This window comes from Spirillospora sp. NPDC127506, assembly GCF_040302145.1.
Taxonomy (GTDB): domain Bacteria; phylum Actinomycetota; class Actinomycetes; order Streptosporangiales; family Streptosporangiaceae; genus Spirillospora.
Map to the genome: position 1 here is coordinate 57,672 of NZ_JBEORG010000034.1, position 40,871 is coordinate 98,542.

General features: G+C 73.9%; 35 protein-coding genes (1 of these 35 only partly in view). 16 read left to right on the forward strand and 19 right to left on the reverse strand.

Annotation, left to right across the window (positions count from 1 at the left end):
• Nucleotides 1–433, reverse strand: the 5' portion of a protein-coding gene (gene rsmI, locus ABTW95_RS27230; protein ID WP_396450100.1) for a 16S rRNA (cytidine(1402)-2'-O)-methyltransferase. It extends 404 nt beyond the left edge of the window; the window shows 433 of its 837 coding nt (coding positions 1–433); the start codon lies at nt 431–433; its stop codon lies off the left edge, out of view.
• A 44-nt stretch (nt 434–477) separates the two neighbouring features.
• Here rsmI and ABTW95_RS27235 point away from each other — a divergent pair, with 44 nt between their 5' ends.
• Nucleotides 478–2,238, forward strand: a complete 1,761-nt coding sequence (locus tag ABTW95_RS27235; RefSeq protein WP_396450101.1) for a dolichyl-phosphate-mannose--protein mannosyltransferase — start codon at nt 478–480, stop codon at nt 2,236–2,238.
• Between the two features lie 7 nt (nt 2,239–2,245).
• Here ABTW95_RS27235 and ABTW95_RS27240 read toward each other — a convergent pair whose 3' ends face one another.
• Nucleotides 2,246–3,451, reverse strand: a complete 1,206-nt coding sequence (locus tag ABTW95_RS27240; RefSeq protein WP_396450102.1) for an MFS transporter — start codon at nt 3,449–3,451, stop codon at nt 2,246–2,248.
• Nucleotides 3,452–3,589: 138 nt separating this feature from the next.
• Between ABTW95_RS27240 and ABTW95_RS27245 the strand changes: the two genes are divergently transcribed.
• From ABTW95_RS27245 to bla, 3 genes are all read left to right on the forward strand, one after another.
• Nucleotides 3,590–4,588 (forward strand): LacI family DNA-binding transcriptional regulator, encoded by a 999-nt coding sequence (locus ABTW95_RS27245; protein WP_396450104.1) that lies wholly within the window; start codon nt 3,590–3,592, stop codon nt 4,586–4,588.
• Nucleotides 4,589–4,636: 48 nt separating this feature from the next.
• Entirely contained in the window at nt 4,637–5,671 is a 1,035-nt protein-coding gene (locus ABTW95_RS27250) for a magnesium transporter CorA family protein (RefSeq protein WP_396450106.1), read from the forward strand.
• A 107-nt stretch (nt 5,672–5,778) separates the two neighbouring features.
• Nucleotides 5,779–6,732 (forward strand): class A beta-lactamase, encoded by a 954-nt coding sequence (bla, locus tag ABTW95_RS27255; RefSeq protein ID WP_396450108.1) that lies wholly within the window; start codon nt 5,779–5,781, stop codon nt 6,730–6,732.
• 4 nt (nt 6,733–6,736) lie between these two features.
• On the opposite strand, the gene ABTW95_RS27260 is transcribed toward bla, so the two are convergent.
• The gene (locus ABTW95_RS27260; protein ID WP_396450110.1) at nt 6,737–8,389 is read right to left on the reverse strand and encodes a penicillin-binding transpeptidase domain-containing protein; all 1,653 of its coding nucleotides are present in this window, start codon (nt 8,387–8,389) and stop codon (nt 6,737–6,739) included.
• A 113-nt stretch (nt 8,390–8,502) separates the two neighbouring features.
• Here ABTW95_RS27260 and ABTW95_RS27265 point away from each other — a divergent pair, with 113 nt between their 5' ends.
• From ABTW95_RS27265 to ABTW95_RS27275, 3 genes are all read left to right on the forward strand, one after another.
• On the forward strand, nt 8,503–9,465 hold the full coding sequence (locus tag ABTW95_RS27265; protein ID WP_396454107.1) for a LysR family transcriptional regulator: 963 nt from the start codon (nt 8,503–8,505) through the stop codon (nt 9,463–9,465).
• Between the two features lie 184 nt (nt 9,466–9,649).
• Nucleotides 9,650–10,534, forward strand: a complete 885-nt coding sequence (locus ABTW95_RS27270) for a serine hydrolase (protein WP_396450114.1) — start codon at nt 9,650–9,652, stop codon at nt 10,532–10,534.
• Nucleotides 10,535–10,688: 154 nt separating this feature from the next.
• On the forward strand, nt 10,689–13,493 hold the full coding sequence (locus ABTW95_RS27275) for an AAA family ATPase (protein ID WP_396454108.1): 2,805 nt from the start codon (nt 10,689–10,691) through the stop codon (nt 13,491–13,493).
• A gap of 21 nt (nt 13,494–13,514) precedes the next feature.
• Here ABTW95_RS27275 and ABTW95_RS27280 read toward each other — a convergent pair whose 3' ends face one another.
• Nucleotides 13,515–14,825 (reverse strand): amidase, encoded by a 1,311-nt coding sequence (locus ABTW95_RS27280; protein WP_500227767.1) that lies wholly within the window; start codon nt 14,823–14,825, stop codon nt 13,515–13,517.
• Between the two features lie 479 nt (nt 14,826–15,304).
• Between ABTW95_RS27280 and ABTW95_RS27285 the strand changes: the two genes are divergently transcribed.
• Complete coding sequence (locus ABTW95_RS27285; RefSeq protein ID WP_500227768.1) at nt 15,305–17,662, forward strand: phosphoketolase family protein; 2,358 nt, start codon at nt 15,305–15,307, stop codon at nt 17,660–17,662.
• Entirely contained in the window at nt 17,650–18,729 is a 1,080-nt protein-coding gene (locus ABTW95_RS27290; RefSeq protein ID WP_396450120.1) for an acetate/propionate family kinase, read from the forward strand. The genes ABTW95_RS27285 and ABTW95_RS27290 overlap by 13 nt, the downstream gene beginning before the upstream one ends.
• A gap of 21 nt (nt 18,730–18,750) precedes the next feature.
• Here ABTW95_RS27290 and ABTW95_RS27295 read toward each other — a convergent pair whose 3' ends face one another.
• Nucleotides 18,751–19,248, reverse strand: a complete 498-nt coding sequence (locus tag ABTW95_RS27295; protein ID WP_396450122.1) for an Lrp/AsnC family transcriptional regulator — start codon at nt 19,246–19,248, stop codon at nt 18,751–18,753.
• Nucleotides 19,249–19,352: 104 nt separating this feature from the next.
• Between ABTW95_RS27295 and ABTW95_RS27300 the strand changes: the two genes are divergently transcribed.
• Nucleotides 19,353–22,832, forward strand: a complete 3,480-nt coding sequence (locus ABTW95_RS27300; protein ID WP_396450124.1) for an indolepyruvate ferredoxin oxidoreductase family protein — start codon at nt 19,353–19,355, stop codon at nt 22,830–22,832.
• Between the two features lie 3 nt (nt 22,833–22,835).
• On the opposite strand, the gene ABTW95_RS27305 is transcribed toward ABTW95_RS27300, so the two are convergent.
• A complete protein-coding gene (locus tag ABTW95_RS27305; RefSeq protein WP_500227769.1) occupies nt 22,836–23,648 on the reverse strand; it encodes a DUF6338 family protein in 813 nt (270 codons plus the stop codon).
• Between the two features lie 217 nt (nt 23,649–23,865).
• On the opposite strand from ABTW95_RS27305, the gene ABTW95_RS27310 reads away from it, so the two are divergent.
• Together ABTW95_RS27310 and ABTW95_RS27315 are read left to right on the forward strand one after the other, a co-directional pair.
• Entirely contained in the window at nt 23,866–25,104 is a 1,239-nt protein-coding gene (locus ABTW95_RS27310) for a protein kinase domain-containing protein (protein ID WP_396454110.1), read from the forward strand.
• Complete coding sequence (locus tag ABTW95_RS27315) at nt 25,101–25,643, forward strand: hypothetical protein (RefSeq protein WP_500227770.1); 543 nt, start codon at nt 25,101–25,103, stop codon at nt 25,641–25,643. Before ABTW95_RS27310 ends, ABTW95_RS27315 begins: the two co-directional genes overlap by 4 nt.
• Here ABTW95_RS27315 and ABTW95_RS27320 read toward each other — a convergent pair.
• Nucleotides 25,618–26,112, reverse strand: a complete 495-nt coding sequence (locus ABTW95_RS27320) for an STAS domain-containing protein (protein ID WP_500227771.1) — start codon at nt 26,110–26,112, stop codon at nt 25,618–25,620. The genes ABTW95_RS27315 and ABTW95_RS27320 overlap by 26 nt on opposite strands.
• A gap of 143 nt (nt 26,113–26,255) precedes the next feature.
• Between ABTW95_RS27320 and ABTW95_RS27325 the strand changes: the two genes are divergently transcribed.
• Nucleotides 26,256–26,699, forward strand: coding sequence for a MarR family winged helix-turn-helix transcriptional regulator (locus tag ABTW95_RS27325; RefSeq protein ID WP_500227772.1), 444 nt, complete (start codon nt 26,256–26,258; stop codon nt 26,697–26,699).
• A gap of 34 nt (nt 26,700–26,733) precedes the next feature.
• Here ABTW95_RS27325 and ABTW95_RS27330 read toward each other — a convergent pair whose 3' ends face one another.
• On the reverse strand, nt 26,734–26,967 hold the full coding sequence (locus ABTW95_RS27330; RefSeq protein WP_396449732.1) for a DUF3040 domain-containing protein: 234 nt from the start codon (nt 26,965–26,967) through the stop codon (nt 26,734–26,736).
• Between the two features lie 106 nt (nt 26,968–27,073).
• Nucleotides 27,074–27,769 (reverse strand): helix-turn-helix transcriptional regulator, encoded by a 696-nt coding sequence (locus tag ABTW95_RS27335; protein WP_396454649.1) that lies wholly within the window; start codon nt 27,767–27,769, stop codon nt 27,074–27,076.
• A 134-nt stretch (nt 27,770–27,903) separates the two neighbouring features.
• Between ABTW95_RS27335 and ABTW95_RS27340 the strand changes: the two genes are divergently transcribed.
• Both ABTW95_RS27340 and ABTW95_RS27345 read left to right on the forward strand, forming a co-directional pair.
• Nucleotides 27,904–28,452, forward strand: a complete 549-nt coding sequence (locus ABTW95_RS27340; protein ID WP_500227773.1) for a DUF2231 domain-containing protein — start codon at nt 27,904–27,906, stop codon at nt 28,450–28,452.
• Nucleotides 28,449–28,880, forward strand: coding sequence for a hypothetical protein (locus ABTW95_RS27345; protein ID WP_396454647.1), 432 nt, complete (start codon nt 28,449–28,451; stop codon nt 28,878–28,880). Before ABTW95_RS27340 ends, ABTW95_RS27345 begins: the two co-directional genes overlap by 4 nt.
• A gap of 154 nt (nt 28,881–29,034) precedes the next feature.
• Here ABTW95_RS27345 and ABTW95_RS27350 read toward each other — a convergent pair whose 3' ends face one another.
• Nucleotides 29,035–30,456, reverse strand: a complete 1,422-nt coding sequence (locus ABTW95_RS27350) for an MFS transporter (protein ID WP_500227774.1) — start codon at nt 30,454–30,456, stop codon at nt 29,035–29,037.
• Between the two features lie 65 nt (nt 30,457–30,521).
• Here ABTW95_RS27350 and ABTW95_RS27355 point away from each other — a divergent pair, with 65 nt between their 5' ends.
• Nucleotides 30,522–31,013 carry a winged helix-turn-helix transcriptional regulator gene (locus tag ABTW95_RS27355; protein WP_396449727.1) on the forward strand — a complete coding sequence of 164 codons (492 nt, stop codon included), beginning with the start codon at nt 30,522–30,524 and terminating at the stop codon, nt 31,011–31,013.
• A 59-nt stretch (nt 31,014–31,072) separates the two neighbouring features.
• On the opposite strand, the gene ABTW95_RS27360 is transcribed toward ABTW95_RS27355, so the two are convergent.
• The 9 genes from ABTW95_RS27360 to ABTW95_RS27400 form a co-directional block, all read right to left on the reverse strand.
• Nucleotides 31,073–31,744, reverse strand: coding sequence for a GTP-binding protein (locus ABTW95_RS27360; RefSeq protein WP_396449726.1), 672 nt, complete (start codon nt 31,742–31,744; stop codon nt 31,073–31,075).
• The gene (locus ABTW95_RS27365; RefSeq protein WP_396449725.1) at nt 31,725–32,159 is read right to left on the reverse strand and encodes a DUF742 domain-containing protein; all 435 of its coding nucleotides are present in this window, start codon (nt 32,157–32,159) and stop codon (nt 31,725–31,727) included. The genes ABTW95_RS27360 and ABTW95_RS27365 overlap by 20 nt, the downstream gene beginning before the upstream one ends.
• 6 nt (nt 32,160–32,165) lie before the next feature.
• Nucleotides 32,166–32,585 carry a roadblock/LC7 domain-containing protein gene (locus tag ABTW95_RS27370; RefSeq protein ID WP_396449724.1) on the reverse strand — a complete coding sequence of 140 codons (420 nt, stop codon included), beginning with the start codon at nt 32,583–32,585 and terminating at the stop codon, nt 32,166–32,168.
• Nucleotides 32,582–35,290 (reverse strand): sensor histidine kinase, encoded by a 2,709-nt coding sequence (locus tag ABTW95_RS27375; protein WP_500227775.1) that lies wholly within the window; start codon nt 35,288–35,290, stop codon nt 32,582–32,584. Before ABTW95_RS27375 ends, ABTW95_RS27370 begins: the two co-directional genes overlap by 4 nt.
• 82 nt (nt 35,291–35,372) lie before the next feature.
• Nucleotides 35,373–35,747, reverse strand: coding sequence for a hypothetical protein (locus tag ABTW95_RS27380; protein ID WP_396449722.1), 375 nt, complete (start codon nt 35,745–35,747; stop codon nt 35,373–35,375).
• Between the two features lie 42 nt (nt 35,748–35,789).
• Nucleotides 35,790–36,329, reverse strand: coding sequence for an ATP-binding protein (locus ABTW95_RS27385; RefSeq protein ID WP_500227776.1), 540 nt, complete (start codon nt 36,327–36,329; stop codon nt 35,790–35,792).
• Nucleotides 36,330–36,458: 129 nt separating this feature from the next.
• Nucleotides 36,459–37,040, reverse strand: a complete 582-nt coding sequence (locus ABTW95_RS27390; protein WP_500227777.1) for a PadR family transcriptional regulator — start codon at nt 37,038–37,040, stop codon at nt 36,459–36,461.
• A 144-nt stretch (nt 37,041–37,184) separates the two neighbouring features.
• The gene (locus ABTW95_RS27395) at nt 37,185–39,095 is read right to left on the reverse strand and encodes a fatty acyl-AMP ligase (RefSeq protein ID WP_500227778.1); all 1,911 of its coding nucleotides are present in this window, start codon (nt 39,093–39,095) and stop codon (nt 37,185–37,187) included.
• 5 nt (nt 39,096–39,100) lie between these two features.
• The coding region (locus ABTW95_RS27400) for an acyl-CoA dehydrogenase family protein (RefSeq protein WP_500227779.1) at nt 39,101–40,871 on the reverse strand (1,771 nt) is incomplete at its 5' end.

Below are 40,871 nucleotides of genomic sequence, written 5' to 3' on the forward strand. Positions count from 1 at the left end.
GCTCCCCCGGCTTGCGGGGCGGGAAGCCCTCGAAGCAGAACCGGTCGGTGGGCAGCCCCGACACCACCAGCGCGGTCGTGACGGCGGACGGCCCCGGCAGCACCGAGACCGGCGCCCCCTCGGCGAGGGCCGCGCGCACCAGCCGGTATCCGGGATCGGAGACGCCGGGCATGCCCGCGTCGGTGATGACCAGCACGTCCCGCCCGGCCAGCAGCTCCTCCACCAGCCCCGCGGCCCGCGCCTGCTCGTTGACGTCGTTGTAGGACACGACGCGCGCCGTCAGTTCGACGCCGAGATCGGCGGCCAGCCGGCGCAGCCGCCGGGTGTCCTCGGCCGCGATCACCGGCGCGTCCGCCAGCGCCTCCCGCAGCCGGGCCGACGCGTCCCCGGCCCGCCCGATGGGCGCCGCCGCCAGCACCAGAGTCCCTGTCACCCGGTCATTCTCCCAGCGGGCGGCCGCGCCCGTACGATGACGGGATGACGACCGACCTGGTCCCCGCCCCAGCCGTCGCGTCCCGGCGCCGGCCGCCCTCGCTGCGGGAGTGGCTCGCGCCCGCGATCCCGGGCGGGGCGCCGCTGTCCTGGCTGGGCCCGCTGCTGGTCACCGCGCTCGCCGCCTACCTGCGGTTCCACCGGCTGGGATCGCCGAAGGCGGTGGTCTTCGACGAGACGTACTACGCGAAGGACGCGCTCGCCCTGCTGAAGTTCGGCTGGGAGCACAACACCGTCGAGAACGCCGACAAGCTCCTGATCGCCGACCCGGACGCGCACATCTGGGGCAGCGGGCCCGCGTTCGTCGCGCATCCGCCGTTCGGCAAGTGGATGATCGCGGTCGGCGAGTGGATGTTCGGCGCGACGCCGTTCGGCTGGCGGTTCATGCCCGCGCTGATCGGGACGCTGTCGGTGCTGATCCTGTGCCGGGTCGCCCGCCGGATGACCGGGTCGACGCTGCTCGGCTGCGCCGCCGGGCTGCTGCTCGCGGTGGACGGGCTGGCGTTCGTGACCAGCCGGGCCGCGCTGCTGGACGTCTTCGTGATGTTCTGGATCCTCGCCGGGTTCGCGTGCCTGGTGAACGACCGGGACCGGTCCCGGCGCGTCCTCGCCGAGAAGATCGAGCGCGGCGACCGGTCGGTGTACGGGCCGTTCCTCGCGCACGGCTGGCGGTGGGCGGGCGGCGTCTGCCTCGGCCTGGCCTGCGCCACCAAGTGGACGGGGATCTTCTACGTCGCCGCGTTCGGGCTGATGGTCGTCCTGTGGGACTACGGCGCCCGCCGCGCGGCCGGGGTGCGGGCCCCGTTCGCCGGGACGATGCTGCTGGAGGCCGTGCCGGCGTTCGTGCAGCTCGTCGTGGTGGGGCTGGTGACCTACCTGGCGACCTGGTGGGGGTGGATCTTCAAGCCGGGCGGCTGGGGGCGCGGCACGGTGTCCGACCACCTGCTGTGGCGGCCGTTCGAGGCCATGCCGAAGCTGTGGGAGTACCACTCGCAGATGCTCGGCTTCCACACCGGGCTGCACGCGAAGCACCCGTACCAGTCGTGGCCGTGGGACTGGCCGATCCTGCGCCGCCCCGTCGCGTTCTTCTACACCGAGCCGAAGGGCGGCTGCGGCGGCGCGGCCCGGTGCTCGCGGGAGATCCTCGGCATCGGCACGCCCGCGCTGTGGTGGGGCGCGCTCGTCGCGCTGGTCGCCGTGGTGTTCCTGTGGCTGGTCCTGCGCGACTGGCGGGCCGGCGCGATCCTGCTGGGCTTCCTCGCGGGCTGGCTGACCTGGTTCCCGTCGGCGTTCTCGGAGCGGACGATGTTCCTCTTCTACGCGACGCCGCTGATCCCGTTCATGGTGCTGGCGGTCGTGCTGGTCCTGGGGTATCTGATCGGCCCGGCGCCCGCCGGGGCGGCGGGGGCGCACGCGGCGCTCCCCGGGGAGGCGAGTCCCGGGCGAACGGGCCTCGGGGAGACAGGCCCCGGGGAGACGGGCCGCGGCGGCGAGGGCTACCCGCTGCCCGGCGAGCCCTACCGGGACGCCGGGCCCCATGGGGGCGGCGGGGCGCACGCGACGCCGGCGCCGGTCCAGGGCGCGGTCCAGGGCGCGGGCATGCGGCGGCTGGTCGGCTCCGCCGCCGCGGGCGCGTTCCTGCTGGTGGTGCTGGCGAACTTCGCGTACTTCTACCCGATCCTGGCGGCGCAGACGCTCCCGTACGACGAGTGGCACGCGCGGATCTGGTTCCAGTCCTGGGTGTGACGGGCCGCTAGGCCGCCGCCTCGGCGGTGGCGGTCACGGCCCGCGGGCGGGGGCGGAGCGCCCGGCCGCCGAGCAGGCACAGGGCCAGCGCGAGGGCGCCGCCCATCCCGGCGCCGGCGAACGCGCCCGGGACGCCCGCCGCGTCCTGCCCGATGCCGGCGACGAACGAGCCGAGCGAGCCGCCCGCGCCGATCGCGGCGACGATCCACGCGAACGCCTCGGTGACGGTCCCGGCGGGCGCGAGCCGGTCGACGAGCGAGAAGCTGCACGCCAGCACCGGCGCGAGCGAGACGCCGGAGACGAACGCCAGCGCCGACATGACGGGCAGGCCGGGCGCGAGCATGAGCGGGAGGTAGCCGGCGGCGAGCGCGGCCAGCAGCCAGCGCAGCCGGCGGTGCGGCTCGCCCGGCCACGGCCGGGCGCCGTAGCCGATGCCGCCGGCGAGGGCGCCGCCCGCCATGCACGCCAGCAGCAGCCCGGACGCGACGTCGCTGCGCTGCTCCTCGGCGTAGGCGACGACGGCGACGGCGTAGACGCCGAGCGCGATCCCGGCGCACGCGAGCGACAGCAGCAGCACCCGCAGGCCGGGCGAGCGCAGCGGCCCGGCCCAGTCGGCGGCGCGCGGCGCGCTCCGCCACCGGCGGGACGGCCCGGACAGCGCGACGACGAGCGTCCCGGCGACGCCGAGCGCGCCGGTGAGCAGCAGCGCGGCCTCGGTGCTCACCACCGCCGCGGCGACGACGAGCAGCGGCCCGACGGTGAACAGGATCTCCTGGGCGGCGGCGTCGAGCGCGTACGCCGCGTCGACCTCCTCCTGGCCGTCCAGGACGTCCGGCCAGAGCGCGCGCAGCCCCGCCTCCAGCGGCGGGGTGGCGAACCCGGCGAGGACCACGGCGGCGACGGCCGCCGGCAGCGGGTGGGCGCCGACCGCGGCGAGCAGCGCGAAGCCCGCGGCGGCGGCGCAGGCGGCGGGCAGCAGGACCGGCGGCTGGCCGTAGCGGTCCATGACGCGGCCGAGGACGGGCTGCCCGGCGGCGGTCGCCAGGCCGAAGACCGCGGCGAGCGTCCCGGCGAGCGGGTAGCCGCCGTCGTCGGCGCGGACGTGCAGCACCACGGCGAGCATGCCCATCCCGTTGGGCAGCCGGCCGAGCAGGGTGCCGCCGAGCAGCCGCGCCGCGTGCGGCCTGCGCAGGAAGACGACGTAGCCGCGCATCCGATGGCCCCCGAAGATCCCCAGTCATACGTATTACTCGACCCGTCATACGTACCACTTCCGGGGGCCTCCGCTCTAGTCTGTTTCCGGTACGTGTCCGTCAGCGAGTCCGCGAGAAGGCCGCCCAGGGAGGTGCGGGTGCCGGCGATCAGCCGTCCCACCAGCAAGGACGTGGCCCAGGAGGCGGGTGTCTCGCAGTCCACGGTCTCCCTCGTGCTGGGCGGCAAATGGAGCGGGCGCGTCTCCCCCGCGACCGCGCGCAGCGTCCGGGACGCGGCCGAGCGGCTCGGCTACCGGCCCAACCAGGCGGCCCGCAACCTCCGGCTCGGCACCACCCGGACCGTCCTGCTGATGGTCCCGACCCTCAGCGCGCCGTTCTTCGGCCCCGTCTACACGGGCGCGGCGCGGGTCGCGGCCCGGCACGGCTTCGGGGTGGTCGTGTCCACGTGGCCGGACGACGCGGAGGGGCCCGCCGACAGCCCGTTCGGGTCGGAGGAGGCGATCGACGGGATCCTCGCGTCCTCGATGCCCGTGGACGTGCTCGGCCGCTTCCGCGAGACGCCCGCCGTGATGCTCGACAGCGGCCCCGGCGGAGGCGTGCCCACGGTCGACTTCGGCGTCGCCGACGGGATGCGGGCGATCGCCGGGCACCTGGCCGGCCTCGGCCACCGGCGGTTCGGGCACGTGGCCGCGGCGGTCGACCAGTGGACGTTCCGCGCCCGCGCCGAGGCCCTCGCCGCCGTCGTCGCGGGGCTGCCCGGCGGCGCGCTGGCCCGCGGCGCCTGCGCGATCGACGTCGCGTCCGCGAAGGACGCCGCGCTGCGGCTGCTGTCCGGCCCGCGGCCGCCGACCGCCCTGGTGTGCGACGACGACCTGATCGCCGCGGGCGCCTACAAGGCGGCGCGGGCGCTCGGCCTGGACGTCCCGGCCGACCTGTCGGTCACCGGGTTCGACGACGTGCTGCTCGCGACGGCGCTGGAACCGGAGCTCACCACCGTCCGCCTGCCGGCGGAGGAGCTGGGCGCGCAGGGCATGACGGCGCTGCTCGGCCTGCTGGAGGGCCGCCGACCCGCCTCCCGCGTCCTGCCGGGCGAACTCGTCGTCCGCGCGTCCACGGCCGCCCCGCGCAGCGGCTGAGCGTCCCTTTCTCCTCGGCCTTCCGGAGAACAGGGGTATAAGGGGCGCATGGGATCCCAGCCGCCCGAGAGCGGCGCCGACGGGCCGCCGGGGCGGCCGGCGGGAGTCTCGCCGCCGCGGACGCGGGCCTGGCGCGGCGGCCGGATCGTGGCGGAGGACTTCCCCGTCGCGGAGGTGAGCGACCACCTGGCGCGACCCGGCATCGTCGTGTGGGTCGACCTGTGCGCGCCGCGCCACGAGGACCTGCGCATCATCGGCGACGAGCTCGGCCTCGACCCGGTCGCCGTGGAGGACGCGGTGTCCCGGCACGAGCGGACGAAGCTCGACCGGTACCACGGGTACGCGTTCCTCAACGTCTACGTCCCGCACGTGGACGGCGGCGACATGGCCATGCACGAGCTGTCGGCCTTCATCGCCGAACGCGCGCTGGTCACCGTCCGGCAGGAGCACGGCTTCGACGTCGGCGCGCTCATCGAGCGCTGGGACCAGAGCCCCGGCTCCGGCTACGACGAGCCCACCGCCGCGTTCCTCGTGTACGGGATGCTCGACCTCGTCGTCGACCTGCAGCTGGCGGCCGTGCAGGCGCTCGACGACGAGGCCGACGCGGTCGAGGACCTGGTCTTCGGCGACGAGTTCCCGGTGAAGGAGATCCAGCGGCGCAGCTACCGGCTGCGCAAGAACCTGGCCAAGCTGCGGCGGGTCGCGCTGCCGATGCGGGAGGTGCTGAACACGCTGCTCCGCCGCGACCTGGGGCTCGTCCCCGCGCCGCTGGTCCCCTACTTCCAGGACGTCTACGACCACACGCTGCGCGTCGGGGAGTGGACCGACGGCCTGCGCGACCTCGTCGCCGACCTGCTCGACACGCGGCTGGCGCTGCAGAGCAACCGGATGAACGAGGTGATGAAGAAGGTCACGAGCTGGGCGGCGATCATCGCCGTGCCGACCGCCGTCACCGGGTTCTACGGGATGAACGTCCCCTACCCGGGCTTCTCGCAGCACGGCGGCTTCATCGCGAGCGCGGTCATCATCGTCGTCTGCAGCACCGTCCTCTACGCGGTCTTCAAGCTCCGCGACTGGCTGTGAGGCCCGCGCGGGCGCACGTCGCGGCGCACGCATATGAGAAGGCGTATCGGTCCGCGATCGATATCGATATTGGACATCGGCTTCGCCGCTCTGGTCTGCTCGGCGGCATGACGAAACAGGCTCCCCGTCTCCGGGCGCTCGCCGCCGTCCTGGCCGTGTCCGCCGCCGCGGGCTGCGCCGCGGACGCGGAACCCGGCGCGCAGGACGCGGCGCCGCAGGGCGGACCGTCCCGGATCACCGCGTCCGAGAGCACCGCGCCGCAGGCGGACGTGACCAGGCGGCTGGACCGCCTCGAACGGACGCACCGCGCCCGCATCGGCGCGTACGCGATCGACACCGGCACCGGCCGGTCCGTCTCCCACCGGGCGGACGAGACGTTCCCGTTCGCGTCCACGTTCAAGGCGATGGCGTGCGGCGCGGTCCTGCGGAAGGCGCGCCGCTCCGCCCCCGGCCTGCTGGAGAAGGTGGTCCGCTACACCGAGGACGACCTCGTCGACCACTCCCCCGTCACCGGGAAGCACGTGGGCACCGGCATGACCGTCGCCGACCTGTGCCGCGCGGCGATCACCGAGAGCGACAACACCGCCGGGAACCTGGTGCTGAAGCAGATCGGCGGGCCCGCCGGCCTCACCGCCTTCCTCCGCTCGCTCGGCGACCGGGTCAGCCGCAGCGACCGCTGGGAGACGGCCCTCAACGACTGGAGACCGGGCGAGCAGCGCGACACGACCGCGCCGCGCGCCTGGGCGGACGACCTGCGCGCGCTCACCGCCGGCGACGCGCTCGCCCCCGCCGACCGCACGCGCCTCATCGGCTGGATGAAGGCGACGGTGACCGGGGACGAGCGCATCCGCGCGGGGCTCCCGGAGGGCTGGACGGTCGGCGACAAGACCGGCACGGGCGGCGCCTACGGCACGGCCAACGACATCGCCGTCGCCTACCCGCCGTCCCGCGCGCCGCTCATCATCGTCATCACCACGAACAAGCGGCGGGCGGACGCCGCAGCCGACGACGGGGCCATCGCCCGCACCGCCGCGGTCCTGGCCCGCGCCCTGGTGCGGTGACCGGTCAGGACAGCGCCCTCAGGAACTCGGCGGCGATGGGGGCGGCGGCCTCGGCGCCCGTGCCGCCGCCCTCGACGATCACGGCGAAGGCGACGTCCTTGCGGTAGCCGATGAACCACGCGTGGGTGGGCGGGTTCTTGCCCGAGCCGAACTCGGCGGTGCCGGTCTTGCCGGCGGTGCCAGGCGGGAACCCGACGCCGGACGCGGTGCCCTCGCTGACGACGGCGGGCATCAGGGAGTGCAGGGCCCTCTCGACGGCGGGCTCCAGCTTCTTCGGCGGTTCCGGCTTGCGGCCCCCGGCGTCGGCGGCCCTGCTCGCGAGGGCGGCGTCGACGATGCGGGGCGACCGCCAGGTCCCGTCGGCCGCCGCGGCGGCGACGCTCGCCATGTTGAGCGGGCTGGTCAGCACCTTGCCCTGGCCGAAGGACGCGGACGCGAACGCCGTGTCGTCCCGGTTGTCGGGGAACGCGGCCCGGACGGCGGGGAGCCCGGCGATGATCGGGACGTTGAACCCGAACTGGGCCGCGACCTGCGCGAGCCGCTTCTCGCCCAGCTTGTCCACGGCGAGGCGCGCGAACGTGGTGTTGCAGGAGTGCGCGAACGCCTCGCGGAACGGGATCGTCCCGAAGTCCTCGTGCTGGTAGTTGTGGAACGACCGGCCGCCGACGTCGGTGGTGGCGGGGCAGCCGACCTTCGTCGACGGGGACACGCCGCCCGCGACGAGCGCGGCGGCGGTGACGACCTTGAAGGTGGAGCCGGGCGGGTACTGGCCCATCAGCGCCCGGTTGTAGCCGCCGGGCTTGTTCGCCACCGCGAGGATCTCGCCGGTGGACGGGCGCAGCGCCACCATCGAGGCGGGCTTGTCCACGTCGCCGAGGGCCCTGCCCGCGGCGGCCTGCGCCCTCGGGTCGATCGTGGTCTTCAGCGGCTGCCCGTCGGTGCCGCCGAACCGCTTCAGCGTCTTCACCGGGTTGTCGTCAGCGTCCACGATCTGGACGGTGAGGGCGGGCGTGCCGGCGAGGCGGCGCTCGTACTGCTTCTGCAGCCCGTCCGCGCCCGCCAGGTCGCCCTTGCGGTAGGGGGCGCCGAGCTTCTTCGCCACCTCGGCGGACGCCGGGGCGACGGTCCCGGCGAGCTGCCGCGCGGACCCGGACGGCGAAGCGCCCAGATCGCTGCCGTCCGCGGCGAGGACGGCGGCGCGGCCGGGCCAGGCGCGGGCCGCGCGCAGCCGCTGCCCCTCCCGCAGGGTCGGGAAGATCACCTCCGGCGACCAGCGGACGAGCCACTCGCCGTCCCGCTCGACGAGCGGCAGCGACCCCTCGTAGGTCCACTTCCGGTCGCCGGCGAGCGTCAGCTCCGCGCTGTAGGAGCCGCCCGCCCTGCCCCCGTCGGGCTTGCCCACCGAGGCGACGGTGTAGCGCTGGGCGGTGACGCCGAGGTCCTCCCGCATGCGGGTGAACCGCTGCTCGAAGTCGGCGGGCGGTCGGTCGGTGAGCGCCTTCATCGCGGCGAGGTCGCCGCCGCTCCAGGCCGCGAGGAACCGCTGCGCGGCGTCCTCCGGGTCCTCTCCGCGGCGCAGGAACCACACCGTCCCCGCTCCGGCGACGAGCACCGCCACCGCGATCGCGGCGGCGGCGAGCACACGGGATCGGCGCATCGTCGATCTCCCTTCCCCCTGATATGGAGGCACAAGAACATCAGGCGCCGCCCGGAAAGTCCAAGATTGCTATCAATGTCACAAAGATATCGATATTGATATCCTCGCTGCTCGTGAACCTGGTCGGGCACCTGCGGTGCTTCGTCGTGGTCGCAGAAGAACTCCACTTCGGGCACGCGGCGGAGCGGCTCGGCATGGCCCAGCCGCCGCTCAGCCAGCGGATCCAGCGGCTGGAGCGGGAGCTCGGGGTGCGGCTGTTCGACCGGTCAAGCCGGAAGGTGGAGCTGACCGCGCCGGGCCGGCTGCTGCTGGACGAGGCCCGGGACGTCCTCGCCCGCGTGGACCGCATCTACTCCGTCGCCGAGCGGGCCAGGCTCGGCGAGGTCGGCACGGTGCGCGCGGGCCTGCCCAGCGACCTCGGCGGCCGGGTCGTCGCCGCGCTGATCGCGGCGTTCCGGGCGCACCGCCCCGACCTGCGGCTCGACCTGCGCGAGACGGGCACGGCCGAGCAGGTCCGCGCGCTCGCCGACGGGGCGCTGGACGCCGGGGTGGTGCGGCATCCGTGCGACTCCCGCGGCCTGGAGCTCGGCCCGCTCCTCGGCCAGCCGCTCGGCGTGCTGCTGCCCGCCGGCGCGGACCTCGCCGCGGCCCCCGAGGTGCATCTCGCCGACCTCGGCGGCCGCGACCTCGTCGTGCCGCCGCGCGAGGAGGCGCCCGGCGCGCACGACGAGCTGCTCGCGGGCTGCCGCCGGCACGGGTACGCGCCCGCCGCCGTCCACGAGGCGCGGCACCCGCAGTTCGCGCTCGGCCTCGTTCTCGCGGGGACGGCGGTGGCGCTGGCGCCGCGCACCGACGACGCTCCCGGCGTGACGTGGCGGCCGCTGGTGGGCGAGCCGCTGGCCTGGCGGACGTCGTGCGCGTGGCGGCGGACCCGGGACCCCGAGCACGCCCGCGCGATCGCCGACTTCACCTCCGTCGCGACCGCCGTGCTGCGCCGCGAGGCCGGCATGGCGCCGCTGGACGCCGCCCCCGCGCGCCGGGTCGTACCGCGCCCGTCCTCGGGATTCCTGGCATGAGCGGAGCGAACCGGGGGGTTTGGGGGGTCGTCCCCCCAAAAGAGACACGCATGAGCGGAGCGAACCGGGGGGTTTGGGGGGTCGCCCTCCCAAGAAGGACGCGCATGAGCGACGCGAACCGGGGGGCTCGGGGGGTCGTCCCCCCAACAACGACACGCATGAGGGACGCGAACCGGGACGGCGCATGAGCGACGCGGTGATGGGGATCGAGGCGGAGTTCCGGGGCGCCGGGGTGACCGGGTTCCTGCACGCCGTCGACATGGACACCGGGCGGGAGGTCGCCGTCGGCGCCGACGAGCCGGTCGTGATCGCGTCGGTGTTCAAGGTGCCGCTGCTGGTGGCGTTCCACCGGCAGGCCGCCGACGGGCTGCTCGACCCGGCCGAGCAGGTCGTGCTGCGGCCAGGGGACCGCACCGCGGGGCCGACCGGGGTGTCCGCGCTGCTGGACGAGGTGCGCATGTCGCTGCGCGACCTCACCTGCCTGATGATCACCGTGAGCGACAACGCCGCCGCCGACGCCGTCCTGGACCGGGTCGGCCGGGACGCGGTCAACGCCGCGGCCGCGGCGCTCGGGCTGCGGGACACGGTGGTCGAGGTCAACGGCCGCGAGCTGCACGAGTCGCTGCTCGCGGACGCCGGCGCGGCCACGTTCGCGGAGGTGTGGGCGAAGCTGGACGAGCCCGGCGTCCTCGGCCGGCTGCGGGCCCTCGACCCGTCCCGCACCAGCCGCAGCACGGCCCGCGACATGACCCGGCTGCTGTCCATGATCTGGCGGGACGAGGCGGCGCCCCCGGAGCACTGCGCGGCGATGCGGCGGCTGCTCGGCCTGCAGGTGTGGCCGCACCGGCTGTCGTCCGGCTTCCCCTACGACGACGTCGTCGTCAGCGGCAAGACGGGGACGCTGCCGACCATCCGCAACGAGATCGGCGCGGTCGAGTACCCCGACGGCGCCCGGTACGCCGTGGCGGTCTTCACCCGGTCGCCGGTGCCGGCGGCGGTGCTGCCGCAGGCCGACGCCGTCATCGGCACCGCGGCCCGGATGGCGGTCGAATCCCTCCGCCGCTCCTGAACGGCGCCCCTCATGTACGGGGCTCATGAACGGGATGGGCGGCGAACGCGAAAACGTGTCACATTCAATATCACGTATCCGTGGGAGAGACGGGGCGGCACCCCCTTCGAATACATAGGCTGTACCCCGGTTTTGACTTCTTGGGGAGTGTTCTTTGCGGCTGCCGGAGCATCTGGAGCTACTGCTCACCGACGAGCCGGTGCTCGACGTCTACTCGTACGGTCCATGGCGCGTCCCGGACGGCCTGTTCGAGGAGATCTCGGCGCGGATCGACGGGCTGGCGGCCGATCCGCGCGCCGCGGAGCTGACCACCGACGAGCACAAGCTGCTCACGCTGCCGGCGTCGCTCGTCACCGCGGAGATCTTCGGCATGCTGGCGTTCCTGCCGGGCGGCGGCGCGATCAAGGCGGGGTCGTGGTCGCAGCTGCCGGAGCGGCTGCTGTACGGGCACCTGGTCAACCCGGGCCCGCTCAGCACCCGGATGACGCGGTGGGACGCGCCCGGCGGCCGGTGGCGCCCGCCGGTCGACTGGCTGATCGAGGCGCCCGACCGCGGCCTGGCGATCGAGCTGGCCCGCGACTGCCTGTCGGTGCTGGAGGGCATCGAGCCGCTGGAGGAGCGCCGCAAAGCGCTGCTGCGCCTCTACGACGACCCGCCCGAGTGCGAGATCGGCCTGCCGAAGGCGGAGCTGCGCGAGCACTGGCACGCGCACGCCGGCGACGACATCGTCACGGCGGTGCCGGAGCTGCTCGGCCCGGTCGGGTACCTGGAGTGGGTGTGCGCCGGGCTCCTCGCGGCCTACGAGCATCTGACGGACGTCGCGCCGCGTGACGAGACCGTCGAGGTGCACCTGGTCCAGCTGCTGCTGCAGGGCAGCATGGACCACGTCCCGGCGGAGCTCGCGGTCGCGCTCGGCGAGGACCGGTACGCCGAGCTGCAGCACCGCTTCCCCGCGGAGCGCCGCGGGTTCAAGGCGGGCGCGTGGCAGGAGCGGACGCGGGCGTGGCTGGTCCGCGCGCTGGTCGCCGGCGCGGCGGACGCGTGCCGGGGCTGGCTCGACATGGCGATGCGGTTCATCGCGATCGTGCAGGGCCTGCCGGGCGACCCGTGGTTCCCGAAGGCGGAGTGGATCCCGGTCGGCCAGTTCCAGACGGACCTGCGCCGCCTGTTCGCGCCGCGCCGCCGCGTCGTGAACCCGCTGACCGAGACGCTGCGGAAGGCGCCCGCGGAGGACGGGGCGGACGGTACGGCCGAGGGGCGGCGCGCCGCCCGCGCGGAGATCGCGACGACCCTGGTGGAGCAGCCGGAGGTGACCGCCGCGCTGGCCGAGGTGACCGCGGGCTCCGAACCCGTCCGGCTGCTGCTGGCGGGCCCGGACGGCACCGGCAAGCGCGACGCCGCGCAGGAGCTGGGCAGGGCGCTCGCGCTCGGCCGCGACCCGCACTGGGTCACCGACAACCTGTACACGGGGCAGCGGCTGCCGGACGCCGTCGCCCGGCTGCACGCCGACGCCCGCGACTGCGCCGGCGACCGGCTGCTCGTCATCGACGGCCTGGACGGGATCGTCACCGACCCCGGCAACGGGGAGGCCCTCGCCGCCGAGCTGCACCGGCTCCTCGCCGTCCATCCCGACCTGCACCTGGTGGCGCTGTGCGACACCGGCGGGGAGGAGCGGATCCGGGACATCAACCCCGTCCTGCCGCAGCTGTTCCGGATCGCGCGGACCCGGCCGTTCACCGAGCGGGGGCACGCCGAGCTGTTCCGCCGCGCGCTGTCCGCGCGCGGCGCCCGCGGCACCCGGCAGGCGGTCGCGGCGGCGGGCGCGCTGCTGGCCGCGACGCCGCCGATGCAGACGCTCCGCAACGCGCGGCTCGCGCCGTACCTCGCCGACCAGGTGGTCGCGGCGGTGCGGGAGCGGGCCGCGTCCGGCGGCGACCCGGACGCCGAGCTCGTCGTCCGCAAACAGGACATCCCCGACACGCTCGACATCTCGCGGGCCGCCGGGAACCCGCTCGCGGAGCTGAACGCGCTCACCGGCCTCGACACGGTCAAGCACGAGATCGCGCTGCTCGTCGCCGGGACGCACGCGGCGCGGCTGCGCAGCGAGAACGGGCTGAAGATCACCCCGCCGACCCGGCACATGGTGTTCACCGGCAACCCGGGGACCGGCAAGACGATGGTGGCGCGGCTGCTCGGCCGCATCTACAAGCGGCTGGGCGTGCTGTCGTCCGGGCATCTCGTGGAGGCGTCCCGCGCCCACCTCGTCGGCGAGTACATCGGGCAGACCGCGCCCCGCACGCGCCGGCTGGTCGAGCGGGCGCTCGGCGGCGTGCTGTTCATCGACGAGGCGTACACGCTGACGCAGTCGCCGCTGAAGGGCGACTACGGGCACGAGGCGATCGCCGAGCTGGTCAAGCTGATGGAGGACCACCGCGACGACCTCGTCGTGGTCGTCGCCGGGTACCAGCAGGAGATGGCGGAGTTCCTCGCCGCCAACCCCGGCCTGGACTCGCGGTTCCCCAAGCAGATCCACTTCCCCGACTACACCGACGAGGAGCTGATCACCGTCTTCCGGCAGCTCGCCGAGGCGGACGGGTTCGAGCTGGCGCCCGGCACCGAGGAGGTGCTGGCGACGATGCTGCGGCGGGCGCCGCGCGGACCGTCCTTCGGCAACGGGCGGCTGATGCGCAACATGCTGGACGTCGCCGTCGCCAACCAGGCCGACCGGGTCGCGTCCGCCGCCGTCAACGCGCAGAAGCGGCACGGCGGGAGCGCCCAGAAGGAGCACGGCGGGACGAAGCACGGTGAGGCGCGGCAGAACGGGGCGAAGCACGGCGGGGCGGAGCACGGCGGCGAGCCGGCCGCGGCGCCCACCCGGGAGGAACTGATCACCATCACCGCCGACGATCTTCCGCCGCTGCTGGAGCACCCGGAGGAGTTCTTCGGGCTCTACCTCTGAGCGGCCGCGCCCGCCGGCCGGCTAGGCGGGCTTTCGGGCGAGCCCGGCGGCGGCGTCGAACAGGACGCTCTCCGCGCCGCGCCGGGTGACGAGCTGGGCGCCGACCGGCAGGCCGCGGACGGTTCCGGCGGGGACGCTCAGCGCGGGCAGCCCCAGCACGTTCCACGGCGAGGTGAGGCTGACCAGCAGCGCGGTCAGCGGCCCGAACTCGACCTCGGTCGCGCCGAGCTCCGGCGCGGTGATCGGCATGGTCGGCATGGCCAGGTAGTCGTAGCGGTCCAGCAGCTCCGCGACCTCCCGGACGTACCGCTCCCGCTCGCGCAGCGCGCGGACGAGGCGCCAGCCGGGCATGCGGCCCGCCTCCCGGAGCCGTCCGAGCAGGGACGGCTGGTACAGCTCGGGCGCGTCGGCGACCCGCTCGGCGTGCACGTCGTACGCCTCGCTGAACTCGATCGCGATGAACACCTCCCGCAGCCCGGCGAAGTCGAGCGGCTCGGCGGGCGCGTCCGGGAACAGGGCCCGGACGGTCCGCACCACCTCGGGGTCCGCGGCGGGCGGATCGATCCAGGCGACGCGGCCGCGCGGGTCGCCGCTCCCGCCCGGTGCCGGGTCCACGGGCGACGGGGCGGCCTGCTCCGGGCCGGTCAGCGCCCGGTAGGCGATCCGGCAGTCGGCGGCGGACCCGGCGAGGACGCCCACGTGGTCGAGCGTCGGCGACAGCGGGAACACGCCGCCGACCGGGATCGCGCCGTGCGCGGGCTTGAACCCTGCGACGCCGCAGAACGCGGCCGGGATGCGCACCGACCCGCCGGTGTCGGTGCCGATCGCGAGCGGGACCGCGCCCGCGGCGACCGCGGCGGCGCTGCCGCTGCTGGAGCCGCCCGGCATCCGCGCGCGGTCGTGCGGGTTGCGGACCGGGCCGCTCGCCGACACGTCGCCGGTGGCGCCGAACGCGAACTCCTGCGTGCCCGTCTTCCCGACGATCACGGCGCCGGCGTTCCTGAGCATCGCCACGCACTCCGCGTCGCCCGCGGCGACGTGGCCGTCGAAGTGCGCCGAGCCCATCCCGGTCGGCAGCCCGGCGACGTCGACGATGTCCTTCACCGCGACGGGAACGCCGTGCAGCGGCCCCCGGTCGATGCCGGACGCCAGCTCCCGGTCCGCCCACCGGGCGGCGGCGCCGGCGCCCTCGGGGTCGAGGGTCACGAACGCGTTGAGCTCCGGGTCGACCGAGTCGAGGGCGCGTTCGACCAGCCCCTGCGCCGTCTCCTTCCCGGAACGCAGCGCCTGCCCGAGGTCCGCCAGCGTCCGTCCGGCGAAGAACCCGCCCATACCGCCCTCCCACGTGATCGGCCGTCCCGAACTGACTAGCACACCGGGGCGGACCGCGGGACGGGCCGGGTGCTCCGTCAGTCTGCGATGGTCCGGTTTCGTGGCGTTCCGTGGTCAGATCATCGCTTTCCGTGAGCCATTCGTCGCAGTCGTGCTACCGCTGGCCGACTGCACGTCCGGACCCGTGAACCTACGCGCGAGTACGAGGCAGGCTTCAACACGCCCAGTGGAGACGCTCCCACCGGTTCGCTGGGGGGCGAGGCGGAGCCCGCGCCGGGAGACCGCCTCTGTAACCGGTCGACGTCCACCCTGTTAGCGCGGCGCCTCCGGTGCCGGGCGCCGAGACGCCCGGCACCGGAGGCGCCGGGACTTCCGGCCCTTTGCCCGCCGTCCCCTCCGTGATGGGCTCTCCGTGACGGTTGATCGCGCCGATGACGGGGACGTGATCTCCCGGTGAGATGACGGCGGAGGGACGTGCCATGACCGAGTCCGTGATGTCCGACGACGAGGTGCGGGCGATCGACGCGTACTGGAGGGCCGCGAACTACCTGTCCGTCGGGCAGATCTACCTGCTCGCGAACCCGCTGCTGCGCGAGCCGCTCACGCCCCGGCACATCAAGCCCCGGCTGCTCGGCCACTGGGGCACCTCGCCCGGCCTGAACTTCTGCTACGCGCACCTGAACCGGGTCATCAAGGCGCGCGACCTCGACATGATCTACATCATGGGGCCGGGTCACGGCGGGCCGTCGGCGGTCGCGAACGCGTGGCTGGAGGGCACCTACAGCGAGGTGTACCCGGAGGTGACGCAGGACGCCGAGGGCATGCGGCGGCTGTTCCGCCAGTTCTCGTTCCCCGGCGGCGTCCCGTCCCACGTGGCGCCCGAGACGCCGGGGTCCATCCACGAGGGCGGCGAGCTCGGGTACTCGCTCGCGCACGCGTTCGGGGCCGCGTTCGACAACCCGGACCTGGTCGTCGCGTGCATCGTCGGGGACGGCGAGGCGGAGACCGGGCCGCTCGCGGCGAGCTGGCACTCCAACAAGTTCCTCGACCCGGTGAAGGACGGCGCCGTCCTGCCGATCCTGCACCTCAACGGGTACAAGATCGCGAACCCGGCGGTGCTGGCGCGGATCCCGGAGGAGGAGCTCGTCCAGCTGCTCGACGGGTACGGGTACCGGCCGTTCCTGGTGAGCGGGGACGAGCCCGCGTCCATGCACCGGAAGATGGCCGCGGCGCTCGACCTGGCACTCGACGAGATCGCCGGCATCCAGCGCGACGCGCGGGCGGGTCGGACGTCCGAGCGGCGGCGCTGGCCGATGATCGTCCTGCGGTCTCCCAAGGGGTGGACGGGGCCGGAGGAGGTCGACGGGCTGCCGGTGGAGAACACGTGGCGGTCCCACCAGGTGCCGCTCGCGGGCGTCCGCGACGACCCCGGACACCTGGCGCAGCTCGAGGAGTGGATGCGCTCCTACCGCCCGGAGGAGCTGTTCGACGCGGACGGGCGCCCCGCCGAGGCGCTGCGGGCCCTCGCGCCCGAGGGCGAGCGGCGGATGAGCGCCAACCCGCACGCGAACGGCGGCCTGCTGCTGAAGCCGCTCGTCCTGCCCGACTTCCGGGAGTACGCCGTGGCCGTCGACAAGCCGGGCACGACGGTCACCGAACCCACCCGGAGGCTGGGCTCCTTCCTGCGCGACGTCGTGAAGGCCAACCCGGACGACTTCCGCATCATGGGCCCGGACGAGACGGCGTCCAACCGGCTCGGGGACGTGTTCCAGGCGACCGACCGGGTCTTCGCCGGCGAGATCCTCCCGACCGACGAGCACCAGGCGCCGTCCGGGCAGGTTATGGAGGTGCTCAGCGAGCACCTGTGCCAGGGCTGGCTGGAGGGCTACCTCCTCACCGGGCGGCACGGGGTGTTCAACAGCTACGAGGCGTTCGTCCACATCGTCGACTCCATGTTCAACCAGCACGCGAAATGGCTGAAGGTGACCCGGCGGCTGCCGTGGCGGCGGCCCATCGCGTCGCTGAACTACCTGCTGTCGTCGCACGTGTGGCGGCAGGACCACAACGGCTTCACGCACCAGGACCCCGGCTTCCTCGACGTCGTCCTGAACAAGAAGCCCGAACTGATCAGGGTGTACCTGCCGCCGGACGCGAACACGCTGCTGTCGGTCGGCGACCACTGCCTGCGCTCCCGCGACTACATCAACGTGGTCGTCGCCGGGAAGCAGCCCGCGTTGAACTGGCTGCCGATGGACGCCGCGATCGCGCACTGCACGCGCGGCGCCGGCATCTGGGAGTGGGCGTCCACCGAGGGCGGCGGGGACCCCGACGTCGTGCTGGCCTGCGCGGGCGACATCCCGACCCTGGAGACGCTCGCCGCCGTCGACCTGCTCCGGCGGCTCTTCCCCGAACTGCGCGTGCGGGTCGTGAACGTCGTGGACCTCATGCGGCTGCTGCCGTCCACCGAGCACCCGAACGGTCTCGCCGACCGCGACTTCGACGCGCTGTTCACCACCGACAAGCCGATCATCTTCGCGTTCCACGGCTACCCGTACCTCATCCACCGGATGACGTACCGGCGCACCGGGCACGCCAACCTGCACGTCCGCGGCTACAAGGAGGAGGGGACGACCACCACGCCGTTCGACATGGTCATGCTGAACGACCTGGACCGGTACCACCTGGTGATGGACGTCATCGACCGCGTCCCGTCCCTTGGGGGGCGCGTCGCCCACATCCGCCAGCGGATGTCCGACCAGCGGCTGGCCATGCGCGCCTACACGCGCGAGTACGGCGAGGACGCCCCCGAGGTGCGCGACTGGACGTGGCCGTACTGATGCGCGTCCTCACGGTCAACCCCGGGTCGAGCAGCCTGAAGGTGAGCCTGCTCGACCCCGGCGACAGGGTCGTCGCGGAGGATTCGGGCGCCGGCCACGAGATGGCCGCCCTGACCGCCGGCATGCCGCGCCCCGACGCGATCGGCATCCGCTTCGTCCACGGCGGCACCGACTTCACCGAGCCGGTGCGCATCGACGCGGCCGTCACGAAGCGCCTGCACGAGCTGGCCGACCTGGCGCCGCTCCACCAGCCCGCCTCGCTGCAGGCCCTGTCGGAGATCACGTCGGCGCTGCCCGGCATCCCGGCCGTGGCGTGCTTCGACACCGCGTTCCATTCGACGCTGCCCGCGGCCGCCGCGACCTACGCGCTCCCCGCGGAGTGGCGCGAGCGGTTCGGCCTGCGGCGCTACGGGTTCCACGGCCTCTCCTACTCCTATGCCGCGCGCCGCGCGCGCGAGCTGCTCGGCGCGGCCTCGTCCCGGACGGTCATCTGCCATCTGGGCTCCGGCGCGTCCCTCTGCGCCGTCGCCGATGGGCGCTCGATCGACACGACGATGGGCTTCACGCCGCTCGAAGGGCTGGTCATGGCGTCCCGGGCGGGCAGCATCGACCCCGGCATCCCGCTGTGGCTGATCAGGCACGGGCTCGATCCCGGCGACGTCAACCGGGCCCTCGAACGCGACTCCGGTCTGCGGGGGCTCACCGGCACCGGCGACATGCGCCGCATCCGCGAACTGGCCGCCGGACGCGACGCCGGCGCCCTCGCCGCGCTCGACGTCTACCACCACCGCCTCCGCGCCTGCGCCGCCGCGATGACCGCGTCCCTCGGCGGCCTCGGCGCGCTGGTGTTCACGGGCGGTGTGGGGGAGAACGATCCGTCCGTCCGGATGCGCCTGGCCGAAGATCTGGCCTACCTCGGTGTTTCCATCGATCCCGGTCGGAACGAGGCGGTGAACGGCGACACCGAGATCACGGCCCCGGGCGCCGCGGTCCGGACACTGGTGGTCGAGGCCCGCGAAGACCTGGAGATAGCGACCGGAGTCCGCCGGGCGCTCGCCTCGAAGTAGCGCGTTCGGCGGGTCGGTGGTTCATGGGGTTCTGCGCTGGTCGGCCCGGGCCCGGCGCTCCTCGTCCTCCAGGAGGGGGCCTATGCGGAACGGGACCTGGTGGGTAAGGACGATCGAGGTCGTGCTGCGGCGGACGCCGGGGCAGGCGAGGATCGAGTCGATCACCTCGTGCAGCTGCTTGCCGTTCGGGGCCACGGCGCGGACCAGGAGGTCGCCCTGGCCGGTGATGCCGAGGACCTCGAGGACGCGCGGGATCGCCGACAGCGCCACGGCGGCCTCGCGCAGGCGCCCCTGCGCGACCTCCAGCGTGACCAGCGCGGTCAGTTCGAAGCCGAGCGCGCCCAGGTCGACCTCGCGGCCGCGGTGGCCGATGACGCCCTCGCGTTCGAGCCGCTCCACGCGCGCGTGCGCGGTGTTGCGGGCGATGCCGAGCTTGGCGGCCAGCTCGGTGATGCCGATGCGCGGCTGCTCCACGAGGCGGCGCAGGATCTGCAGGTCGAGGAGAGTGGTGCGGGTCACAATGCTCAGCTCCGGCGGGTGGGTCGGGTCTTGATTTGAGCAATCTGCTCAAGTATCGCCCCATCATCTTGCACACCGCTCAGTGAGGCGGGCTCAATGCAAGCATGAGCACCACCGTTTCTTCCTCTCCGCTCCGGGACAGGCTGGAGCTGGAACGCGGTCGGATCGCGATCGGCGGGGTCCACGCGCTCGTCCGGCTGCTGCTCGACCAGCGGCGGGCGGACGCCCGGCGCGGGTGGACGACCGCCGGGTTCGTGTCCGGCTACCGGGGGTCGCCGCTCGGCGGGCTCGACCAGCAGCTGATGCGGGACGCGGAGCTGCTGGAGGGCAACGACATCCGGTTCATCCCCGGCGTGAACGAGGAGCTGGCGGCGACGGCGGTCTACGGGTCGCAGCTCGCCGAGCACCTGCCGGGACCGCGCTACCAGGGCGTGTTCGGGCTCTGGTACGGCAAGGCGCCCGGCGTCGACCGGTCGCTGGACGCGTTCAAGCACGCCAACTGGCTCGGCACGTCCGAGCGGGGCGGGGTGCTCGCGGTGGTGGGCGACGACCCGTCCGCGAAGTCGTCCACGCTGCCGTCCGCGACGGAGGGCGCGCTCGCGGAGGCGTTCATGCCGGTGCTCGTGCCCGCGTCGGTCGGGGACGTGCTGCGGCTCGGGCGGCACGGGTTCGAGATGTCGCGGTTCAGCGGCGCGTGGACGGGCTTCAAGGTCGTGACCGACGTCGCCGACTCGCACGAGATCGTGGCGGCGGAGCCGGTGCCCGATCCGGTGATCCCGGACTTCACGTGGCGGGGGCGTCCGTGGAAGCCGACGCGCAAGCCCGGCGTCGACCTGAAGGGCACGACGGCCATCGAGGCGGAGGTGCTGCAGGGCCGCCTGCGGGCGGCTGCGGCCTACGCCGCCGCGAACGGGCTCGACCGGATCGAGGGGGCCGCGGACGCGGCCGTCGGTCTCGTGGCGGCCGGGCGCACCTACCTTGAGCTGCGCGAGGCCCTCGACCGGCTCGGGCTCGACGACGAGGCGCTGGCGCGGCGGGGCGTCAGGCTGCTGCGGCTCGCCCTGATCCATCCGCTGGACGGGGACCGGATCCGCGAGTTCGCGTCCGGGCTCCGCGAGATCGTGGTGGTGGAGGAGAAGCGCGCGTTCATCGAGACGCAGATCCGGGACGTCCTCTACGACGCCGCCGAGCGTCCCGCCGTGTACGGGAAGAACGGTCCCGACGGGGCCGGCCTCGTTCCGGCGGACGGGGGCCTGGACGCCGACCGCCTCACCGGGGCGCTGGCCCGGTTCCTCGCCGACCGGCTCGGCGACGAGCACGTCGATCTGCGGGACCCGGTGCTGCGGCCGCGCAAGCCCGCGATCAACCTGCTGGGGCCGGCGCGCACCCCGTACTTCTGCTCCGGCTGCCCGCACAACCGGTCGACGGTCGTGCCGGACGGGTCGATCGCGGCGAGCGGCATCGGCTGCCACGTCATGACGGTGTTCCAGGACCGCAGCATCGGCACGACGCAGATGGGCGGCGAGGGCGCGATGTGGGTCGGCGCGGCGCCGTTCAGCGAGACCGGGCACATGTTCCAGAACCTCGGCGACGGGACGTTCTTCCACTCGGGCAGCCTCGCCGTCCGGCAGGCCGTCGCCGCCGGGACGAACATCACGTTCAAGATCCTCTACAACGCGGCCGTGGCGATGACCGGCGGGCAGGACGCCGACGGCGGCTCGGACCCGGCCGCGATCACCCGGATGCTGCACGCGGAGGGCGTCGCGAAGATCGTCGTGGTGGCGGACGACCCGTCCCGCTACCCGCGCGGGACCGACTGGGCGCCCGGCGTCCGGGTCCGGCACCGCGACGACCTCGACGCCGTGCAGCGGGAGCTGCGCGAGGTCCCCGGCGTGACCGTGCTGCTGTACGACCAGGCGTGCGCGGCGGAGACGCGGCGCAAGCGCAAGCGCGGCCTCGCACCCGACCCGCAGACCCGTGTGCTGATCAACGAGGCGGTGTGCGAGGGCTGCGGCGACTGCGGCGTGAAGTCGAACTGCCTCAGCGTCGAACCGGTCGAGACCGAGTTCGGGCGCAAGACGCAGATCAACCAGACGTCCTGCAACAAGGACTACTCGTGCGTGGACGGCGACTGCCCCTCGTTCCTCACCGTGATCCCCGGCGAGAAGAAGACGCGGCCGCCGCTGCCGGAGATCGGTGAGCTGGACGAGCCCGGGACGCGTCCCGAGGCGGCGGACGTGCTGCTCGTCGGCATCGGCGGCACCGGCGTCGTCACCGTCAACCAGGTCCTGGCAACCGCCGCGCTGATCGACGGCCGGCACGCCCGCGCGCTCGACCAGACCGGGCTGAGCCAGAAGGCCGGCGCGGTCGTGTCGCACTTGCGGATCGGGGACGCCGACCGGGACCGCCCGGGCATGGTCGGCGCGGGCGGCGCCGACGCCTACCTGGTGTTCGACTCGCTCGCCGGGACGTCGGAGGCGAACCTGCGCCGCTGCGCGCCGGGCCGGACCGCCGCGGTCGTGTCGACCAGCGAGGTCCCCACCGGGCAGATGATCACCGACACGGCGGCGGCGCTGCCGCCGAGCGCGTCCCTCGTCGCGCGGATCGCCGAGCGGACCGACCGGGACCGGCTCGTCGCGCTCGACGCCCTCGCGCTCGCCGAGCGGTGGTTCGGGAGCACGACCACGGCCAACTTCGTCGTGGTCGGCGCCGCCTACCAGTCGGGGCTGCTGCCGCTGTCGGCGAAGGCGATCGAGGAGGCGCTCGCGCTGAACGGCGTGCAGGTGGCGGCGAACGTCCAGGCGTTCCGGGCGGGGCGGCGGCTCGTCCTCGAACCGGACTGGGCGGCCGCGCCCGCCGCCGCGGCCGCCGCCGCGCCCAGGCCGCTGGACGCGACCGCGCCGGCCGCGGTGAGCCTGGTCGAGGCGTCCGGCGCGGACGGCGAGCTGGCCCGCGTGCTGCGGATCCGCGTCCCCGACCTCGCCGCCTACCAGGACCTCAGGCTCGCCCGGCGGTACCTGGACGCGGTCATGCGCGTCGCCCGCGCCGAGCGGGAGGCGGGCGCGGACGGGCAGCGGCTCGCGGTCGCCGTCGCGCGCAACCTGCACAAGCTGATGGCGTACAAGGACGAGTACGAGGTCGCCCGCCTCCACCTCGACCCCGAGCTCGCGCGGCGGGTCGAGGAGCAGTTCGGGCCGGGCTCCACCGTGCGGTACATGCTGCACCCGCCGCTGCTGCGGGCCGCCGGGCTCGGCAAGAAGATCGCGCTCGGCCGGACGGCCCGCCCCGCGTTCCGCGCGCTGCGCGCCATGCGGCGGCTGCGCGGCACCCCGTTCGACCCGTTCGGCGCGACCGCGCAGCGCCGCACCGAGCGCCGCCTCGTCGCCGACTACCTGGCCGTGGTGGACGAGCTCGCGGCGGGCCTGGACGCGTCCCGGCACGACCTCGCCGTCGAGATCGCGGAGCTGCCGGACGTGATCCGCGGCTACGAGGACGTGAAGACCGCGAACGTCGCCCGCTACGAGGAGCTCCTGCGGGAGCGGCTCGCCGCGTGGCGCGCCGAGCGGACCGCGGACCGCGTGTGATGATCAGGTGATCGCGCTGGTCACCGCGCCGACCAGCGCGATCACCACCAGCTGCAGCAGGAGCAGCTTGGCCAGCGGGCGCGGCGCGAAGCGGTACTCGTAGCACTGCTCCACGAGCAGCTTGAGCTGGTCGGTGAGCCGCATCCGCGGCGCCGAATGCCGGGACGGGACGCCGCGCAGCGGGGCCGTCCGCGGCGGCTGCTCCTCCACCGGCCGCACCAGCACGCTCGCGACCGCCCGCGTCGGGACGACCATCCGCTCCCAGTGCAGGGCGTCCAGCGGCAGCGGCTTCCCGTGCCCGTCCAGCTGGAAGATCGGGCCGCACAGGGTGATGAAGGGCAGATCGTGCCCGCGCGCCGCCGCCTCGTCGCCGAGCAGCCCGCGGAACGTCTCGCCGCTGTTCAGCGTGACCTCCAGTTCGACGTCGCGGTCGGCGTAGTCGGCGCGCGCGGCGGCCGGGCGGGCGGGGAACGGGGCCGGCGGCCGGTTCTCCAGCCGGGTCAGCGCCGCGGCGGCGAGCGACGACAGGGTGAGCGACAGCGCGATGAAGCACGCCGCCGACCAGGCCGCCACGAGCGGCGAGCCGGCGTCCCCGTCCAGCAGCCGCCGCAGGTCCAGCACCGAGCCGCGGCCCAGCAGCCCGAGGGCGATCAGCGTGGCGGTCGTGAGCAGCGTGCCGGCGACGACCACCCGGGAGAACCGCGGCGGCGCGTTCCCGGACCGCTCGCGGCGGCCGCGCACCAGGTCGAAGTGCAGCCCCGGGACCATCGCCAAGACCAGGAGCACGACAGGCACGACGAGGGAGGCTTCGGTCATGGTCACCCCAGCCCGGCATCGGGGGTCATGAGGTTCAGATCTTTTCAGTTGGACCTTGGAATCTCAATATCAAGACGGGCGTTTCATGATCCAATCGCGGGTGCCCGCCGCGGCCGCCCGGTCGAACCCGGCGCACGCGCCCGCGCGTATTCCCTGACGCGCCGGGGACCACGCCCGGCACCGGAGACGGCGAGGGTGACGTCCAGTGGAATCGGGCTTGCGGCTGACGGAGCGCTACCGGCTCGTGGAGCGCCTCGACGACGGCGGGACGATGGAGGTCTGGCGGGCCCGCGACGAGCTCCTCGACCGGCCCGTCGCGGTGAAGCTGCTGTCGCCCGCGCACGCCGGTCTGCACCCCGCCTTCCAGGAGGGCGTCAACCGCGCCGCCGGCCTGTCCCACCCCGCACTGGAGACGATCTTCGACAGCGACCGGACCCGGGACGCGTCCGGCCGGCTCGCGTCCTACGCGGTGACCGAGTTCCTGGACGGCACGACCCTCGCGGACCGGCTCCGCCTCGGCCCGCTCACCGCCTACGAGACCGCCGACGTGTGCGGCCAGGTCGCCGCGGCCCTGGCCGCCGCCCACGCGGCCGGCGTGACGCACGGCGACCTGCGGCCCGGCAAGGTCCTGCTGCTGCGCGACGAGGTCAGGCTGGTCGACACCGGCATCGGCGGGGTCGTCCGCAGCGCCCGCGGGTCCGCCGGGCACGGCGCCGGCGTCGCGCGGGCGCCGGCAGCCGAGAGCGAGGCGGCCGACGTCCGCGCGCTCGGCGCCCTGATCTCCGCGTGCGGCACGCCCGGAGCGTCCCGGGACCTGTCGGCGCTGGTCGCCCGCTGCCTGAGCCAGGAGCCGCCGTCCGCGCGGCAGATCGCCGACCTGCTGGCCGGCGAGGACGAGCCGCCGCGCCCGGTCTTCGGCGCGCGCCCCGCGGCGGCCGGCCCCGCCCCGCCGCAGCCGACGAAGACGCTGCGCCCGCCGCCGGCGCGGCGCCGGGGGCGCACCCGCCCGGACCGCCGCGCCGTGGCGGCGCTCGTCATCGCGATCCCGGCCACGGCCGCCGCCGCGATCCTCGTCTCGTCGCCGCGCGCGCCGGTCACCGTGCCGCCGGCGCCCGGCCGGACCGGGGCCCTCCCGGCGCCGCCGCCCCGGACCGGCGCGGCGGACGCGCCGCCCGCCGCCGAGCCGGCCGGGACGCGGGTGCGGGGCGCGCTCGGCCGGCTGCGCCCGATCGTCAGCCGCGGCTACGCCTCCGGCGAGATCCGCTCCGACGTCGCGCTCGACCTCACCAACGTGATCAACAACCTGGAGAACGACCTCGGCTCCGACCGGAACGTCGACGTCGGCCGCCGGATCGCCCTCCTGCACGACAAGATCGACACGCGGCGGCGGGAGCGCGCCCTCACGCCCGCCCTCGCGGACGAGCTCAACCGCGTCCTCGCGACGATCCAGGCATGACCGCCGAACGGGACCCCGGGCAGTGGCGGCGCGAGGAGCTCCGCCAGTCCCGGTACGGCTTCCGGATCCCCTGGCTCGCGCTCGCCGGCGTGGCCGCGACGATCATCGCCGCGGCCACCCTCGTCGCCGGGATCGGCGACAACCTGTCCAGCCGGGACCGCTCCCCCGGCCCCCTGCTCCCGCTGCAGGCGGCGTCCCCGCCCCCGACCGCCGCGCCGGAGCCGCCGGACGGGGATCCGTCCTACCCCGAGCCGCCGGAGACCTCGGCCCCGCCCGGGAGCCGCATCCACGACGCGCTGCTGCGGCTGCGCTCCTCGGTGTACCAGGGCGTCGCCGCCGGCGACGTCCGCGACGACGTGGGCCTCGACCTCACGAACGTGATCGAGGGCATGCTCGACCGGCAGTGGTCGCCGCTGGACCGCCGCCGCGCCGACGTCGCCTACCTCCAGCACAAGATCGCGACCCGCACCCGCGAGGGCGCCATCAGCAGCGGGCGCGCCGAGGAGCTGCACCTCATCCTCGACGACGCGACCGCATGACCGCGGCGGGAGCCGGCCGGGTCTCCTCGTCCAGCAGCGAATCCGGCCGGGTCTCCCCGCAGTCCGTCGTATCCGCCGCGGGGAACGTATTCGCCGCGGGGAAGTCGTCACGCGCCCGGTGCAGCGCGGCGAGGGCCTCCGCCCGGTCGGAGGTCGTGGGGATCGTGCGGTTCAGCCCCGTGATCTGGATGATGCGGTTCACCGGCCCGCTGGGCGGGGAGAGCAGGCCGACGCGGATGCCGAGCGCTCTCGCCCGGATGCAGGCCCGGAAGATGGCGTCCACCCCGCACGCGGCGCAGAACCGCGTCTTCGACAGGTCGAGGATCAGGCCCCGCGGGCTCGAGTTGAGCAGCCAGAGCAGCTGCGTGCGGATCTTCTGGTCGTTGAGGAGATCGACCTCAGCGGGAAAAGTCACGATGTCGCAGTCGTCCGTCTGGTAGACGTGCAGCACCGAAGTCGCCGGTCGCATCGTGGTCTCACCCCATCCCACTCGCCCCGCCCAATGTATCGTGGCACGATATGTTTGTCCACGGCGGGCCGCCCCCGCTTCCACCTGCCCGGATACGGCCGGTGAAGTAGCATCGGGGCATTACGGAACAGGGCTTTCATCCCATGGACGAGGTGCGCGTGCAGGAGCTCAGCCAGGAGGAGTTCACGGCTCTGCTCGCGTTCCGCACCGGACTGCGCCGCTTCCTCCGCTGGAGCGAGGTGGCGGTGCGCGCGGCCGGGCTGACGCCGGCCCAGCACCAGCTGCTCCTCGCGGTCAAGGGCCACGGCGCCGCGCGGCCGCCCACGGTCGGCGAGCTCGCCGAATACCTGCTGCTGCGCCACCACAGCACCGTGGAACTGATCAACCGGGCCGAGAACGCGGGCCTCGTCACCCGCGAGCGCGACCGCGACGACAACCGCATGATGCGGATCCGGCTCACCGTCGCGGCCGACCGCATCCTGGCCGAGCTGACCCGCGTCCACCTCGCGGAACTGCGCAGCCTCGCGCCGATCCTGGACCGGCTGAGCGCCGAGCTGAAGACCCTGGAGGACACCCCGGACGGCTGACCGCCCGGCCGGCCCCCGCTCAGCCCGCCCCCGCTCAGCCCGCCACCGCCGCGGCGATCGCACCGAGCGCGACGATCGACGCGATCAGCACCGCCGTCAGCGTCCAGCACAGCCTCCGGCTCGGTTCGAGACGCTCCCGGCGCGGCGGCGTCTCGGCCGCCGCCAACCGGTTGAACATGGCGAACCGGGCCGCGAGCTCCCGGTCCTCGCGGCACAGCCCCATCTCGATGAGCGCGAGGACGCGGCTCTCGTGCAACGGCAGGCTCATCGCTCCTCCAGGCCCGTCGGGGCTACATCGGCGCTCCTTACTGACTAACCCGGAGAAGCAAGATCTATCGCTCAGATCTATCGCAATCCGACCTAATTGGGACAGATCACTCGTCGCGCGGGCCGAACTCGACGCAGCAGTAGCCGGAGTGGGGGGCGAGCTCGGCCCGGACGCTGGACGCCCCGAGGCCGTCCACCATGCCCGCCAGGAAGGCGTGGTTGACCCTGCACACCAGCCCGGGATCGTCCTCGGCGAGCGGGTGGAACGGGCAGTTGCGCAGCCGCAGCCGCGTCGGCCCCTCCCGGTCGGGCTCGAACCCGTGCCGCTCCAGCACCTCGGCCGCGCAGGTCAGCGCCCGCTCGGTGCCGAGCCGCCCGCCCCTGGCGGGCCGGCCGGCCTCGCCGAGCGCCCGGCCGCGCTCCTCGGCGGCCCGCAGCGCCGCATCCCGCGCGCTCTCCCCGGGCCGCTGCCCGCGCACGGCGTCCAGCAGGATGCTCGCGAGCAGCGCGTGCTCGCGCTGCGGGATGCTGACCCGCACGTCGACGCCGGACGGCTCGTACACCTTCGGCGCCCGGCCCACCCGCCGGACGCCGGACGGGTTGGCGTAGCGGGCGCTCAGCAGCCCGGCGTCGACCAGCTTGTCGAGGTGGAACGCGGCCAGCTTGCGGGAGATGCCGACGCTCGCCGCCGCCTCGTCCCGGGTCACCGGCGCCTTCGCCGCGCGGATGAAGGCGTACATGCGGCGCCGCAGGTCGTCGCTGAGGATCGCGGCGGCCGCCAGCCCGGCGGAGTCGGAAGTCACCCCACCACCCTAACCCGCGATCACGGTAACACCCAAAAATCTCGACGAAACCGGATGAGACTCCCCTCGGACTCGCCCCTATTGACGGATCACTGCTATAACACCAATACTCGTTGGTGAAACAGGAGGTCGTCATGGACGATCCGCAGCAGCAGGCGAAACGCCCGGTGAGCGCGCTCGCCGGGAGCTACGGCCATCCCCTGCACCCGATCTTCGTGACGGTGCCGATCGGGGCGTGGGTGGCCAGCCTCGTGTTCGACGTCGCGTCGCACGTGGCCGGCGACCCGGGCTTCCTGGCCGAGGGCTCGCTGTGGCTCATCGGCCTCGGCGTCGCGGGGGCGCTCGCCGCCGCCGCGACCGGGTTCCTCGACCTGCTCGCCGTCCCGCCCGGGACGCGGGTCTTCCGCACCGCGCTCGTCCACATGTCCCTGAACCTGGCCGTGACGGCCGCCTACGCGGCCGCCTTCGGCTGGCGCCTGGACGACACCGGCGGCCCGGTGGCCCCGGGCCGCATCGCGCTGTCCGTCGCGGCCCTGGCCGCCCTCACCGCGTCCGGATTCCTGGGCGGGAAGCTCGCCTACCGCTACGGCGTCCGCGTAGCCGACGAGAAGACGCAGGCCGAGGGCTTCACCCGGACCGGGACCGCACCCCGTCACACCGCCGACCAAGGAGAGAACGCATGACCATCGCCGCACTCGTCACCTGGCTCATCACCGCCGCGGGCGGCTTCTACATGCTCGGCACCTGGATCACCCGGGGCGGTGCGCGCGGCGGGACGTCCCGCCTGCCCGTCCCGGTCGTGTTCGGCCACTTCGCGCTCGCCGCAGCCGGCCTGGTGGTCTGGATCATCTACCTGCTCGCCGACGCGCAGGCCCTCGCCTGGACGGCCCTCGTCCTCCTCGTGCCCGTCGCCCTGCTCGGCTTCGTGATGTTCTTCCGCTGGCTGGCCGTGACCCGCGCCCCGGCCGTCCGCACCGCCGGCGGCGCCCCCGGCTCCGCGCAGGCCGCCGAGGCCCCGGAGCGCGCGTTCCCCGTCCCCGTCGTCCTCGGCCACGGCCTCTTCGCGGTGGCGACCCTGCTCCTCGTCATCCTCGCCGCCCTCCAGGCGTAGCGGGGCGGAGCGGCAAGCGCCACGGAGACGAAATACAGCAGGCACCTCTGGCCATGAGGTGCCTGCTGTGGGTCGGGCGGTCGGGCGAACCGGACCTCGCGGTCCGGGTCAAGGCTTCGTCCGATGCCCGGGTTCTTCTGTTCTCAAGGCGGGGTCAGGTTCCGGCGACCACTTCCTTCTCTGGCTCGGGGACGGGTGGGGCGGGCCGAAGGCGGCGCGGGGTCATGCCAAGGGCGGCGATCGCAGCGATCACCATGAACCCGGCGACCATCAGCCAGGCGTTGACGTAGGAGGCGTGCACCTCGGGCCAGCCGCGCGGGGTGCCGAGGGCGGCGACGGCGAGGCTGACGCCGAGGACGGTGCCGATCTGCCGGCTCATGTTCACCACGGCGCTGCCGGTGGCGTAGCGGTGGGACGGCAGCTCGACCGCGGCGGCCGACAGGATGGTGGGGAGGGCGAGGCCGACGCCCGTCCCGCCGATGAGCCAGCCCGGCAGCAGCTGGGACGCGTACGCCGGCGCCGGGCCGAGGCTCATCGCGATCATGGCGACGCCGAACGCGCACAGCATGCACCCGACGGCGGTGATCAGACCGACGGGGACCCGGGCCGTGGCGAGCCGTCCGGCGATGAGCGCCATGATGGGCACCATCAGGGGGCCGGGCGCGACGGCGAGCCCGGTCCTGATGGGCGAGTAGTGCCAGACCTGCTGCATCCACAGCACGCCGAGCAGCAGGTTGGCGGCGAACGCGACGGTGAACAGCAGCACCGCGGCGTTCGACCAGAAGAAGGTGCGGACGGCGAGCAGCGCGGGCTCGATGACCGGCGCGGGGTGCCGCAGGGAGCGCAGCCAGAACCAGGTCAGCCCGAGCAGCGCGGCGCCGATCACGACGGTGGTGCGCTCGCCCGGCCAGTCGTTGATCTTCACCAGGCCGAGGGCGAGCAGGGCGACCGCGCCGGTCAGCACGGCGGTGCCGGGCAGGTCGGGGACGCGGGCGGTGGCGCCCTCGCGGGAGTCGGGGACGAGCCGCAGCGCGAGCACCACCGCGGCGATCCCGATGGGGACGTTCACCTCGAACACCCAGCGCCAGGAGACGTCGACGAGGACGCCGCCGATCGCGGGGCCGGCCGCGGCGGCGATCGCCGAGGACGCGGACCAGATCCGCACCGCGCCGCCGCGCCGCGCGGCCGGCATCGCCGACAGCAGCAGCCCGAGGCTGGTGGGGATGAGGGCGGCGGCACCGGCGGCCTGCAGGACGCGGAAGCCGACGAGCCACCACAGGTCCGGGGCGGCGGCGCACGCCTGGGAGGCGAGCGTGAAGACGGTGAGGCCGAGGACGAGCCCGGCCTTGCGCCCGTACCGGTCGGCGAGCCGGCCGAGCGGGACGAGCAGGGCGGCGAACACGATCGCGTAGGCGTTGAGCACCCAGGAGAGGTCGGCGATCGGCGTGCCGGCGAAGTCGCGGCCGATGTCGTCGAAGGCCACGTTGACGATGAACAGGTCCAGGCCCGCCATGAAGGAGGCGACGGAGAGCACCGCGAGGACGGGGCCGGTGCGTACCTGACTTTGTTTCACCATAGTCAGGGACGCTAGCGCCCGGCCTGACTTTGGTCAAGCGAAGTCAGCAGGTTTATAGTGGTCGCGTGACAATCGCACTTGAGGGGCACTTCGCCGACCGCGACGCCTGGTCGATGCAGAACTGCCCGGTCGCCCGCACCCTGGCCGCGCTCGGCCCGCCCTCGGCGGTGCTGGTGCTCAGCGAGGCGTTCTTCGGCACCAATCGTTTCGGCGACTTCGTGCGCAACCTCGGCATGACCGAGTCCGCCGTCACCGCCCGCCTGCGCCACCTCGTCAAGGCGGGACTGCTCACCCGGGAGCCGTACCAGGAGCCCGGCCAGCGCACGCGCTACGAGTACCACCTGACCAAGATGGGCCTGGACCTCGCACCCACCCTCGTCAGCCTCATGGAGTGGGGCGAGACGTACCTGCCACACGAGGAGGGGCGCCAGGTCATGCTGACCCACGCCCGCTGCGGCGAGCGCGTGACGGCGCAGGTCCGGTGCGCGGACGGCCACGACGTCGCGGTGGACGAGATCATCATGCGCCCGCCGCACCCCGAGGAGCAGCCCGATTAACCGTTGAGCTGCGGCGTGTTGCCCTTATGACCGCGCCGATAAGGGCAACACGCCGCACGTCAACGGGACCCGCCGGCGAGGCGGAGGGCGTGCTCGACCAGCGACACGAGGACCTCCTTCGCCGAACCCGTGCGGCGCGCGTCGCACATCAGCACGGGCACGTGCGGGTCGATGTCCAGGGCCGTCCGGATCTCCGGCGGGTCGTAGCGGTCCGCGTCGTCGAAGCAGTTCACCGCGACGACGAACGGCGTGCCCTTGCGCTCGAAGTAGTCGATCGAGGCGAAGCTCGCCATCAGCCGCCGCGTGTCGGCGAGCACGACCGCGCCGAGCGCGCCGCGCGACAGCTCGTTCCACATGAACCAGAACCGCTCCTGGCCCGGCGTCCCGAACAGGTAGATCGCGACGCCGTCGCGCAGCGTGATGCGCCCGAAGTCCATCGCCACCGTCGTGGTGGTCTTGGCGGCGACGCCGTCGAGGTCGTCGACGCCGATGCTCGCGTCGGTCAGCGCCTCCTCGGTGCGCAGCGGCCGGATCTCGCTGACCGCGCCGACCAGCGTCGTCTTCCCGACGCCGAAGCCGCCGGCGACGAGGATCTTCAGCGCGACGCGGGGGCCGTCCTCCCGGTCGCCGGCGTCGTCGGACGCGGGCGGGGCGTCGTAGCCGGTGGAGAGGGCACGACCCCCCGCGCTCCCCTGGGCTACTCCGTCGGTTCTAGAGCGCGCGGAGTTCATCGAGCACCATCCTGAGCAGGTTCTGGTCGGTATGCGGCTGGATCATGGTCGGCTGCCCGGTCGGCGAGACCGGCGTGGACCACCGCTGGACGTCCACGAGGCCCGACTCGATCAGGTCGCCGGCCAGCACCCGGATCACGCCGAGCGGCAGGTTCAGGTCGGAGGCGAGGTCGGCGAGGGCGTGCGGGCGGCGGCACAGCGCGAGCAGCCGGCGCTGGTGGCGGGACAGCCGCCCCGGCTCGGCCGGCGGCCGCCCGGTCGCGACGAGGATCGCCACGATGTCGAGCGGCTCGCCGGCCGGCCGGGTCCGCCCGCGCGTGACCGCGTAGGGGCGGACGATGGGCCCGGCGGCGGCGTCGAGCCACCGTTCCCTGCCGGGACCCCGGGGAGCACCGGGCACGTCACTGGGGTCCATGGCGGGTCACCTGGGTCCGGGGCCGGCGGCGCTCTGCCTGATCCCGGTGGACAGCTGCCGGCCGACGCGCTTGACCAGCATCGTCATCTCGTAGGCCACGAGGCCCGCGTTGGCGCCGACCTCGCTGAGCAGCGCGAGGCAGCTGTTGGCACCGGCGGGCACGACGAAGAACAGCCCCTTGTCCATCTCGATGAGCGTCTGCCGGATCTCGCCGGACTCCAGCTGCGGCTTCGCGCCGATCGCGAGGCTGTGGAACCCGGCGGCGAGGGCCGCGAGGTACTCGGCGTCCTCGCGGCCGACGCCGCGCGACTTGCCCATCACGAGCCCGTCCCGGGACAGCACGACCACCTTGCGGATCTGCGGGACGCGCTCGACGAGGTCGTCGAGGAGGAAGTTGAGCTCGGCCGCGACTCCCTGCTGGGTCATGATCTTCCCTCCATGCCGTCGGCCGGTCCTTCGTCCTCGTCCCTGCCCCGCAGCCAGCCGGCCTGCAGGGAGGCGAACAGGTCGCGGGACGCCTCCGCCGAGCGCTCCTCCCACGCGGCGATCGCGTCGTCGGGAGGCGCCGCGGGGGGTTCGTCGAACCCGTCCGGGTCGCGCAGCTGGGGCGCGAGGTTCCCGCCGCGCACGCGGCGCGGCAGCGGGGCGCGCCCGCCGTTGCCGGCCCGGGCCTGCGTCTCGCCGAACGAGGCGGGCGCCTCGTACCGGCCCGTCCCCGCGTGGGGGTCGTGGCCGTAGGCGGGGATGCGCGGGCCCGCGGCCTGGAACGGGCGCGTGGCGTCGAACACCGGCGGCGGCCCGGGCGGGGCCTGCGGCGGCGTCTCGGACGGCGAGCCCCCGTACGACGGTGGGGCGCCGTACGACGTCGGGGTCTCGGTTCCGTCGTACGCGTTGAACCCCACCGCCGCGTCGAACTCCGGCCGATCCTCGGTGGACGCCGGCGTCTCGGGCGGCGCGGCCTCGTAGGCGAGCGCCGTGTCGAAGGCGGTGTCGGGCGCCCGGTCGGGCGCGCCGTTCGCGGGCGGCGCGTCCCGCACGGTGTCGTACACCGGCGCGTTCAGCATCGCGGTCGACGACGGCGCCGACGGCGTCGGCCACTGCCGCGTCGAGCCGTTCGCCGCCGCGCGCCCGTTCTGCCCGCCCGGCCCCGCGACCGGGACGTCGCCGTTCGCCGCGGCGTCCTCGTCGTCGGGCTGGTCGACGTCCACGATCAGCTCGCGCGGGATCAGCACGACGGCGCTGACGCCCCCGTACAGGGACGGCTGGAGGGCGACCTTGATGCCGTGCCGCCCGGCGAGCCGGGCGACGACGAACAGGCCGAGCCGGTCGGTGACGGCCAGGTCGAACTCCGGGGGCCGCGACAGCCGCAGGTTCAGCGCGTCCAGCTCGGCCTGGTCGAGGCCGATGCCGCGGTCGATGACGTCGACGGCGAACCCGTTGGCGCCCATCTCGCCGCGCACCAGCACCTCGGTCGGCGCGGGCGAGAACACGGTCGCGTTCTCGATCAGCTCGGCGAGCAGGTGGATGATGTCGGCGACCGCCTCGCCGATCACCGCGGCCTGCCCGGTGACGACGACGACCTCGACGCGGGTGTAGTCCTCGACCTCGGCGACGGCGGCGCGGAGCACGTCCTCGACGTGCACCGGGCGGCTCCAGCCGCGGCCCGGGGACGTCCCGGACAGGATGACGAGGCCCTCGGCGTGCCGGCGCATGCGGGTGGTGAGGTGGTCGAGCCGGAACAGGTCCTCCAGCGCCTTCGGGTCGGACGCGCTGCGCTCCATCTCGTCCAGCATGCGGAGCTGCCGGTGCAGCAGCGACTGGCTGCGCCACGCGACGTTGAGGAACACGCGGCTGATGCCCTGCCGCAGGTACGACTCGCGGACGGCGGTCTCGATCGCGGTGTGCTGCACCTTGGTGAAGGCGTCGCCGACCCGCGCGACCTCCCGGGTCTTCCCGATGACGAGCGGCGGCGCCTCGGCGTCCACGTCCACCTCCTCACCGCGGCGCAGCCGGGCGACGACGCCGGGCAGCCGGTTGTCGGCGAGGTCCAGCGCGGCGCGCTGCAGGCCGCGCAGCTCGCGGGACAGGCTGCGGGCGGCGAGCAGGGACAGCACGATCGACGCGACGACCGCGAGCAGCCCGAACCCGCCGGCGAGGACGAGCCGCATGACGATCCGCTCGCCGATCGGCTTGGCCAGCTCGTTCAGCGCGAGGCTCGCCTCCTGGACCTTCTGGCCCCACGCCTGCGACAGCAGCTGGGTGGTGGCCTGCCAGTCGGCGGCCTCGGCCGGCAGCCGGTCGCCGCGCGCGTTCACGATCGCGTCCTCGGCGGCGCGGTACCGCTTGAACTGCGGGGACGCGGCGAGCTGCGCCAGCGGCCCGCGGATCTGGTCGTTGAGGTCGGCGAGGCCGGCCTCGAACTCGCGCCGGCCCTCCGCCGCCCACTGGACGAACGCGGTGTGCTCGGCCGGGGTGAGCCTCCCCTTGCGCGCCATCGCGGCGGTGACGAGGGAGTCCTCGCGCAGCATGTAGGCGCGGGCGTTGCCGATGCCGATCAGCGCGCGGCCCTGGGTGAGGATCGCGACGTCGTTGACCGTCACCAGGCCGTCGAAGACCTTGATGACCTGGTCGAGCATCGTGCTGTAGGAGTTGATGACGTCCAGCGGGGCGACCTGCCCGGAGTCGACCCGGCCGCGCAGCCGCGGCAGCGTGTCGAGGGCCTTGATCGCCTCGGCGAGGCGCTGCTTCGTCTCGGGCTGCGCCGCGTCCTGCGCGTCGGACGACAGCGCGGTCCCGCGGAAGGACTTCTCGACGGCGCTGACCCGGGCGCGCTGGGCGCCGAGCTTCTGCTTGTCCTTGGCGTCGCCGGAGACGAGCGCGACGACGCTGAGCGAGCGTTCCGCCTGGAGCTGGTTCACCAGGAACAGGCCGGGCATGCCCATCTTCTCGTACGTCGTCGAGAAGTCGTACTTGTCGAACGCGTCGCCGAGCGTGATGTTCGCGGCGAACGCCCACAGGGTGATGAGCGACACCAGCGGGACCAGCAGCAGCGCCGTGATCCGCAGGCGGATGGGGCGCCGCCGCCGGGACTTGCCGCCGGGGGCGCCGTCGCGGGGTGTCTTCGAGGCCATCAGATCACAACCTCATGCCGAGGGCGGGCCGGTATCGCGGCCCGTGTCGTGGGGGGATGCGGGGTGTGTCGTTACCGGGGTCTCAGGGGCGCACCTCGTCCAGCGCGGCGCGGGCGACCAGGCCGCGCAGCCTGCCGGAGATCATGGCGACGGCCTGCGCGTGGCCGCGCGCCGCCTTCTCGCGCGAGGTGTACTGCCCGATGTCGGCGTGCATCGCGTGGTCGGACACGATCGTCTGCCAGAGCAGCGGCCGGCCGTTCGCGGCGATGCCGAGATCGACCACGGTGAACCAGGTCGAGACGACCACGACGACGGCGCCGACGCGGATGACGTCCTGCGCGAGCAGGCGTCCCCGCACGTCCAGCAGCAGCCGCTGGGCCTCCTCGGCCGTGGCGGGCCGTCCGTCCGCCCGGTAGTAGCCGACGGACGGGTGATGAGCGGGCGCGTATTCGGGCATGGCACTTCCATTCGCCGAACCGGGGGTCTGCGAACGGGGTGCTCAGTGCGCCGGGTGCTCGTCCCGCGGCCAGGCGCGCAGCTCGCACCACACCAACTTGCCGGCCGGGGTGTGGTCCGTGCCGTGCCGGTCGGCCATGACCGCGACGAGGAACCAGCCCCGCCCCGTCTCCTCCATGAGGTCGACCCGGCGCGGCCGGGGGACCCCGGCGCCCTGGTCGTGGACCTCGATGCGGAGCCGGACGCCGGCGCGCAGCAGCCGCAGGCACAGCGCGGCGCCGGGCGCCGTCGCGTGCCGGACCGCGTTGGTCACCAGCTCGGACACCAGGACCTCGGCGTCGTCGCGGACGTGCGCGATGCCGGACGCGGCGGTGACGGAGCGGCTGAACCGCCGCGCCCGCGGGACGGACGCCCGCTCGGCGGGCAGCGTCAGCTCGCCCAGCAGCAGCGGGGGCGGTTCGTCGATCACCGGCAGGCCGTGCGGCGCGGTGAGGGCGGTGCCGCCGGCGAGGGCGCCGGCGGGCAGTGCGGCGTTGGGGAGTGGACTGCTAGGGAGTTCGATGGTGTGGTGTTCGCCCGACATGATGAACGCCTCCTTGACTAAGGCGTGTCGCCCGGGTCCAGCCCGGCCGGGGTGCGAGGCTGGGGTGGGCGTGGGGGGTAGGCGCGGATGGCGCCGTCTTCCGGAGGGGCGCGGGCCGCATGATGCCGGTCACGACGGCTCGCCCCCCTCGGCATGGGTGCCCGTCCGGCTGCGCAGCAGCCGGGCGGTGCTGGTGAACCACTCGTAGTTCTCCTGCTCGAAGCGGCGGCCCCGCAGGCAGGTGAGGTACGGGCCGAGCGGAGACCCGGTGCGCAGGAACGTCTCCTCGTCGAGGTCGCCGCGCAGGTGCTTCAGGGTGCGCTCGAAGACCTCGACCTTGGCGGCGGCCGCGACCGCCCTGTCCTCGAGCTGCGCGATCACGGATTCGGCGGAGATGTGGTCCACGGCCTGGACCATCACGAGCAGGTTCTCCCGGATGATGCCGGGTTTGGCCGGGGTGCCGGCGAACCGCTCCAGTTCGTCGATGCCGGCCTGGGTGACCGTGTACACCCGCTTGTTGGGGCGGTCGTGCTGGATGATCTGCCGTCCGCGGATCAGGCCCTCCGTCTCCAACCTCGACAGCTCCGAGTAGAGCTGCTGCGGTACGGCATGCCAGAAGTTGGAGACCGACAAATCGAAGATCTTGGCCAGCTGGTAGCCGCTGTACTCGCCGTCGAGCAGCGCCGCCAGCACCGCGTGACGTAGCGCCATCGGCCTTCTCTCCCCGCCTTGACTCAGGGTTGAGACCGACGTTATCAGACAAAGACATGATTAGTCATGCTTTTGACTAGGATTGGTCAGTGCGAATTTTTCGATCTTCGAATTCGCATGTCAGAGGGGTCATGGGCGCGGTGTTCATACGTGCGCCCGCCTGAGGCCGGAGACGCCCGGTTCGAGATCGTCGGCGAGCGCGGCGATCTCTCCGGTGAGGAACGCCTCGCGGGTGAGCCGGCGCTGCATCTTGCCGCTCGTGGTGCGGCGCACGGTGCCGCGCGCGGCGAGCACGACGCTCACCGCGGGCAGCTCGAACGTCCTCGCCACACGGGCCTTGATGAGGGACGCCAGCTCCTGCAGGGGCGTCCCCGTGGCCGCCCGGGTGCTGATCTCCTGGACGATGACGACGTGCTCGCGGCCGCCGTCCAGGCCCGCGCCCGTCCCGCCGGAACCGGTGTCCGCACCCCCGTCGCCGGTGCCGCCGGCAGTCCCTCCGACATCGGGGTCGATGGCTCCGTCGATGGAGAACGCGGCGCCGACCAGCGCGGCCGGATGGGCCGCCCGCGCCGCCTCCTCGATGTCGTGGGCATGGATATTCCGGCCGTTCACGATGATCAGATCCTTGATCCTTCCGGTGACGAACAGTTCGCCGTCCAGGACGAATCCAAGATCACCGGTGCGCAGATAAGGACCCTCCCCGTTATTGGTGCGGGCCCCGAAAGTCCGCCGGCTTTCTTCAGGGCTGCCCCAATAGCCCCGGGCGACGCTCCCGCCCCGGACCCAGATCTCGCCGACACGCCCTTCCGGGCGCTCGGCGCGCGTCTCCGGGTCGACGATGCGCACCTCCAGGGTGACGGGCCGCCCGCTGCTGACCAGCCGCCTGACGCCACCGCGGCCCCGGCCTCCCGCGGCCCCGCCGGTCAGTGCCCCGCCGGTCAGTGCCCCGCCGGTCAGTGCCCCGCCGTCCGCACCGTTGCGCGGGACGGCCACGTCCTTGGTGAGGGCCTCGGCGTCGAAGTCGCGGATCACCGGCCCGCTGCCGATCGGCGCGCCGGTGACGAGCAGCGTCGTCTCCGCCATCCCGTAGCAGGGCATCCACATCTCGGGCCGGAACCCGACCGGGCCGAACCGCTCCGCGAGCGCCTCCAGCGTCGCCGCCCGGACGGGTTCGGCGCCGTTCTTGACGACGGTCAGCGAGGACAGGTCCAGGCCCTCCAGCTGCCGGTCGGTGACGCGGCGCAGCGCGAGCTCGTACCCGAAGTTCGGGGCGACGGTGATCGTCCCCCGGTACCGGGTGATCAGCTCCAGCCACAGCACGGGCCGCTTGATGAACGTGATGGGCGAGGTGAACACGTACCGGCAGCCGAGGTAGAGCGGTTCGAGGAACTGACCGACCAGGCCCATGTCGTGGTAGTGCGGCACCCAGCCGACGCCGACGGTGTCCGGCGAGCCCTCGATGCGGCGCTTGATCTCCTCGCCGTTGCACAGCAGGTTGCCGTGGCAGACCATCACGCCCTTGGGGTCGCTGGTCGACCCCGACGTGTACTGCAGGAACGCCAGGGTCTCCGGGCGGAACTCCGGGGGCGTCCAGCCGCCGGGGTCGGCGTCCTTGGCCGCCTGGGTGTCCAGGCAGTGGACGCGGTTGCGCAGCCCGGCCGCCCGCAGCCACGCGTCCAGGGTGGCCCGGTGGGCGGTGTCGGTCAGGATCAGCGCGATGTCGGCGTCCTCGATGATGCGGCGGGTGCGGCCGAACCGCCCCGCGTCCAGGTCGGGCAGCGGCGCCGGGACCGCGATCACCCGCGCGTACAGGCAGGCGAAGAACGCCGTGATGAACTCCAGGCCCTCCGGATACAGCAGCAGGACCGCCCGGTCCCGCAGCCCGCGCGCCTCCAGGCGGCAGGCCAGGGCGAGCGCCTTGCGGTCGAGCTCGGCGAACCCGAGCACGTTCTCCTTGTACTTGCGGCCCGGCTCCTCGCTGATGAAGGTGAACGACCGGTCGTCGCCGTGGGTATGGATGTTGTCCCGGATGAGCGACACGAAATCCGTGTACACGGGTATCACTCGTCCTCGGCCAGGGAGAGCAGGGAGAACCAGCGCCGCTCGTCGACGTTGCGGAACATCGCGTCCTCCAGCGAGGGGAGGAACTCCTCCGACAGGGCGGCGTCGGGCTGGGCGCGCTGGAGCAGGCGCTGCAGGCACAGCGCGAGCCATTGGCCGTCGGCGAACGGGCCGCCGAACGCCTGCCGGTTGTGCAGCCACGTCAGCATGCACGAGACCATCGCGTGCAGCTCGCAGTAGCGCTTGGCGCGGGCGAGCGCGGCCACCGAGGAGACGTCGTCCGCGGCGGCCCGGATGCCCTCGTCCACCTTGGCGCGCAGTCCGCCGATGCTGGACATGAGGTCCTTCAGCTCGGCCGCGACGCCGGGCGCGGCGTGCGCGTTCGCGGCCTCCAGCACCTGCTCGGCGATCTGCTCGAACCGCTGCCCGACCTCGTCGCGCCCCTCGTTGGTGAGCTGCAGCAGCCGGCCGTCCGGCTCCCACGCGGGCGGGGTCCGCGTCCAGCAGAACAGGTCGGCGAGCAGCTCGTCCTCGCCGCCGGTCTCCTCGGGCGGGTCGATCAGGTACGGGAGCTGCCCGGCGACGTTGGCCAGGTTCACGTGCGTGGTGCCCTCGAAGATGCTGGCGATGGCGTGGTCGCGCTGCAGCTTCTGGAACACCCCGTGCGCGACGCCCTCGCGCAGGTAGCCGCGCGCCGCGAGGACGGTCCCGATGCTCGCCACGACCTCCTCCCCCAGCACGGGGACGAAGTACTTGGCGATCGACGACCACAGGCTGAGCCGCCCGGGCGCGACCGTCAGGCAGCGCGTCACCGGGATCGCGACGCACTCGGCGATCAGCAGGTCCAGGTGCGCCTTGAGCAGATGGTCGCGGATGACGGGGATCTTGTAGATGTCCGACCCGTACAGGGTCCGCTGCCGCGCGTACTGCATCCCGATCCGCACCACCGCGTCGATCGTCCCGACCGACAGCGCCGCGATCGCGGTCCGGGTGATCTGCAGGGTCTTCAGCGTCTGGACGAGCCCGGAGCCGCGCCGCCCGATCACCCGCTCGGCCGGGACGCGCGCCCCGGAGAACGCCACCCCGGACAGGTCGTGGCCGCGCAGCCCGACCGTCCGCACGGGCGGCAGCGTCGACCAGGCCGCCGGGTCCAGCTCCCGCTTGTCGACCAGGATCAGGGAGAAGTCGCGCGGGCCGGTCCTGGCATAGGTGGTCACGAACCGCCCGCGGGTGGCGTTGCCGACCGGCCACTTCACGCCCGTCAGCACCAGCTCGTCGCCCTGCAGGTCGGCCTCGGACTCCGAGGCCATCACGTCGCTGCCGTGGTCGGCCTCCGACACGCCGAAGCAGGCCAGGTCCCCGCGCAGCACGCCGTCGGCGACCGTCCTGCGCTGCCACGCGTCGCCCCACAGCCACACCGGGTTCACCGCCAGCAGGCCCGACCCGTACATCACCGCCACCGTGACGCTGCGGCGGGAGATGCCGCGCGTCACGAAGAACAGCTCCTCCAGCGTCGTCAGCCGGCCGCCCAGCGGGACCGGGACGAGGTACTTCGGGAAACCCCACGCCCGGACGGCGTCCACCGCGCCCGGCGGAAGCTCGTCGCGCTCCTCGGCCTCCACGATCGCCCTGTAGGAGAACGGCCCGGCCTCGTCGTCCATCGGGTCGCCGAGATACCCGTCCAGATCGGCCGCGATCCGGTGCGCCGGCGACAGTCCCGCGACCGGGCGCCGCGCGCGCGGCGGCCCCGCCGGAGGCTCGCCCGGCGGG

What these genes read in the sequence shown, in the direction of transcription:
- ABTW95_RS27235 (WP_396450101.1), top strand. Translation starts at nt 478, where the DNA reads ATGACGACCGACCTGGTCCCCGCCCCAGCCGTCGCGTCCCGGCGCCGG.
- ABTW95_RS27240 (WP_396450102.1), bottom strand. Translation starts at nt 3,451, where the DNA reads ATGCGCGGCTACGTCGTCTTCCTGCGCAGGCCGCACGCGGCGCGGCTG.
- ABTW95_RS27250 (WP_396450106.1), top strand. Translation starts at nt 4,637, where the DNA reads ATGGGATCCCAGCCGCCCGAGAGCGGCGCCGACGGGCCGCCGGGGCGG.
- bla (WP_396450108.1), top strand. Translation starts at nt 5,779, where the DNA reads ATGACGAAACAGGCTCCCCGTCTCCGGGCGCTCGCCGCCGTCCTGGCC.
- ABTW95_RS27260 (WP_396450110.1), bottom strand. Translation starts at nt 8,389, where the DNA reads ATGCGCCGATCCCGTGTGCTCGCCGCCGCCGCGATCGCGGTGGCGGTG.
- ABTW95_RS27270 (WP_396450114.1), top strand. Translation starts at nt 9,650, where the DNA reads ATGAGCGACGCGGTGATGGGGATCGAGGCGGAGTTCCGGGGCGCCGGG.
- ABTW95_RS27280 (WP_500227767.1), bottom strand. Translation starts at nt 14,825, where the DNA reads ATGGGCGGGTTCTTCGCCGGACGGACGCTGGCGGACCTCGGGCAGGCG.
- ABTW95_RS27285 (WP_500227768.1), top strand. Translation starts at nt 15,305, where the DNA reads ATGACCGAGTCCGTGATGTCCGACGACGAGGTGCGGGCGATCGACGCG.
- ABTW95_RS27300 (WP_396450124.1), top strand. Translation starts at nt 19,353, where the DNA reads ATGAGCACCACCGTTTCTTCCTCTCCGCTCCGGGACAGGCTGGAGCTG.
- ABTW95_RS27305 (WP_500227769.1), bottom strand. Translation starts at nt 23,648, where the DNA reads ATGACCGAAGCCTCCCTCGTCGTGCCTGTCGTGCTCCTGGTCTTGGCG.
- ABTW95_RS27315 (WP_500227770.1), top strand. Translation starts at nt 25,101, where the DNA reads ATGACCGCCGAACGGGACCCCGGGCAGTGGCGGCGCGAGGAGCTCCGC.
- ABTW95_RS27320 (WP_500227771.1), bottom strand. Translation starts at nt 26,112, where the DNA reads ATGCGACCGGCGACTTCGGTGCTGCACGTCTACCAGACGGACGACTGC.
- ABTW95_RS27325 (WP_500227772.1), top strand. Translation starts at nt 26,256, where the DNA reads ATGGACGAGGTGCGCGTGCAGGAGCTCAGCCAGGAGGAGTTCACGGCT.
- ABTW95_RS27330 (WP_396449732.1), bottom strand. Translation starts at nt 26,967, where the DNA reads ATGAGCCTGCCGTTGCACGAGAGCCGCGTCCTCGCGCTCATCGAGATG.
- ABTW95_RS27340 (WP_500227773.1), top strand. Translation starts at nt 27,904, where the DNA reads ATGGACGATCCGCAGCAGCAGGCGAAACGCCCGGTGAGCGCGCTCGCC.
- ABTW95_RS27345 (WP_396454647.1), top strand. Translation starts at nt 28,449, where the DNA reads ATGACCATCGCCGCACTCGTCACCTGGCTCATCACCGCCGCGGGCGGC.
- ABTW95_RS27350 (WP_500227774.1), bottom strand. Translation starts at nt 30,456, where the DNA reads ATGGTGAAACAAAGTCAGGTACGCACCGGCCCCGTCCTCGCGGTGCTC.
- ABTW95_RS27360 (WP_396449726.1), bottom strand. Translation starts at nt 31,744, where the DNA reads ATGAACTCCGCGCGCTCTAGAACCGACGGAGTAGCCCAGGGGAGCGCG.
- ABTW95_RS27365 (WP_396449725.1), bottom strand. Translation starts at nt 32,159, where the DNA reads ATGGACCCCAGTGACGTGCCCGGTGCTCCCCGGGGTCCCGGCAGGGAA.
- ABTW95_RS27370 (WP_396449724.1), bottom strand. Translation starts at nt 32,585, where the DNA reads ATGACCCAGCAGGGAGTCGCGGCCGAGCTCAACTTCCTCCTCGACGAC.
- ABTW95_RS27375 (WP_500227775.1), bottom strand. Translation starts at nt 35,290, where the DNA reads ATGGCCTCGAAGACACCCCGCGACGGCGCCCCCGGCGGCAAGTCCCGG.
- ABTW95_RS27380 (WP_396449722.1), bottom strand. Translation starts at nt 35,747, where the DNA reads ATGCCCGAATACGCGCCCGCTCATCACCCGTCCGTCGGCTACTACCGG.
- ABTW95_RS27385 (WP_500227776.1), bottom strand. Translation starts at nt 36,329, where the DNA reads ATGTCGGGCGAACACCACACCATCGAACTCCCTAGCAGTCCACTCCCC.
- ABTW95_RS27390 (WP_500227777.1), bottom strand. Translation starts at nt 37,040, where the DNA reads ATGGCGCTACGTCACGCGGTGCTGGCGGCGCTGCTCGACGGCGAGTAC.